The 57671-nt window shown below is 50.8% G+C and carries 46 protein-coding genes (2 of these 46 cut by a window edge); 21 read left to right on the forward strand and 25 right to left on the reverse strand.

Going from position 1 to position 57671, the window contains the following annotated elements; all coding sequences use genetic code 11:
• The 3 genes from G482_RS0115305 to G482_RS0115315 form a co-directional block, all read right to left on the reverse strand.
• Window positions 1-103, reverse strand: partial view of an SRPBCC family protein gene (locus G482_RS0115305; RefSeq protein ID WP_028450766.1) — the 5' end (the start) only. It extends 368 nt beyond the left edge of the window; 103 of the gene's 471 nt are visible here — the first part of the coding sequence; the start codon lies at window positions 101-103; its stop codon lies beyond the left edge, outside the window.
• 63 nt (window positions 104-166) lie between these two features.
• Entirely contained in the window at window positions 167-937 is a 771-nt protein-coding gene (locus G482_RS0115310; protein WP_245575299.1) for an HAD-IIA family hydrolase, read from the reverse strand.
• Window positions 938-1008: 71 nt separating this feature from the next.
• On the reverse strand, window positions 1009-1323 hold the full coding sequence (locus G482_RS0115315) for a nucleotide pyrophosphohydrolase (protein ID WP_028450768.1): 315 nt from the start codon (window positions 1321-1323) through the stop codon (window positions 1009-1011).
• A gap of 66 nt (window positions 1324-1389) precedes the next feature.
• Between G482_RS0115315 and G482_RS0115320 the strand changes: the two genes are divergently transcribed.
• Complete coding sequence (locus G482_RS0115320; protein ID WP_028450769.1) at window positions 1390-1665, forward strand: hypothetical protein; 276 nt, start codon at window positions 1390-1392, stop codon at window positions 1663-1665.
• A complete protein-coding gene (locus tag G482_RS0115325) occupies window positions 1665-2243 on the forward strand; it encodes a lysophospholipid acyltransferase family protein (protein WP_028450770.1) in 579 nt (192 codons plus the stop codon). Before G482_RS0115320 ends, G482_RS0115325 begins: the two co-directional genes overlap by 1 nt.
• Window positions 2244-2390: 147 nt before the next feature.
• Here G482_RS0115325 and G482_RS0115335 read toward each other — a convergent pair whose 3' ends face one another.
• Both G482_RS0115335 and G482_RS0115340 read right to left on the reverse strand, forming a co-directional pair.
• Window positions 2391-2594, reverse strand: coding sequence for a cold-shock protein (locus tag G482_RS0115335; RefSeq protein ID WP_028450771.1), 204 nt, complete (start codon window positions 2592-2594; stop codon window positions 2391-2393).
• Between the two features lie 225 nt (window positions 2595-2819).
• The gene (locus G482_RS0115340; protein WP_028450772.1) at window positions 2820-3458 is read right to left on the reverse strand and encodes a YceH family protein; all 639 of its coding nucleotides are present in this window, start codon (window positions 3456-3458) and stop codon (window positions 2820-2822) included.
• 129 nt (window positions 3459-3587) lie between these two features.
• Between G482_RS0115340 and G482_RS0115345 the strand changes: the two genes are divergently transcribed.
• Window positions 3588-4715 (forward strand): HD domain-containing phosphohydrolase, encoded by a 1128-nt coding sequence (locus G482_RS0115345; protein ID WP_084414755.1) that lies wholly within the window; start codon window positions 3588-3590, stop codon window positions 4713-4715.
• 57 nt (window positions 4716-4772) lie between these two features.
• Here G482_RS0115345 and G482_RS0115350 read toward each other — a convergent pair whose 3' ends face one another.
• The 3 genes from G482_RS0115350 to G482_RS0115360 form a co-directional block, all read right to left on the reverse strand.
• Window positions 4773-5621 (reverse strand): S4 domain-containing protein, encoded by an 849-nt coding sequence (locus tag G482_RS0115350; RefSeq protein WP_051259094.1) that lies wholly within the window; start codon window positions 5619-5621, stop codon window positions 4773-4775.
• 97 nt (window positions 5622-5718) lie between these two features.
• Window positions 5719-7158 carry a pyruvate kinase gene (pyk, locus tag G482_RS0115355; RefSeq protein WP_028450775.1) on the reverse strand — a complete coding sequence of 480 codons (1440 nt, stop codon included), beginning with the start codon at window positions 7156-7158 and terminating at the stop codon, window positions 5719-5721.
• A gap of 241 nt (window positions 7159-7399) precedes the next feature.
• On the reverse strand, window positions 7400-8803 hold the full coding sequence (locus G482_RS0115360; protein WP_028450776.1) for an MltF family protein: 1404 nt from the start codon (window positions 8801-8803) through the stop codon (window positions 7400-7402).
• Window positions 8804-8912: 109 nt separating this feature from the next.
• Between G482_RS0115360 and G482_RS0115365 the strand changes: the two genes are divergently transcribed.
• From G482_RS0115365 to G482_RS0115375, 3 genes are all read left to right on the forward strand, one after another.
• A complete protein-coding gene (locus tag G482_RS0115365; protein ID WP_028450777.1) occupies window positions 8913-10829 on the forward strand; it encodes an ATP-binding cassette domain-containing protein in 1917 nt (638 codons plus the stop codon).
• Between the two features lie 97 nt (window positions 10830-10926).
• Window positions 10927-13731 carry a PAS domain S-box protein gene (locus tag G482_RS19850; protein WP_051259095.1) on the forward strand — a complete coding sequence of 935 codons (2805 nt, stop codon included), beginning with the start codon at window positions 10927-10929 and terminating at the stop codon, window positions 13729-13731.
• A 66-nt stretch (window positions 13732-13797) separates the two neighbouring features.
• On the forward strand, window positions 13798-15387 hold the full coding sequence (locus G482_RS0115375) for a peptide chain release factor 3 (RefSeq protein WP_028450778.1): 1590 nt from the start codon (window positions 13798-13800) through the stop codon (window positions 15385-15387).
• A 108-nt stretch (window positions 15388-15495) separates the two neighbouring features.
• Here G482_RS0115375 and G482_RS0115380 read toward each other — a convergent pair whose 3' ends face one another.
• The gene (locus G482_RS0115380) at window positions 15496-16755 is read right to left on the reverse strand and encodes a D-amino acid dehydrogenase (protein WP_028450779.1); all 1260 of its coding nucleotides are present in this window, start codon (window positions 16753-16755) and stop codon (window positions 15496-15498) included.
• A gap of 230 nt (window positions 16756-16985) precedes the next feature.
• Between G482_RS0115380 and G482_RS19855 the strand changes: the two genes are divergently transcribed.
• From G482_RS19855 to G482_RS19060, 7 genes are all read left to right on the forward strand, one after another.
• Window positions 16986-18839: a sensor histidine kinase gene (locus tag G482_RS19855; protein ID WP_051259096.1), complete on the forward strand. Its 1854-nt coding sequence runs from the start codon at window positions 16986-16988 to the stop codon at window positions 18837-18839.
• 94 nt (window positions 18840-18933) lie between these two features.
• Window positions 18934-19980 (forward strand): recombinase RecA, encoded by a 1047-nt coding sequence (gene recA / locus G482_RS0115395; RefSeq protein WP_028450780.1) that lies wholly within the window; start codon window positions 18934-18936, stop codon window positions 19978-19980.
• Window positions 19981-20074: 94 nt separating this feature from the next.
• On the forward strand, window positions 20075-20572 hold the full coding sequence (gene recX / locus G482_RS19055; RefSeq protein ID WP_034619856.1) for a recombination regulator RecX: 498 nt from the start codon (window positions 20075-20077) through the stop codon (window positions 20570-20572).
• Between the two features lie 297 nt (window positions 20573-20869).
• Window positions 20870-23488, forward strand: a complete 2619-nt coding sequence (gene alaS, locus G482_RS0115405; RefSeq protein WP_028450781.1) for an alanine--tRNA ligase — start codon at window positions 20870-20872, stop codon at window positions 23486-23488.
• A gap of 107 nt (window positions 23489-23595) precedes the next feature.
• On the forward strand, window positions 23596-23826 hold the full coding sequence (locus G482_RS0115410; protein WP_028450782.1) for a DUF1653 domain-containing protein: 231 nt from the start codon (window positions 23596-23598) through the stop codon (window positions 23824-23826).
• Window positions 23827-23877: 51 nt separating this feature from the next.
• Window positions 23878-24789, forward strand: coding sequence for a DUF808 domain-containing protein (locus G482_RS0115415; protein WP_028450783.1), 912 nt, complete (start codon window positions 23878-23880; stop codon window positions 24787-24789).
• Window positions 24790-24930: 141 nt separating this feature from the next.
• Window positions 24931-25530 carry a metal-dependent hydrolase gene (locus G482_RS19060; RefSeq protein ID WP_051259097.1) on the forward strand — a complete coding sequence of 200 codons (600 nt, stop codon included), beginning with the start codon at window positions 24931-24933 and terminating at the stop codon, window positions 25528-25530.
• Window positions 25531-25552: 22 nt separating this feature from the next.
• On the opposite strand, the gene G482_RS0115425 is transcribed toward G482_RS19060, so the two are convergent.
• On the reverse strand, window positions 25553-26596 hold the full coding sequence (locus G482_RS0115425; RefSeq protein WP_028450784.1) for a GTPase: 1044 nt from the start codon (window positions 26594-26596) through the stop codon (window positions 25553-25555).
• 212 nt (window positions 26597-26808) lie between these two features.
• Here G482_RS0115425 and G482_RS20870 point away from each other — a divergent pair, with 212 nt between their 5' ends.
• The gene (locus G482_RS20870) at window positions 26809-26940 is read left to right on the forward strand and encodes a hypothetical protein (RefSeq protein ID WP_276324785.1); all 132 of its coding nucleotides are present in this window, start codon (window positions 26809-26811) and stop codon (window positions 26938-26940) included.
• 87 nt (window positions 26941-27027) lie between these two features.
• Here G482_RS20870 and G482_RS0115435 read toward each other — a convergent pair whose 3' ends face one another.
• From G482_RS0115435 to G482_RS19065, 5 genes are all read right to left on the reverse strand, one after another.
• On the reverse strand, window positions 27028-27615 hold the full coding sequence (locus G482_RS0115435; protein WP_034619857.1) for a hypothetical protein: 588 nt from the start codon (window positions 27613-27615) through the stop codon (window positions 27028-27030).
• 833 nt (window positions 27616-28448) lie between these two features.
• The gene (locus tag G482_RS0115450) at window positions 28449-29483 is read right to left on the reverse strand and encodes a hypothetical protein (RefSeq protein WP_156905421.1); all 1035 of its coding nucleotides are present in this window, start codon (window positions 29481-29483) and stop codon (window positions 28449-28451) included.
• A gap of 599 nt (window positions 29484-30082) precedes the next feature.
• Window positions 30083-31324: a DUF5677 domain-containing protein gene (locus G482_RS0115455; protein WP_034619858.1), complete on the reverse strand. Its 1242-nt coding sequence runs from the start codon at window positions 31322-31324 to the stop codon at window positions 30083-30085.
• Window positions 31325-31602: 278 nt separating this feature from the next.
• Window positions 31603-32349, reverse strand: coding sequence for a hypothetical protein (locus G482_RS0115465; RefSeq protein ID WP_169721090.1), 747 nt, complete (start codon window positions 32347-32349; stop codon window positions 31603-31605).
• 155 nt (window positions 32350-32504) lie between these two features.
• Window positions 32505-33317, reverse strand: coding sequence for a WYL domain-containing protein (locus G482_RS19065; RefSeq protein ID WP_051259098.1), 813 nt, complete (start codon window positions 33315-33317; stop codon window positions 32505-32507).
• Between the two features lie 162 nt (window positions 33318-33479).
• On the opposite strand from G482_RS19065, the gene G482_RS0115475 reads away from it, so the two are divergent.
• The 4 genes from G482_RS0115475 to G482_RS0115490 are packed head-to-tail and all read left to right on the forward strand — an operon-like array spanning window position 33480 to window position 39861.
• Window positions 33480-37166 (forward strand): ATP-binding protein, encoded by a 3687-nt coding sequence (locus G482_RS0115475; RefSeq protein ID WP_028450790.1) that lies wholly within the window; start codon window positions 33480-33482, stop codon window positions 37164-37166.
• On the forward strand, window positions 37159-37782 hold the full coding sequence (locus G482_RS0115480; RefSeq protein WP_034619860.1) for a hypothetical protein: 624 nt from the start codon (window positions 37159-37161) through the stop codon (window positions 37780-37782). Before G482_RS0115475 ends, G482_RS0115480 begins: the two co-directional genes overlap by 8 nt.
• Before the next feature lie 4 nt (window positions 37783-37786).
• Entirely contained in the window at window positions 37787-39022 is a 1236-nt protein-coding gene (locus G482_RS0115485; RefSeq protein WP_028450792.1) for a hypothetical protein, read from the forward strand.
• Window positions 39019-39861: a DUF7281 domain-containing protein gene (locus G482_RS0115490; RefSeq protein ID WP_028450793.1), complete on the forward strand. Its 843-nt coding sequence runs from the start codon at window positions 39019-39021 to the stop codon at window positions 39859-39861. The genes G482_RS0115485 and G482_RS0115490 overlap by 4 nt, the downstream gene beginning before the upstream one ends.
• Before the next feature lie 73 nt (window positions 39862-39934).
• On the opposite strand, the gene G482_RS20395 is transcribed toward G482_RS0115490, so the two are convergent.
• The 6 genes from G482_RS20395 to G482_RS0115515 all read right to left on the reverse strand — a co-directional run bounded on the left by G482_RS20395 (window position 39935) and on the right by G482_RS0115515 (window position 46772).
• Window positions 39935-40249 (reverse strand): hypothetical protein, encoded by a 315-nt coding sequence (locus G482_RS20395; protein ID WP_156905423.1) that lies wholly within the window; start codon window positions 40247-40249, stop codon window positions 39935-39937.
• Window positions 40250-40314: 65 nt separating this feature from the next.
• The gene (locus tag G482_RS0115495; protein ID WP_084414757.1) at window positions 40315-42414 is read right to left on the reverse strand and encodes a TniQ family protein; all 2100 of its coding nucleotides are present in this window, start codon (window positions 42412-42414) and stop codon (window positions 40315-40317) included.
• Window positions 42415-43386, reverse strand: coding sequence for a TniB family NTP-binding protein (locus G482_RS0115500; protein WP_028450795.1), 972 nt, complete (start codon window positions 43384-43386; stop codon window positions 42415-42417).
• A 1-nt stretch (window position 43387) separates the two neighbouring features.
• Complete coding sequence (locus G482_RS0115505) at window positions 43388-45373, reverse strand: TnsB C-terminal domain-containing protein (protein WP_028450796.1); 1986 nt, start codon at window positions 45371-45373, stop codon at window positions 43388-43390.
• A complete protein-coding gene (locus tag G482_RS19070) occupies window positions 45370-46086 on the reverse strand; it encodes a TnsA endonuclease N-terminal domain-containing protein (protein ID WP_051259099.1) in 717 nt (238 codons plus the stop codon). Before G482_RS19070 ends, G482_RS0115505 begins: the two co-directional genes overlap by 4 nt.
• A 245-nt stretch (window positions 46087-46331) precedes the next feature.
• Complete coding sequence (locus G482_RS0115515) at window positions 46332-46772, reverse strand: helix-turn-helix domain-containing protein (RefSeq protein WP_211227656.1); 441 nt, start codon at window positions 46770-46772, stop codon at window positions 46332-46334.
• Between the two features lie 311 nt (window positions 46773-47083).
• Between G482_RS0115515 and sbcD the strand changes: the two genes are divergently transcribed.
• From sbcD to G482_RS0115530, 3 genes are read left to right on the forward strand one after another with little or no spacing between them, the layout of a single operon-like run.
• Complete coding sequence (gene sbcD, locus G482_RS0115520) at window positions 47084-48304, forward strand: exonuclease subunit SbcD (protein ID WP_028450798.1); 1221 nt, start codon at window positions 47084-47086, stop codon at window positions 48302-48304.
• The gene (locus tag G482_RS0115525) at window positions 48301-51720 is read left to right on the forward strand and encodes an SbcC/MukB-like Walker B domain-containing protein (RefSeq protein ID WP_028450799.1); all 3420 of its coding nucleotides are present in this window, start codon (window positions 48301-48303) and stop codon (window positions 51718-51720) included. The genes sbcD and G482_RS0115525 overlap by 4 nt, the downstream gene beginning before the upstream one ends.
• A gap of 21 nt (window positions 51721-51741) precedes the next feature.
• Complete coding sequence (locus tag G482_RS0115530; protein WP_028450800.1) at window positions 51742-53508, forward strand: ATP-dependent nuclease; 1767 nt, start codon at window positions 51742-51744, stop codon at window positions 53506-53508.
• 154 nt (window positions 53509-53662) lie between these two features.
• Here G482_RS0115530 and G482_RS0115535 read toward each other — a convergent pair whose 3' ends face one another.
• The 4 genes from G482_RS0115535 to G482_RS0115555 form a co-directional block, all read right to left on the reverse strand.
• Window positions 53663-54754, reverse strand: a complete 1092-nt coding sequence (locus G482_RS0115535) for a ribonucleotide-diphosphate reductase subunit beta (RefSeq protein WP_028450801.1) — start codon at window positions 54752-54754, stop codon at window positions 53663-53665.
• A gap of 95 nt (window positions 54755-54849) precedes the next feature.
• Window positions 54850-55443, reverse strand: coding sequence for a hypothetical protein (locus G482_RS0115540; RefSeq protein ID WP_156905425.1), 594 nt, complete (start codon window positions 55441-55443; stop codon window positions 54850-54852).
• 16 nt (window positions 55444-55459) lie between these two features.
• A complete protein-coding gene (locus G482_RS0115545) occupies window positions 55460-56494 on the reverse strand; it encodes an adenosine deaminase (protein ID WP_245575300.1) in 1035 nt (344 codons plus the stop codon).
• A 521-nt stretch (window positions 56495-57015) separates the two neighbouring features.
• Window positions 57016-57671, reverse strand: the end of a protein-coding gene (locus G482_RS0115555) for a ribonucleoside-diphosphate reductase subunit alpha (protein WP_028450804.1). It continues 2242 nt past the right edge of the window; the window shows 656 of its 2898 coding nt (coding positions 2243-2898); its start codon lies beyond the right edge, outside the window — the gene reads right to left on this strand; it ends in the stop codon at window positions 57016-57018.

Consider the following 57671-nt stretch of genomic DNA (forward strand, 5'->3'; position numbering starts at 1 on the left):
ACTCAGCACGCAGCACCAGCCCTTGCCAGAGCTGATTGCGCGTCAGCAGCAGCGGACCGGGTTGTTGCAGATCGTTGATTTGCACCAGATGTTCAAAACGCATGACCTATCCTCTGCTGAAAAAGGCGGCATTATACAAAAAGCCGCCGAGCGCCCCAAGCCTAGACTACAGCGCCTGGAAATCAATTTCACCGACATGGTTAAAGACATAGTCGGGCTTGTAGGGAAATTCATCCAGCATCGGCATGGTCGTAACCCCCGAAAGCACCAGCGCGGTTTTCATGCCAGCTTCCATGCCACCCACAATGTCGGTATCCATTCGATCGCCCACCATCACACATTCTTCCGGGTGCACACCCAGTTTGCGGCTGGCCAACATCATCATCAGCGCATTGGGTTTGCCGACGATATAGGGTTTTTTGCCGGTGGCAGCTGAAATCGCCGCCAAAATCGTGCCGGCTGCCGGCTCATTACCGCCCTCCACCGGATCGATCATATCGGGATTGGTACCGATAAATTTGGCGCCATGATCAATAAAACGCACGGCTTTCTTTAGCTGCTCGAAGCTAAAAGTCGACGATTTGGCGACGACCACATAATCGGGATTGGATTCGGAAATCGAAAACCCAACGTTGTACAGCTCATTGATCAGGCCACCGCCGCCAATCACATACACCTTGGCGCGCTCTTTTTGCTGACGCAAAAACATCGCCGTGGCCATCGCACTGGTGATGAAATTATCTTCCGTCAGGCCATGAACCCCCAAAGATTCGAGTTTGAGCTTCAAATCCAGCGGGGTTTGCTCGGCATTGTTGGTCAGAAACAAAAACGGCGTTTTGGCCGCCAGCAAGCGTTGCACAAACTCATTGGCACCGGGAATCAGCTGCTTACCGCGGTAAATCACGCCATCCATATCGGAAATTACACTGGTCACCATCGGGCATCCTCTTGGGGTATTGAGCTAGAGACTAATTAAAATAAGGCTTACCGGGCAATACATCAATCAACTTAGCGCGGCAAGGCGGGGTATTTTTGGGCATTTAACTGCATTTTGTGCAAAATTGCGGCTTCCAGATCCAGCCCCACTTCGTCGGCCAAACGCAGCATATATAGCATCACATCAGCCATTTCCTGCGCCACCGGTGAGGTGGTATCCACCGGTAAGTTTGCCGCCTCATCGGGCGTTAGCCATTGATAATGTTCAAGCAATTCGGCCATTTCCACCGACATCGCCATCACCAGATTTTTGGGGTTGTGGTAGGGGCGCCAGTCACGTTGATCGGCAAATTCGCGGGTTTTGCGCGCAAGTTCAGCTAAATTCATGCGTAAAGTCAGGACTGATTGCAGATGAATCCGTAGAATACGCCCTTCGCCTCAAGGATCACCAGCATGCCAATGAAAAAATACGAACTCGAGAAGCGCAAAGCCGAAAAACTGCACAACGACCTGCACGGTGCTAGCGCCCCCAACCGCTTTGCGGCGGGCGCCGGCGGCGTTCTCGATAAAAAAGAGCAGCGCAAACTCGATCAAGCCCAAGGCTTGGTACCGTTTGCCTGCAAACTGAAACAAGATCTGGTTAGCGCCCTGCACGAGCGCTGCACCGCTGAGGGCAAAACCCTGAACGATCTGCTCGACGAGCTGCTGCGCCAAGGATTGCAAAAGTAATGCGCCGCACCACCATTTTTGACACCCCGATTTTGCGCGACATTTTGCCGCCCATCAGTCGCTGGGCGCTAAAACGGCTGGGCTGGACCATTGAAGGGGAGTTTCCAGCGCTGGATAAATACGTGCTGATCGGCGCGCCGCATACCAGCAACTGGGATTTCCCGGTGGCGCTGGCGGTGTGTTTTGCTAAGCGCCAGAAAATCTACTGGATGGGTAAACATACGTTGTTTAGCGGCCCGCTCGGCCCGCTCTCGCGCTGGCTGGGTGGCATTGCCGTTGATCGCCGCCAGGCTAATTCACTGGTCGACCAGATCGTGAATGTGTACGCGCAAAGCGAACAGCTGGTGGTCGGGATACCACCCGAAGGCACGCGCAAAAAAGTCGAAAAGTGGAAAACCGGCTTTTACTACATCGCACTGGGCGCCAAGCTACCGATTGCGCTGGGCTATATCGACTTCAAGCGTAAAGCCGCGGGCTGCAGCGAGCTGTTTTACCCCACCGGCGATATCGAGGCCGACATGGCCAAAATTCGGGCTTACTATGCGCCGGTCGTGGGCAAATATCCGGAAAATCAGTAAACCCCACCTCGTTTAGCACAGGGGTATTTGCCGCTAAGCCAATCCAAATAAGGCTTAGATGGCGATACCCCATAAGTACAGCCAAACAGCAGACAAGAAAAAACCCGGCAGTGCCGGGTTTTTTTGCAACTACATGCAGACGGAGAATTAAACCGGCTGGATGTTAGAAGCTTGTTTGCCTTTAGGGCCGGTAGTTACTTCGAAAGTAACTTTTTGGCCTTCAGCCAAGGTTTTGAAACCTTTAGACTGAATTTGAGAGAAGTGAGCAAACAGATCTTCGCCACCTTCATCTGGAGTGATGAAGCCGAAGCCTTTAGCGTCGTTGAACCACTTAACGGTACCTTGTGCCATTTTTTGTATCCTAAAATGCGGAATAAATAAAAAGAATGCACGACATCAAGGGAAAGCACTGCGGTACGGCCAGGCCATTACGACACACACATCCACTGCTTGAAGATCCTGCGATGCATATCTTCCCCGAGCCCTGCTGCACTGGCAAGCGTTTTTTGCAGAAAAAACACTTAATTTGAACAAAATCGCATAATTACGACGTTCACTGTCGCAAAACGGGATTTTTCACGCCTCAAACTGACGTTTAAATGCAGAAAACTCGTTTTTTAGCGTCACGATTTCTTCTTCCAGCGCTGCAATGCGCGCGAGCAATTCGCCACTAGCCTGTGGCGAACTCGCGACAACCGCTTCGGCCAATACCGGCTCACCACACAATAAATGCGCCCAGCGCGATTCACGGGCCCCTGGCTGACGTGGCAGCAACTGCACCAAAGCGCCGGCGCTGCGCTCGGCCAGTTCGGCCAGAAACCCCTCCAGCGCGGAAATATCGGCAAACCGATGCAGGCGCTCGCAATGGCTGCGCAATTCAGCCGCGGTTTGCGGGCCACGCAACATCAAGGTGGCCAGCACCGCCACCGACTGACTCGGCACCCCCAGCTGTGACCCAAAGCGATGGCTGTAGCGCGCCACTCGCCCCGCCAAGTGGTCGGCAATCCAACCTGCACTTTTTAATTCATCCAGCGCGGCCAGAATCTCGCTCTCGCTCAGCTCCATCACCGGCTCACGCGCGGTTTTCTGATTACACCCGGTTTGCAGGCCGTTGAGCGAAAGCGGATAGCTATCGGGCACGGTGCGTTCTTTTTCGATCAAGACCGCTAAAATGCGGGCTTGCACTGGGCTTAGAATCTGGGTTGGGCTGCTCATACTTGGATTTCCCCATTGGCGCGCGCCGCGCTATAACAAAGAGAATCAATCTTACGGCATGTGCCGCGCGCGTGAAACGCTCAAGCGCACACAGCCATGCCCTTTTACCCTCTTTTCGCCGGATGCCCCATGCCTAGCCCTTTCCTGCCCAATAAAGCGGCACTGAATCAGCCCCAAGTTGAAGACTGGAATTCCTTTCGGGACTTTCGCGATGGCTTAGCCGACAACGCCCCCAAAATTGAGGCGCTGATTGCCCAGCTGCGTAGTCAACCGAATCAGATGCCGGTGGTGGCCGATTTATTTCGCGCGTTTCACAATATCAAGGGTGATGCTGGCTTATGCCGGCTGGAGTTTGTCTTGCCGCTCATTCACGCAGTGGAAAGCCTGCTCACCCGCATGCGCGCCGGCGAGTTGTTGTTTACCGATTTGCTCGGCGAAGTATTTCTGCTGACGCTCGATCGGCTGGAGCAGGCCATTGATCTATTGGAGCGCCATGAGCCCGCCAATGGACTGGCCCTTCTCACGCTGTGTGATGGGCTAGAAGGCTTGGCGCTGTTCGAGCAGGCACAGATTGATCAGGCGGCGGCGCGGCTGATTGAAGCCATTACCGGCTTTCGCCCCGGTAATAGCCATTTGCCGGCGCGGGAAGCGGCCTTGCAGGCCCGCAGCAAGCTGGAGCAAGACGATGACCTGCGTTACTTTCGCGAGCTGGCCTTGCAGCTGGAAGCGCGCTCAAACGCCTTTCAGGGTCGCACCGATCGCAATCTGACGCTAGCCCTGGCCACTAACCGCGAAGTGGGCAACCGGGTCGATCCGCAGCAGCTGGAAGCGGCGGTGTATTTGCATGATCTGGGCATGATGTTTCTGCCCGAACATCTGTGGCTTAAAAGCGCACAGCTGGATACTACCGAGCGCGAGCAGCTCAAACGCCATCCGAGCTGGGGTGCGGAGTGGTGCAACCGGATTCCTGGCTGGCAAGCCGCTGCGGAAATGATTTTGCAACATCATGAGCAAGCCAACGGCAGCGGCTACCCGTATGGGCTCAAGGCTGAGCAGATTTGTGACGGCGCCAAAATTTTGGCGATTATTGATGCGTTTGATGCGATTTTGCTGCGCCACAGCCACCGTGGGCAGCAAAAATCGCTGTTGCGCGCAATTGCCGAGATTAATGCCGGCGACCGGCAATTTGCCAGCGACTGGATTCAAGCCTTTAATCGGGTGATCCGTCGCCATCTGGAAGGCCAACAAGATACTTAGGCAGGTATTTCCCTATAAAGCACATCAGTGCTTGCTTTTAAGGCAATACCCTAGCAATCAGAAGCGTTCATCCGCGTGTAAATAGCGCCACTGGCCTTCGGCCAAACCGCCGAGCGCCAAGCGACCTATCCGCAGGCGCTTGTAATTGCCGCCTTCAACTTCCCCCGCTTCGCACCAATCCGGCACCAGATACGGTGAATTGGCCCGCAGCACCAGCCGTAATTGCTGCTCGTTTTGCTGGGTGACTTTCCAGCCTTTCATCGGCTCACCGTCAAATTCTTTTAGCGCATTCATTTGCGCCAGTTGGGCGGCGGTGGCTGGCGCGCGCAATTGCAGCAGATATTCCTGCTCGAAATCACGGTATTGCTTCAGCGTTTGCGCCAGCCGGCGATCTTGCGTCAGCACCAGCAAGCCACTGGCTTCCCGATCTAGCCCCAGCGGCAGCAATAGCCCCTGGCGGTGGCGCTGCAAATACGCGTAGCCCGTTTGATCATCCGGGCTGCGGCTGCGCTCGGCAAAAGCGGCGAGAAAATCGGCGACTTCCCAACCATCGACACCGGCCGGTTTATGCCAGAGGATGCTGATTTTTTCCGGCTGATTGGCCAGGCGCTCCAGATCGATTGGCAGCAGATTGATGTGCTGGTCGGCAAACACCCGGCTACCCAAGGTAGTGACAACCTGGCCATCGACTTCGACGCGGCCCGCTTCAATCAGCCGATCCGCCTGACTGCGCGAACACAGGCCGAGCTCGGCCATGCGCTTGGCCAAACGCACCGCTTCGCCACCGGCCGGCTTAAAGGCATCCGCCGCTTTGGCTGGCTTGGCTCGACTGGGTTTGGCCGCTGATGCGGTTGGCTTACGCGGGCTGCGTGGGCTGGCTGGCTGTTTGTCCGCCGATTTTTTCATGTCTTGCTCCTACAGATGGCCACCACTTCAGCATAGTGCCCACCAAAATAAAAAACGGCCGGATCAACCGGCCGTGTTGCCTGACGCATGATAGCGCTTAGCGGTTACCTTGCGCCACCTGGATGATACGCATGGTATTGGCGCCTGAATTCACGCCATTCACTGGCGAAGCCAGCGTTACGATCAGACGATCACCCGGTACCACTTTGCCACTACGCAGCAGCTCGAGCTGGGCAAAGGCCAAATGTTGTTCACGATCTGGGCCCAGATTTGGATCAACCATCACTGGCTGCACATGGCGATACAGTGCCAGTTTGCGATAGGTGTTGATCTCTTGTGTGAACACATAAATCGGTACACCCGTGATATAGCGTGACAGCCACAGCGCTGAAGCGCCCGAGTGTGAAATACACACGATTGCTTTCACTTGCATATTGCTGCTGGCATACACCGCCGCCATCGTTACAGCCTGATCAATGCGCTCGAAGTCGCTGACATTGTCAAACTCGCCTTCGATTTTGCTTTCGCCTGATTTTTCAGCTTCGGCAATCGTCCGAGCCATGGCTTGCACCGCTTCCAGCGGGTATTTACCCGCTGCAGATTCAGCCGACAACATCACGGCATCAGTACCATCCAGTACGGCATTGGCACAATCTGACACTTCGGCGCGGGTGGGCACTGGGCTGCTGATCATTGATTCCATCATTTGCGTCGCAGTGATGGTCAGTTTGTGCTTTTTACGCGCCAGTTTGATCATGCGTTTTTGCAGCGCAGGCACGGCAGCATCGCCGACTTCAACCGCCAGGTCACCGCGGGCTACCATGATGCCGTCAGAGGCATCCAGAATTTCTTCCAGATTATCAATCGCTTCGGTGCGCTCGATTTTGGCAATCAGCAGCGCGTGTCCGCCTGCCGCGCGTACCAGGGTGCGCGCCATATACATATCGGCCGATGATTTCGGGAATGACACGGCGATGTAGTCCGCTTCCAGCTTGGCCGCGGTTTTGATGTCTTCCATGTCTTTAGCCGTCAGTGCCGGCGCCGTCAGACCACCGCCTTGGCGGTTAATCCCTTTATTGTTCGACAAGGTGCCGCCCACTACAACCGTGGTAAACACTTTGGCGCCCACGACTTGATCAACCACCAGCTTGAGCTTGCCATCGTCCAGCAGCAAGATCGCACCGGGCTCAACATCATTGGGCAGCTCTTTGTAATCCAGACCCACTACGTCTTGGTTACCCAGCTCGCATTCGGCGTCCAGAATGAATTTCGCGCCTTTGGCCAGCTCGATTTTGTTCTTTTCAAATTTACCCACCCGGATTTTCGGGCCTTGCAAATCGGCCAATACAGCCACTGATTTGCCCAGCTTGGCCGCAATAGCGCGGACAGTAGCGGCGCGATCGATGTGATCTTGCGCGCTGCCGTGTGAGAAGTTCAGACGCACGGTGTTCACACCGGCTTGAATCAGGCTTTCCAGGACCGCTGGATCAGTAGAAGCTGGGCCCAGCGTGGCCACGATTTTGGTGCCGCAATGCATAAATGGAACTCTCCGAAGATAAACAGAAATGACTTTAGGCCGAACGATACGCCAGTTAAACGCGTAAATACATGACCCAGCACAGAGAAAAAAGCTAAACCTGTATTTTGTTTCAACTTTTTTTGCAGCATTTCAGCCCGATTTGCTGCAATAAATCGCGTAGTTTTATTACAAATTGCAACAATTATACCCTGCGCCGCGCCCGTGTTTCGTGATCAGGCGCAAAGAAGCTGACTACTGCCTATTCGCTGGCTTTTTTCTGTTTTTGCCGTGCTCGCTCAGCCGCCTGATAGGCCAGATAGTAGCGATTTACAGTCGAAACATAATCGACCATGCCCTTGCTGACCGTAGAGAGCGCGATTTTTTCAACGTTCCCCACCCAGACATTCGGATCGAGGCCCTTGGCTTTGGCTTGTCGGCGTAATTGCTCCAGCCGCCCTTCGCCCGCGTTATACGCGGCAATCATGAAATACAGTTGATTTTCTTCATTGATGCCCTGCTTGCTGTACATCTTGCGCAAGTAATCGAGGTATACCGCGGCGGCCGAGACATTGCCTTCATGCGAATGTGGGTCACGCACCCCCATGGCGCGGGCGGTGGACGGGTTGATCTGCATAATGCCGGTAGGGCCTTTCTGGCGGATCACAGGGTTGAGCTTAGATTCTTTCTGCCCAATAGCCGCCAGCAGCAGCCAATCAAGATTATTCGCCGCCGCGGCGGCTTGAAAAATCGGCGCAAAAATCGCCAGCTTATCCATCGACGACACTTTGTCATCACTGCGCGCTACTTTCGCGCCACTGATCAAATGCGGGCGCGTTAGCTCGATGGCTTTATCCATATTGGTAAATTGTTTGCTCTGGATATAGCGGTTCAAATCCTCGACCAGCGCCGGCTGGTCGGGGCGCACCGCCCACTGATAAGCCACTTTTTGCCCCAAGCATTCACCGACTTTCAACGCTGGATATTGGCTGCTCCACAAGCGTGTAACCAAGCGGCTGGCCAAAGTGAGCTGGGTTTCGCCCTGCTGAATCGCACGCAAGATCATTTCGGCGTTTGCGCCAAGGGCGGCGTCTTTTAATTTGAGATCTGTTTGTTCGTTACTGAGCAGCCGCCGGCCAAAACTGGAACTCGGTAACTCTACTTCTTCGTCCAGCCCCGCCAGCTGCCGACTGGCGCTGCCGACCAAACACCATTCGTCGCGAGCATAGGGCTCGGTGACCCCCACCAGTGCTTTCAGCCCGTCTAGCTGCGGCAATAGCCCTGCCGCAATATCCCCACGGCCTTCACGTAAGGCGGGGATCAATTCACCGGCATCCAGCGGAATAAACTGCAAACGCACCGGCGGCTGGCCTTTTCCGCGCCGGCGCGTGAGCTCGGATTCAAAGCCCTGCAATAGCGCATATTCAAGCCCATGCGGGCGGCCATCTTTTAAAAAGTAAGTCGAAGGGCCCAGCGCCACCAACACCCGCAGACGCCCTGGCGGCTTAGCCGGATCATAAGGCGCATCCAGTAAATCGGCGTTATCCGCCACGATGGCTGGATGGGTGCTACCTTGCGCTGCGGCCACCGGCTTTTTTTTCGCGGCCCACACACTGGGGCTAAGGGCAAAAAAAGCCAGCAAAATCAGGAGTAAAACACGCTGCATGCGGATGCCTCCATCGTCAGATTGGCCTCGATTCTAGCTTGGGCGATGTCATAGTCCAAACACTGGCCGTATAATTTGTGCTTTCGTTCAAAAAGTTAGTGTTCAAACCATGCCCGTTTTGCTCGTAGAAAATGCCCACCTCGCCTATGGCCACTGGCCGCTGCTGGACGGTGCCAGCCTGGTGCTCGAACCGGGTGAAAGGGTTGGTTTGATTGGCCGCAATGGCGCAGGCAAGTCGTCCTTGCTAAAGGCGATTGCCGGGGTCAACAAGCTGGATGACGGCACCATCCGTCTGGTTAACGATGCCCGAATGGCCTTTGTGCCGCAGGAGCCAACGTTTAATCCAGATCACACTGTCTTTGAAGCCGTGGCCGAAGGGCTGGGAAATGTGCGGCAGCTGCTGATTGATTACCACCATGCCACCCAACATCTGGATGGCAGCCAGCAGAGCATGGACGAATTAACGCGCTTGCAGCATGCGCTGGAAACGCAAGACGGCTGGCGGTTGGACTCGCTGATCAGCAATACCCTGTCGATTTTAAAACTCCCCGCCGATGTGCAGATTAAAACCCTGTCTGGCGGTTGGAAAAAACGCGTAGCCCTCGCGCAAGCCTTGGTTACCGAGCCTGATCTACTGCTACTGGACGAGCCAACCAACCATCTGGATGTGAATGCCATCGAGTGGCTGGAAACCTTACTCAAAGGCTTTGCCGGCAGCGTGTTGTTTATTACCCACGATCGCTCCTTCCTCGACAATATCAGCACCCGGATTATCGAGCTGGACCGTGGCCAGCTAGCGAGTTTTCCGGGCAACTTTAGCGCCTATGAAAATCTAAAGGCCGAAATGCTGGCCCAGGAAGACGTCGTTAATCGTAAATTCGACAAATTCCTGGCGCAGGAAGAAGTCTGGATTCGTAAAGGCGTTGAAGCCCGCCGCACCCGCAATGAAGGCCGCGTACGCCGGCTCGAGCAATTGCGCCGCGATCGCGCCGCACGACGCGAACGCGTGGGCAACGTTAGTTTTCAGCTTGATGCCGGCGAGCGCAGCGGCAAGCTGATTGCCGAGCTGGAAAACGTGAGCAAAGCCTACCCCAACCCGGACGGCAGCGAAAAAGTACTCATCAAATCGTTCACCACCCGCCTGCTGCGGGGCGACAAGGTCGGGCTGATCGGCCCCAATGGTGCCGGTAAAACCACATTATTGAAGCTGATTTTGGGTCAGCTTGCGCCCGACACCGGCACAGTCAAACAAGGCACCAATTTGCAAGTGGCCTACTTTGACCAGTTCCGCGAACAGCTGGACGAAGAACTCTCGGTGGCCGATACCGTGGGCCAAGGCAATGATTACGTCGAGATCGGCGGCCAGCGCAAGCATGTGATGGGCTATCTGGAAGAGTTTCTATTCCCCGCCGAGCGGGCCCGCAGCCCGGTGAAATCACTCTCGGGCGGCGAGCGCAATCGCCTTTTGCTCGCGCGGCTGTTTACCAAACCGGCCAATATCTTGGTGCTGGACGAGCCCACCAATGATCTGGACATCGATACTCTCGAATTGCTGGAAGAACTGCTTGCCAGCTACCCCGGCACCGTGTTTGTGGTCAGCCACGACCGGGCATTCTTGGATAATGTCGTCACCCAGACCATCGTCTTTGAACCCAATGGCGTGCTTTTGGAAAACGCTGGTGGTTATGCCGACTGGATGAGTGCTCGCGAGCGCATGCTGGCCCAGCAAGACGCGAAAAAGCCGGCAAGCAGTGCGCCAGCGGCCAAAACCAGCGCTGAAAAGCCACGCAATCAACGCACTAAGCTCAGCTATAACGAAACCCGCGAGCTGGAACGGCTGCCTGCCGAACTTGAGGCCTTGGAAGCCGAGCAAGCAAATTTGCAACAATCTTTGCTTGATCCCGAGCTTTATCGCAAAGAGCCGCTGAAAGCCCGCGAAATGCAAGATAGAATTGCGACTATTGAAGAGCTGGTTATGGCCAAACTGGAGCGCTGGGAAGCGCTGGAGGCGAAACAAAATCTTTAGTCTGGGCGCAATTCGGCAAGCCAGTCACCCCAATAATCACAAAACCCGGCAGACCCTGCGTGGTCTGCGCAGCGGTTTACTGGGGTTTTATGGGGTTATGGTCTTACTGGTGCTGCTGTCGCTGGCATGGATCACTGTTCGCGATTATCACCAGGCCTTAGCCGAAGCCCAACGCAGCGATCAATCATTGGCTCGGGCGCTGGATGAAAATGCCACCCGCGCCTTTGTGTCGGTCGAACAGGCGATGCAAAACATCGCCGAAGATCTGGATCGCCTCGGCGGCGTAACCCACGCCGACGAATACCTGATGCACCTTTCACTAAAAGACAAGGTGCGCCTCACACCGCAGATTCGCGGCATTATCACGATTGGCCCAGATGGCGTCATTCATAGCCACGGGCTGGAATACCCGGCGCGGCACATCAATCTCAGTGATCGGGCGTATTTCCACTACCACAGTCAAACCAATAGCACCGCCCCATTTATCAGCGAACCCATCCTGTCGCGTACCGATGGCAAATGGCTTATCGCCCTTACCCGCCGTATTAACACCCCGCAGGGCGAATTTGGCGGCGTATTGCTCTCGGGGATGGAACCCACCTATTTCCTGCGCTTTTACGAATCTCTCGATCTCGCCCCGGGCGTGACCATCAACCTGCTGCGCAGCGATGGCGTGGTGTTGGTGAACTATCCCTACGATGAAAGCCGCCTTGCGACCAATGTGCGCCAAAATGACACGCTCCTGTTCGAGCAGATGCGCTTGCGTCGGCATAGCTCCGAGCGCGTCCAGTTTGCCAATGGCCGCGAGCAGCTACTGACCTTTAATGTGAATCAGGCCGGTCTGCCGCTGATTATCACGGTAAGCCATGATCTAGACGTGATTCTGGCCCCATTCAAAGAACAAACCATCACCCGCATACTGGTGGCGATGGGGCTGATGGCCGTGGTGTCGCTGCTCTTGTATATCCTGCTACGGCAGATCCGCCACCTCGAACAAGTTGAGGGCCGGCTGTTTCTCACCCAGCACACGGTCGATGAATCGCCCGATCTCACGCTCTGGTGCGATCAAAGCGGGCTTATCCGCTATGCCAATAAAAGCATGGCCAGCCATTCGGGCTATAGCCGCCAAGAGCTCAATCATCAGCATTTTGTCGATCTCTTTACCGAGCTAACCGACCTGAATTGGCTGGATTACTGGCATGCGCTGCAGGAACAAAAGCAGCTCACGGTCGATACGCCACTGCAAACCAGCAATGGCGACAAACTGGCGATGGAGCTCACCCTCTCGCTGATCAAATATCAGCGTGAAGCCTACATCTGCTGCACGGCCCGCGATATTTCCGAGCGCCGGCAAGCCGAGCAGGAATTACGTCAGCACCGCGATCAGTTGCATGAAATGGTGCAAGAGCGCACGGCCGAGATCCGCACGGTGCTCGATGCCAGCCCGCTGGCGATTATGCTGACGATGAATGGCGTAGTGCGGCTCGTAAACCCGGCCTTTGAGCTGCTGTTTGGTTACGCCAGCAGCGATATTATCGGCACCGAAACTGGCCAACTCTTTAGCTCAGCCGACAAATACGACGAACTGCGCCAGCGCATCTGGTCACGCATAGCCACCGGCGGCGTGTTCCGGGGTGAAACCGAGCTGTACCGGCGCGATCACTCGCCATTCTGGGCCATGATCTATGCCAAAGCGCTGGTAGCGGGCGATATGAGCAAGGGCATGATTGCGGTGATTGAAGACATCACCTCGCAACGGATTGCCGCCCAGTCGCTGCGCCAATCCGAGCGTCTGAACCGGACAATTATTGACCAGACCGCGGATGGCTTCTTGCTGATTGATGCCGACCATCGCATCCGCGAGGTGAATCAGTCATTCACCCGCCTGCTGGGATATCAGCGCGAAGCGCTGATCGGGCTGAATCCGAAATCGATCTGGGGCGATACCTGTACCCAGTTCTTCCCGGACGACCTGATGGATCTTGCCTTGCAGGAACATACCACCAAGGATATCGAATTACTCGATCAGCATCACAAGATCCGCCCCTTCCTGATCAACAGCGGTGTGGTCTTGGATGAGCAGGAAAACATCGAATACGCCTACGCCTTCTTTACCGATATTGCACAGCTGAAAGAAATCGAGCGCCGGCTGGTCGATGCCAAAGAAGCGGCCGAAAACGCCAACTTGGCGAAATCGTCCTTCCTCGCCAATATGAGCCACGAGCTGCGCACACCGATGCATGCGATCTTGTCCTTCTCCGAAATGGGGCTGGCCAAAACCGGCAAACTCGATGGGCCGGAAACCAATCACCTAAACCGCTATTACGAGCGCATCAATGCCTCGGGCAAGCGGCTGCTGTTGCTGCTGAATGATCTGCTTGATATGTCGCGGCTGGAAGCCAACAAGATGAGCTACGACAAAGGCCAGCACAGCCTGCAGGTGATCACTCGCCAAGCTATTGCCGAAATGGGCTCGCTCATTGCCGGCAAACAGCTGCAGATCGACTTCCAGGAAGGCGAGCAAGAGCTGATTACCGTGTTTGATAAAGCGCGGATCACGCAGGTGATCGTGAATCTGCTCTCCAATGCGATCAAATTCAGCGCCAACCACAGCCGGATCGAAATTCAGACCCTACCGGTCGCCTTGCTCGACGATGGCAGCCCGGCCATCGGGCTGGAAGTGCGCGATCATGGCCCCGGAATTCCAGATAACGAACTGGAAACCATCTTCGATAAATTTATCCAGAGTAGCCGCGTGCGCCTCGGTGGCGGCACCGGCCTCGGGCTAGCGATCAGTCGGCAGATCATGCTTGATCACGGCGGCCATATTGCCGCCCGTAATCACCTGCAAGGCGGTGCGGTGTTTACCATCTTGCTGCCGATCACCCTGCCGACCGCCTAAGCGCCCTACCCGCCAACGCCGCTTGCGCGTACAATGGCGGGTTTTTCTGCCGTCCCTCTTTTGACTATGCCGGATATTCGCAGCGAAGTGGCGCGTCGTCGTACGTTTGCCATTATTTCCCACCCGGATGCGGGTAAAACCACCTTGACCGAAAAACTGCTGTATTTTTCGGGCACGATTCAGGCCGCCGGTACCGTCAAAGGCAAAAAAGGCGGCAAGTTCGCCACCTCCGACTGGATGGAAATAGAGAAACAGCGCGGCATTTCCGTGGCCTCTTCGGTCATGCAGTTCGATTACCGCGAGCACGTAGTCAATCTCCTAGACACCCCGGGTCACCAGGATTTCTCGGAAGATACCTATCGCGTACTCACCGCCGTGGATTCGGCGCTGATGGTGATTGATGCCGCCAAGGGTGTGGAAGCGCAAACGATCAAACTTTTGAACGTCTGCCGCATGCGCCATACGCCGATTATCACCTTCATGAATAAGTACGACCGTGAAGTGCGGGATAATCTAGAGCTACTGGACGAAGTAGAAAGCGTATTGGGCATTCGTTGCGCGCCCATCACCTGGCCGATCGGGATGGGCAAAACCTTCCGCGGCGTATACAGCATTTTGTCGGATGAAATTATCCTCTTCACCCCCGGTCAAGGCCCGCTGGATGAAGTGGAAATCATCAAAGGCATTGATAACCCACGCCTGGATGAGCTATTCCCACTCGAAATCGACCAAACCCGTATGGAGCTTGAGCTCGTGCGCGGTGCATCGCACCCGTTCGATCTGGAGGAATTCCTCGCCGGTACACTCACGCCGGTGTTCTTTGGCTCTGCCATTAATAACTTCGGTATTCGCGAGATTTTGAATGCGCTGGTCGATTGGGCCCCGCAACCGAGCGAATCGGAAACCATGCAGCGCGACGTGGCGCCTACCGAAGAAAAATTCTCGGCCTTTGTATTCAAAATTCAGGCCAATATGGACCCGAAACACCGCGACCGGATTGCGTTCTTGCGCGTGTGCTCGGGCGAATTTACCCGCGGGATGAAATTCAAACACTTGCGCCTCAACCGTGAAATCGCCGCCAACTCGGTGGTGACATTCATGGCGCAAGGCCGTGAGCAAGTCGAAGAAGCCTACGCCGGCGACATTATTGGCCTGCCTAATCACGGCAATATCCAGATTGGCGATTCATTCTCGGAAGGCGAACTGCTGACCTTCACCGGTATTCCGTTCTTCGCACCAGAAATGTTCCGAGTGGTGCGGATCAAAAACCCGCTGAAAATCAAACAGCTACAAAAAGGCTTGCAACAGCTGGGCGAAGAAGGCGCGGTACAGGTATTCAAGCCGCTCAACGGCGGCGATTTGATCCTGGGCGCGGTGGGTGTACTGCAGTTTGAAGTGGTTGCATCCCGCCTATTGAACGAATACGGCGTGGAAGCGATTTTTGAATCGTCGCCCATCTACACCGCTCGTTGGGTGAGCTGTGAAGACGCGAAAAAACTCGCCGACTTCGAGAAAAATCTGGTGAACAATCTGGCCCGCGATGCCGCCGATAGCCTGGCTTATCTGGCGACCAGCCGCGTGAATCTGGATCTGACCATGGAACGCTGGCCTGAGCTGAAATTCCACGCCACGCGTGAGCATGCGGTGAAGCTGTAACACATCGCAGCGAGCGCCCGCACCCAGTCAAAGGGGTATTGCCCGCCATGCTTTTTAATACAAGCCTTGGCGAGCAATACCCCTTTTGTTATTTCAAGCGCACCCCGCTCAAATCCCCCGCAGGAAGGGATAATCCACCTCAGGCACTCGCCCAGCGATCAAATCGCTAATCGCCTTGGCCGAGCCGCAACATTCCGTCCAGCCCAGCGTGCCGTGGCCGGTATTGAGCCACAAACTTGGATAACGGGTTTGGCCGATATAGGGCAGATTGCCCGGCGTCGCCGGCCGCAACCCCGTCCAGAATTCGGCGCGTGCGTAATCCATGCCCTCAGGGAAAATCTGGCTGGTTCGCTCAATCAGTGCCTTGCAGCGAATCGGATTAAGCTCCAGATTGTAGCCATTAAATTCGGCCGTACCGGCCACACGCAAATGGTCGCCCAGCCTTGAGAACACCAGCTTGTAGCCATCATCGGTCAGGCTCACAGTCGGCGCCTGGCTCGGATCAAGCACCGGGATCGTCGCCGAATAGCCCTTGGCAGGGTAAATATCCAGCGTAATCCCCAGCGGCGCCAAATGCAGCGGGCTGTAGCTACCGAGACAAACCACGATTTGATCCGCATTCAGCCGCTCGACGCCCTGTTCGGCGCTGCGTACCCGTACGGTTTGCACATCGTCGCCGATTTTCTCTAGCGCCTCGATGGCGCAGTCGTAGCGAAACTCTACGCCCAGCTCGTTACAGCGCGCCGCCAGCTCATTGGTAAACAGCCGTGCATCGCCTGATTCATCGCTTGGGGTATACGTGCCACCAACAATCGGATGGCGCGACTTGGCCAGCGCTGGCTCAATTGCCAAACACTCGGCGGCAGTTTTCACCTGCCGGTCTAGCCCTACTTCGCGCATCAGCGCCGCCGCCGGAATCGCTGCCGCGTATTCGGCCGGATCGGTGTAGTAATGCAAAATCCCTTCGGTGCGCTGCTTGTATTCCACCCCGGTTTGCGCCCGCAGGCTTTGCAAGGTATCGCGGCTATACAGGCCCAAGCGGACGAGATTTTGCAGATTGAATTTGGCTTTTTCGCGCGTGCACTGCTGCAAAAAACGCAGGCCCCAGCGCCATTGATTCCAATCCAGCTTGAGGCGGAACAACAGCGGCGCGTCTTCCTCGCCCAGCCATTGCAAGGTTTTCCACGGCGCTTTCGGATTGGCCCATGGCTCGGCGTGGCACACCGAGATTTGCCCGCCATTGGCATAGCTGGTTTCGCGCGCGGGCTCTTGCGCCCGCTCGATCACGGTGACCTGATGGCCATCCCGCGCCAGAAACCAGGCGGTGGTCACACCGATGACCCCGGCACCCAAAACAATCACTTTCATGGCGAGCCCCTGTTATGGTTTGTTTGCCCGCTATTATGCCGTGCGCGTGCAGTGATCCCCAGCGGATTTTCGGCGCAAGCTGCTACAAATCAAATCCCATGCGGGCAAGGCCCCAGATGGCGCGGCTGTGCAGATCAAGTTTGCGCCAGAACAAGACATGGTCTGAATAAATAAACTCGATTAGACTGCAAGGTATCTCTGTTAAGACCGTATGAATCGAGCATTCCGGCATGAATCTGTCTCTGCGTCCGGCGGTTATTCTGGCAATTTTGCTTGGGTTGTTGCTGCCCGCAACGCTCAATGGCTACCTGAGCATCCGCACCGAACTGCAACAAGCCGAAAACTATATGCAGCAAGACCACGAGCGGCTGGTGGATATTCTGGTGCTGGGCATGCAGGAGCCACTATGGAATCTGGCCCCCGAATCGGGCAAACCGCTGCTCGAATCGGTGATGAGTGATCAGCGCGTGGTGCGCATCGTGGTCAACGATGCCTCGCTGGGGATTTTTCTAAGTAGTGACAAACCCGAGCGCCGCAAAGGCCAGCTCTCGTCGCTCTCGCATCTGGTGAGCAAGCAAGGCAATGTGATCGGCAATGTCACGCTGGAGCTGGATGACGGTCTTGCCACCGAAAATATCCGCAACAAGCTGCGTCAGTATCTGGTGGCGGTGGTGCTACAGGTGGTGTTTAGCCTGGGCCTGATTCTCTTTTTGCTCAATTCCCGCGTCTTGCGCCCCTTGCAGCGGCTGACCAAACAGGCCGGCCAGCTGGCCAGCCACCAGCTTGATCAGCCGTTTTTATGGCAGCGCGAAGATGAAATCGGCCAGCTGGGTAGCGCGCTGGAGCGCAACCGCCTGGCACTGAAAGACATGATTGGCGCACTCGAACAAAAAAACCTGCAGCTCGAAGCCGATTTGATGAGCCGCCGGCAGATCGAATCCGCCCTGCGGGTGAGTGAAGATCGCATGCGCCGGCTGGTGGAATCCACCCGCCTGATCCCTTGGGATGCGCGCCCGGAAGAATGGCGCTTTACCTATGTAGGCCCGCAGGCCGAGCAATTACTGGGCTATCCGTTGTCGGAATGGTATAGCGAAGGCTTTTTAACCAGCTATCTGCACCCGGATGACCGGCATTTTGCCTATCCATTGTTTGCCGATGTGCATGAACCGGGGCAGATTTATGAATTTGAATGCCGGCTGCTGGCGGCCAGCGGCAAAGAAGTCTGGGTACAAATCAGCGCCAGCTGCGATCTAGACCCCAACGGCCTGCCGCATTTGCAGGGTTTTCTGTTTGATATTTCCAGCCGCCGCGCCAATGAAATTCAGCTGGAAAACTATCGCAATCACCTCGAAGAAGTGGTGGAAGAGCGCAGTCGTGAGCTTGCCACCACCAAGCATGAGCTGGAAATTCTGATCAATATTCTCACGCAGGATTTACGCACTCCGCTGCGCACGGTGGAAGGCTTTAATCAAGTCTTGCTGGAAGACTACCAAGATCAGCTCGATAACAATGCACGCAATTATCTGCAGCGGATACGCAGCAGCATCAGCAGCATGAGCAGCCGGATTGATGATTTGCTGATGCTGCAGCAATTCCTCGCCACCGAGATTCGCCCGCAAGAAATTAACCTGAGCTTAATGGCGCAAGACATCATGGATGAAATCACCATGCTGCAGCCAGATCGGGCTAAAGACATCAATATCAGCGAGGCCCTGAGCGCCGAAGCCGATCCCAAACTGATCCGCATCGCGCTCTACAATCTGCTGGAAAACGCGTGGAAATTCTCCCAGCATTGCGATGTCATTAAAATCACCTTCAGCCAGACCTTGGTCAATGGCCAGCGGGTGTTTTATGTGGCCGATGAAGGCGTCGGCTTTAATATGGCGCAGGCCAAGCAGCTCTTTACCCCGTTCTACCGCCTGCACTCGCAAAGCCAATACAGCGGCAACGGCATTGGCCTAACCGCCACCCAGCGGATTATCAGCCGTCATGGCGGGCGCATCTGGGCCAAATCCACCCCGAACGAAGGCACGATTTTCTACTTCACCTTGCCAAGTAGCCCCGAGATCTCGCTCAATTTCTAATTTGCTGCACGCAACAATTTTGCGCCAGCTATTGCAATACAGAACGATTGTTCTATAATCACTCCATCCAAACCTAATCGCGCAGGACATGACCATGGACGACAACAAAAGCAAGGCCCTCGCCGCCGCCCTAGCCCAAATCGAACGCCAGTTTGGTAAAGGCGCCATCATGAAAATGGGCGACAACCAGATTGAAAACGACTTGCAAGTCGTCTCTACCGGCTCACTGGGCCTGGATCTGGCGCTGGGTGTGGGTGGTTTGCCACGTGGCCGGATTGTCGAAATCTTCGGGCCAGAGTCTTCCGGTAAAACCACGCTGTGTCTGCATGTGGTGGCCGAAATTCAAAAACTGGGCGGTGTAGCCGCCTATATCGACGCAGAAAACGCGCTCGACCCAGTCTATGCCCAAAAACTGGGCGTGAACGTATCAGAAATGCTGATTTCCCAACCTGACACCGGTGAGCAAGCGCTGGAAATCGCTGACATGCTGGTGCGCTCAGGCGGTGTAGACATCATCGTGGTGGACTCTGTTGCCGCGCTGACGCCCAAAGCCGAGATCGAAGGCGAGATGGGTGATGTGCACGTGGGCCTGCAGGCCCGTCTGATGAGCCAGGCGCTGCGTAAACTCACTGGTAACATCAAACGCACCAACACCCTGGTGATCTTTATTAACCAGTTGCGCATGAAGATCGGCGCAATGATGCCAGGGCAAAGCCCGGAAACCACCACCGGTGGTAATGCGCTGAAGTTCTACGCCTCTGTGCGGCTGGATATCCGCCGGATTGGTGCGGTGAAAAAAGGCGAAGACATCATTGGTAACCAAACCAAAGTCAAAATCGCCAAAAACAAAGTTTCACCTCCATTCCGCGTGGTGACCTTTGACATCATGTATGGCGAAGGCATTTCCCGCGAAGGCGAGATCATCGAGCAAGGTGTGGCCAACAAGATCATCGATAAATCCGGTGCTTGGTACAGCTACAACGGCAACAAGATTGGTCAAGGCCTGGAAAACGCCCGCCAATTCCTGAAAGACAACCCTGAGCTTGCCGAAGAAATCGTGAATAAAGTCCGCGAGAAAATTGGCGGCGCACCGCTGCCGATCGAGATGGGCGGCGATCTGGATGGTGATTTGGGCGAATAAGCCCACCCCACAGCCCCCGCCCTGCGGGGGCTTTTTGTTGGCCCTGACAAACCAGCGCATACCTCACTCAATCCGCTCTCCAGCCTCTACCCAGATGAAACCACCGCTCAGTCTGCGCAATAAGGCGCTGCAATTTTTAAGCAAACGCGAATACTCGCGCGCCGAGCTTGCCGGCAAGCTACGCCTACAGCTCGACCCCGAGCAGCTAGAAGCCCAACAGGCCGAGCTGCAGCAGATTTTGGATGATTTCGAGCAAAGGGGTTGGCTCTCGGATGAGCGCTTTGCAGAGCAATGGACGCATTTTCGCAGCCAGCGCTATGGTCCCGGGCGACTCAAGCAAGAATTACGGCAAAAAGGCGTGGCCAGCGTGCTGATTGAGCAGAGTCTGGAGCAAGTAGCTGATCAGGAAGAAGCCACCGCACGCCGCCTGTGGCAGAAAAAATTTGGCCAGCCGCCGCAAGATGCCAAAGAGCGCGCCAAGCAACTGCGCTTTTTAGCCAGCCGCGGCTTTAGCACCGGTGTGATTTACAAAGTGGTACAGGGCGGCGGGATGGATGAGGACGACATGGACTTCGCACCCGACTTTGATTGATACCCAGTCAGGTATAAGCTTCAGATCATTAATTTAATTAAGCTACAGCCATATACCCCAACCTCAATCATCAGGCAGCGCCTACTTGCGCAATAGCGCAGCCTAAAGCCCGCTCAATCTCGCAGCGCAAGCACGGCGCCCTCACCCCGCGGGCTGGCGCAAAGCCCCAACAGCAACGCCACCGCAGGTATCCGCGCCAAAGACCAGCACAGTCTGGGCTGTTACCCTACCCGCCCGCCGCGCTTTGCTTTAAAATCGATGGTCTTGAATTTAAACCGTGCCCGTGTGTAACGTCTTATGAAATCTTCCCAGATTCGCCAGAAGTTCCTGGACTTTTTTGCCAGCAAGAGCCATCAGGTGGTGGCTTCCTCATCGCTGATTCCGGCCAATGATCCGACCATCCTGTTTACCAACGCCGGGATGAACCAGTTCAAGGATGTGTTTCTGGGCTTTGATAAGCGCCCATACACCCGCGCCACCAGCAGCCAGAAATGCGTGCGCGCTGGCGGTAAGCACAATGACCTGGAAAACGTCGGCTACACCGCGCGTCACCACACTTTCTTTGAAATGCTGGGTAATTTCTCGTTTGGCGATTACTTCAAACGCGAAGCCATTTTGTACGCCTGGGAATTTCTGACTTCGCCCGAGTGGCTGGCCATTCCAAAAGAAAAGCTGATGGTCACCGTCTACGCCACGGACGACGAAGCGTATGACATCTGGCACAAAGAAGTCGGCGTACCGGCGGAAAAGATCGTGCGCATCGGCGACAATAAAGGCGCGCCTTACGCTTCGGATAACTTCTGGCAAATGGGCGATACCGGCCCATGTGGCCCATGTACCGAAATTTTCTACGATCACGGCCCACAACACTGGGGTGGCCCTCCAGGATCGCCGGAAGAAGACGGCGACCGCTTCATCGAAATCTGGAATAACGTATTTATGCAGTTCAACCGCGACGAAGCGGGCGTGCTGCATCCACTGCCCAAACCATCGGTTGACACCGGTATGGGTCTGGAGCGGATTTCGGCCGTGATGCAAGGCGTGCATGCTAACTACGAAATCGATTTGTTCCAGCACTTACTGGCTGCGGCGCAACGCGAAACTGGCGCCACGGATGCCAATTCGCCTTCGCTGAAAGTGATTGCCGACCATATTCGCTCGTGTGCTTTCCTGATCGCCGATGGTGCGCTGCCAAGTAATGACGGCCGTGGCTATGTATTGCGCCGGATCATCCGTCGCGCCATCCGTCACGGTTACAAACTGGGCCAGAAAGGCTATTTCTTCCATAAACTGGTGGCCCCACTGGCCGAGATTATGGGCGACGCCTACCCTGAGCTGCGCCAGCGCAAAGAGCACATCATTGATGCGCTGAAAACCGAAGAAGAAATCTTCGGCCGCACGCTGGAAAACGGCATGACCCTGCTCGACACGGTACTGGCCGGCGGCAAGCAAGTGCTCGATGGCGATGTGGCATTCAAGCTGTCTGATACCTATGGTTTCCCGATCGATCTGACTGCTGACGTATGCCGCGAGCGCAATGTCACTGTTGATATCGCGGGCTTTGAAGCGGCGCTTGAAGCGCAGCGCAAGCAATCTAAAGCTGCGGGCCAATTCAAAATGGCCGCTGGTTTGGCTTACGAAGGCGAAGCGTCGTGCTTCCACGGCTACACCGAAGCGAGCCGTGCCGCCAAAGTGGTGGCGCTATACAAAGGTAATGAGCCGGTAGATAGCCTCGCCGATGGCGACGAAGGCGTGATCGTACTGGATCACACCCCGTTCTACGCCGAATCAGGGGGTCAGGCCGGTGATACCGGTGTGATCGCCGGCGCGGGCGTGTTTAACGTCACCGACACCCAAAAAATCAAAGCCGATGTATTTGGCCATCAGGGCGTGTTGATCAGCGGCAGCCTGAAAGTGGGCGATGCGGTCACGGCCAGCATCGACATTGCCAAGCGCCAAGCCAGCCAGCGCAACCACAGTGCCACGCACTTGCTGCACGCCGCTTTGCGCGAAGTGCTGGGTAGCCACGTAGAGCAAAAAGGCTCGCTGGTTACTCACGAGCGCACCCGTTTTGACTTCTCGCACCCCAAAGCGCTGACCGCCGAAGAGCTGAGCAAAGTCGAAAGCCTGGTGAATCACGTGATCATGGCCAATGAAGAAGCCGTGGCCAAGCTGATGAGCTACGACGACGCGATCAAATCCGGCGCGATGGCGCTGTTTGGCGAAAAATACGGCGATGAAGTGCGCGTATTGAAAATGGGCGACTTCTCAACCGAGCTGTGTGGTGGTACGCACGTCGGCCGCACTGGTGATATCGGCCTCTTCAAGATCGTATCGGAAGGTGGCGTGGCTGCGGGCGTCCGCCGGGTCGAAGCCATTACCGGCGTCGCGGCGCTGGCCGCTGTGCAAGCGCAAGATGCCGAGCTTAAAGCCGCCGCCAGCCTGACTGGCGCCCAAGGTGGCGAGCTGATCAGCAAGCTGGAAAAACTGCAAGCTGATCTCAAAGCCGCGCAAAAAGAAGTGACGGCGCTGAAAGGCCAGATGGCCTTCACGCAGCTTGATCAGCTGATTGGCGTAGGCCTGCGCACCATCGGTGGCGTGAAATGCATCGGCAGCGTGGTGGAAGGCGTAGAAGCCGGCATGCTGCGCGAGATGAGCGACAAGCTGATGGATCGCTTGCAAAGCGGTATCGCGCTGCTGGCCTGCGTGAACGACGGTAAAGTAAGCCTGATCGCACGCGTTTCCAAAGATCTGACTGGCCAAGTGAAAGCAGGCGAGCTGGTGAATGTAGCCGCGCAAGTGGTGGGTGGTAAAGGTGGCGGCCGCCCAGACATGGCCCAAGCCGGTGGCCCGGACACCGACAAAGTCGGCGACGCGCTGCAAGCCGCCGCCAGCTGGCTGGAAGGCAAGCTGTAAACGCAATACACAGCACATGGCCACCTGCGGGTGGCCATTTTTTTGCCCGAGATTTATAGGGTATAGCCCTACAAGCCAATCCTATCAATATTTAGCGAGATATACCCATGAGCGATATGCCAAAACCTGATTTTACCCCCGGCCTTTACCGCCATTACAAAGGCAACCTGTATCGCGCGCTCGACATCGCCCGTCATTCCGAAACCGATGAATGGCTAGTGATCTATCAGCCGCAGTATGGCGAGCGGGGCTGGTGGGCGCGACCGCTGGCGATGTTTCTGGAAGACGTCATCATTGATGGCCAAGCCCAGCCGCGATTTGCCAAAGTGGACGAGTAACGGCACACTGCCAAACTTAATAAAAATTAATCTGCACGGAGAGGAAACATCATGGCTGGAGCCAGTTTACTGACGCTGTTGGACGATATCGCCACCATTTTGGATGACGTCGCAGTCATGACCAAAGTGGCCGCCAAGAAAACCGCCGGGGTCCTGGGCGACGATCTAGCGCTCAATGCCGAGCAAGTCAACGGTGTGCGCGCCGAGCGCGAATTGCCAGTGGTCTGGGCGGTGGCCGTGGGCTCGCTGAAAAACAAAATCATCCTGGTACCGGCCGCACTGTTGATCAGCGCCTTCGCGCCATGGGCGGTGATTCCGCTCTTGATGATCGGCGGGCTGTATCTGTGTTTTGAAGGGGTGGAAAAGCTCGCGCATAAATTCTTGCCGCATGATGAAGCCGCGGACAGCGCCGAACACGATAGCCATCTGCAAGCCCTGGCCGATGGCAGCGTTGATCTGGCCGCGCTGGAAAAAGAAAAAATCAAAGGCGCGATCCGCACCGATTTTGTGCTCTCGGCAGAGATTATTGTCATTGCGCTGGGTACCGTCGCCGGCCAGCCCATGACGACCCAGTTTGCCGTACTGGCCGGCATTGGCCTGATTATGACCGTGGGGGTGTATGGGCTGGTGGCCGGGATTGTGAAGCTGGATGACATCGGCTTCTGGCTGCAAAAACAGGATCGCCCCGTGGCACAGCTATTGGGCAGCGGCTTTGTGGCCACCGCGCCCAAGCTGATGAAGCTATTGACCATCGTCGGCACCGCCGCGATGTTCCTCGTGGGGGGCGGGATTTTGGTGCACGGTATTCCGCAGCTGCATCACGGGCTGGAACACCTAGCCGCCGAAAGCGGCAATTTGCTTGGCGCCGTAGTGCCTAGCATTGGCAATCTGCTCGTCGGTGTGATTGCTGGCGCGGTAGCGCTGGTTGTCGTCACCCTCGTAGGTAAACTGCGCGGCCGCTAAAGCTCGCGCAGCGCCAAGGAAAAAAACCGCCGGCAACGGCGGTTTTTTTATGGCGTTTTGGCGCGTTTGAGCTGACAAACGGTCAAAAATCAGCTAACCTCGCTGCCCCGCCGCCGCCGTTTAGATTTAGCGCCCGCCATCATGATCGCCAAAACCCATATTGCCTTTGCTTCGCTGCTGATGGTTGGCTGCAGTGTGGGGATTTTAGGGCGTATGCCGCATATTTATGAAGTGGCCATCGCCGGTGCGGCCGGGCTATTGCCCGATCTGGATCACCCCAAATCCACCTTAGGGCGGATTGTGCCGTATATCTCGATACCGCTGGCCAAGTTGTTTGGCCATCGCGGCATTACCCATTCGCTATTAATGGTGGGGCTGGTGATCTGGTTTTTACTCACTCATCCGGGTGAGCGCGAATGGCCGGTATTGCCGCTGGTGATCGGCTATTTGTCGCATATTCTGGGGGATTTGCTCACGCCCTCGGGGGTGCCGCTGCTGTGGCCGGTGCGCAAGAAATTCAGCCTTAATCTCTTTAAAGCCAATGGCCCGATGGAAAACCTGATTTTCCTCGCCTGCTGGGCGGGCGTGCTGTATTTCATCTGGGTGGCCATGCACCGCCCCGGCGAAACCTGGCTGCGCCCGCTGCGCGAAAGCCTGTGTCAATGGGGGCAAGCGCAGGTGATCTACAGCAGCGGCCGGCTGGCCGAATGGGTAGTCACCCTGGTGCGCGCCCTCGCCTAGCCACACAGATTACCAGCCTGCCTCACACCCCGGTTTTTACAAACTTCATCACCGTGGCCGCATCCAGCTGACGAGCTTGTTGCTGAATCTGCGGTAAATACTGCGCCTGCAGCTGTTTGGCTGGCCCCAGTAGCTGGTTAAAGGTGTCTTTGAGCACCACCATCTGCATTTGCCGCCCACCGGCGTAATAGCGCTTGGCCAACTGCCCCAGCGCGTAAGTGGTGGCAAATGACATCGCCACGCCCGTGGCCGCACCACCGATTTTGCCGGCGGTTTTGCCCACGTATTTCCCCAGCAGCCCGCCCAGTAATTTGCGGCCAAATTGCTCGACATATTGCGAGGTGAGCCCCACCCCAGCCGCGGCCAAAAACTCGCGCACATGGCCCTGATCTAGCTCTACGCCATAGGCATTGCCCACGCTGTGCACTAGCTTAAGCTGCAGCGGCACAATCGCCATGGTGGCCCAGGATTGCGGCAAGAGTTCCAGCGCCCCGCACACAATCGCAAAGCGCAGCACGCTTTGATCAAGCTGCTGTGCCGCCGCCTCGGGCAAGACAATCAGGCCGGTCGGATCTGGGCGTGCCACTGGGCTGATGCCTGCGGCCGGGTTGAGCGTTGCTGCAGCAGTCGCAGCGCCCATTCCGGCCCCCATTCCGGCGCCCATCGCCGCCGCTGGCGCTGCGGCTGGGGCGCTATCGTAGCCAAACCAGGCATTGGCCTCTGCCTCGATCTGGCTGGCCTCGTGTTTGAGCTGTAGCGCCTCGCGCAATTGCAGCAAAAAATCCGCCTCCGCCGCCGTTTGCCGCCCATCGGCATCGACCACACACACCGCCATTTCATACGCCAATTGGCGCAGCGGCCCTGCCGATAAGGCGGCTACGGCATCGCTGAAGGTATAGCGCGCCAGCAAGACATCTTGATACAGCCGCGGCAAATCGATCCCCTGCGAGCCTAGATTAGCTGCAATGCCCTTAATCGCATCGCGCTCGCGATGATCTTTATCCCCATCGCAAAACGCGGCCAGCAAAGTAATCGCCAGGATGGCTTGTTGTTCGGTGGCTGTCATCGCAAAGTTCCGCACAAAATCAATGCGACCAGTACAGGGGCTGAGGGTTCCCTATCTGCTAAACGGGTGAGACTTCACTCTGCCGCCGCATAGCCACTGGCTGAGGAGTAGCCAGATTTTTACGCGTTTTATATTTCGCCCGCTGCAGAATTGACAGCATTTTAAGCCCCCGCCCCGTAGGCTATAGCGACTATCTTTTGCGCGGAGGTCGCATGAACGACATTCAACTATTAATCGCCCTGCTGGTAGCCGTCATCTTTTTCCCCTTGCTGATCTTGCCGATCAGCGCGGTGGTGGATTGGCTGCAGCACAGCAAAGCAGCGCGCAAGCGCTATGTGCCGTGATGTGAAGTGGCCGTGTGGTGGGCTGCGGTACAGTCTGTAAACTAAAGCAGCCGATCAACTTCAAATCGGATATGGGCTACAAGCTGCTTATTCGGCAAGCATAACAGCTACTTCTGCCTTACCTTGTCGCGCTAAATATGCTGTCAACTGTTCTACAAAAGGAAAAAGCATATTATTGAATTTGCGGCGGCGTATTTTAAGCACGCCTAATGTATCGGTCTGAATTTCTTTTTTAAGGCGCATATCAATCACTTGAACAGCACGCCCCATGCCATTTGGCGCGACCTCAGACAAATGCAAAGTACAATATCCAGTGGGCCTTGTGGTGATATAGGCAGAGAGGCCATCAATTTTAAATCCACTCTGCCCACCTTCATTTTCGCCGGACTGAGCCGAGAATTCGTAGAGATATTTCCAGACTAAGATATCGCGGTAAGTATCTAAGTATTGCACAACGCCTTGCAATTTAAGCAACATCATATCTGCAGTATCGCGCACCAAGACTCGATCTTCGGGTATCTTCTCCAAGCCTTTTGCGTAATTAATCCCCAAAGTGCTGCGGAATAATTTAGCCGAGCCAGTCACAAAATCATCACAATCTAGACAGCACAATGAAGGGCGATCAATCTCTAATTCAATCCGCTCCTGCTCACTCTGCATTACAAATTTGAACATACACCACACCTCTGGGTAGACCGATTGCTGATCAACGATTTATTAGCAATTTGTTCACGCGATGAAATGATAGTGTGCAATAAACTGCATACCGCATCGATGTTTTTTATGCCTATGTTGCGTATGAAAATCAAAAACTTGATGCGCTAGTATGGCCTGCTGGCGCAGGGGGTGAACCGGCGGTTTCGCCCGCCGGACGAGCAAGGCGTGACGGAGCTTGGCGCTTTAGCGCCTAGCGAAGGCCGTGCCCTTAGGCCAGTCGGTCTTGCTCCGCCCCTTGCAACCCTAACGCGCCCGATCACCGCGAAACCCGTCCATCCAGCGCTTGGCAAGGCGCCGCAAAACTCGCTGCGCGCTAGCGTCGCGCAGCTCAAACAGGTTGCGGCTTAAAACCTTGCCAACCGCTTCCCGAACGGCGCGGCTCCACGGGCGACTTGTGCTAACGACCGTAGGGGTATATTCATCAAAGGCATAAAAAGAAAGGCTTGCAGCACAATACTGCCGCCAGTATTTACCGCACTGGTGAAGCTGGGGCTTGGTTTCCCGTGTAGCGAAAACCGCAGCAAGGAGGGAGACAAACGGCCTTTTGTTTGGCTCACGACGACGCAAGGGCAGCGCGGAGCGCTTTGAGCCCGGGTCGCCTTTGGGGTGAAGGGGTATTTGGCGAAGCAAATACCCCTTCCCGTCTGCGCGGCGGAACGCGCATTGAAACATCGCGGCAACGGCGCATAAAACAAAACCGCCAGAATCTATCCAGCGGTTTGTATTAAATAGGTAGGATGCATTCACCACGAAGCGACAACACACCAAATATGTGCATACGGCGCCACAGGTTAAAAAGAGACTCCAACTCTATATGTAACATATGCCAAGCTGGCGGTAACTAATATGAGTGCAGTCATCCCAATAAAGGCCTGCCTATCGAACAAAGGCGGCGGATTTTCTTTATAGTGGCTTTGAATCCTTTCCTTGACAAAACCATCGACAATATTGACAAATTGCCGCGCACCACCAAAATGATCCACACTCTCATTCATCACAATATCGCGAGCTGCATCGCCCAAAGGCACTGCAGCATATGCATGACGAGCGCAGACAACTTTTAAAGCGTCTAAAAAAACATAATAAAGATGCTCGAGTGCTTTATCACTTACCAATTCTTCCTGATGAAAATCCATTACTTTTTTACAAAAGCCTTCAAGAGACTCAACCCAACCCAGTTCAAAGTGAGCATTAATTCTATGAATCAAGACAATCTCATCCGGCGGCAGGTCTCTGCTACAAGCTTCAAAATAAACACCCTTCTTTAGATTTGAATCGCCATCAAAAACAAGTGAAATATAATCATCAGCCTGAAGCAAGCGTTTTCGAGCTTTAACCCTGCTTGAAAGCTCATGAAAAAATCCAAACACTAGAAACAACAAAACCAAACAGCAAATTGCTACAGCCGAGACATCAATTGGTCTAAAAAAGGCAGAATACCCCACACGTTCGCCACCATCTCGGTAATCCACCGATGCCACATCACTTATTCGCCCTAGAACTTTTGGATTAGCCATTTCTCCATCTAAGACAACAGTAAAATCAACTTTATCGCCAGGATTTAACAAACCATGATTAACAGATACATCACCTGCCCCAGCAACAACATCTGCTATTAAGTTCTCAGGGGCTTTAGCATCAACCTGAGCATCAATAACTTTTGCACCTTTAAATACAACCGTAACCGGCTTTTCAATATCACTTTTTTGAACAGGAATTTGGCCAGTATTTTGCAGGGACAAGTTAATCACCCAAGGGTTATTAACTTGCACCCCATCAAACAACACCTTAAGATCACCTTCTCGTTTTACAGCACCAGAAAACAACCTTTGCTTCGACTGCTCAACAATAGCCAGCGATTTTTCTTTTGCCTACCAAAAACTAATATAAGAGGGAACGAGAATAGAACAAACACCAATCAATATTGTAGCTATATTAAATATGGTTTTATTTTCCACCACGCCCGCCTTTGTTAAAAATAAACAACAGCAAAAATCAATAAAAAAACAACCTCAATTCTTCTTGAGCAGCAAACGACACATAATCCCGCATTCACTCTATTTAAAAATCAACAATCTATACAAGGCAACGACAATCACAACCAATTTGGTTCGACAGATTAACTTGCACAATTCCAGAAGAACGACACATATGCTTACATTTCAGATTTTGGTCGGTACGAGCAGTAGCGCTCATTACTCGCAGTCACTGCGCTGAAGATCCGTGTAGAATCTAATGGATACAGATTAGTCGCCTCTGCCTATCATTCTCCATTTCGCCAAAACTCCCACTGATGCGTAATAAGCGCGAAATCCAATAAATCGCGATTCGATGGCGAAATACCTAGAATACCAAAACTACTATCCGACATATCATCGTGAGCTAGAGCGCTCATGTTAAAGCTAGAATACGTAGAGGAAACGAGTCACGTGGTACGAATTTTCTTAAGTGCTTTCTCTTCTTTTAGAAGCGCATTAGCCGATCTGTGCAATGCAGCTTCCGCAGCATCCCGTAAACGAACAACGGATTCTAAGACAGCAATTTGATCTAAATTAGTTGAGCTCCCAGCATATAGGCTAGTAATGAGTGTAAGTGATTGCGCAGTGCGTCCACCTGGATCTTCTAATCCGGCATTACTTCTACCTGTAAGCAAAAGTTCTCGATCTCCAGCGGTGCTTAAATTAAAAAACAAACTACGTGCGCTGGCATGGACTCCAAATGAAGCCAGTTTATAGTAACTGTTCATTCCTGCATGCTCTGCTCTGGTTTGAAGATCTTTGAAAGTAGGTTTTTTTAGATTCAAATGATTCGCAGCCCATCCATATGGGTGAGCAAATGTAGAGCCAAATCTATCTAAAACAGCTTGGTATTCCTGATCAATTACCTTTCGTGCTCGTTTACCAATCGGAGTTGCTCCAAGAATTACTTGAGTCATCTCGTACTCATCGGCTTGACGTTTCACCTCTACAGCATCATGAAGAATATAGCGTTCGGCTAAATCTTCATCACCATTCGCGATTATTGTCGCAACTACAGATAGTTCATGAATGGTTCTCCAGCGAGCCATAGCGCCATCGGCAAAGCCATTTTCCATGAGGCAAATAATTTCGTCTGCTACTTGGCAAGCGCGCGCATGTAATCGAACAAGTACCCAGCGACGCATCGCATGTCGTTTTGATTTTGACTTGTTATGACGCTTAAGAGTCTGACTACCTACTTCACGACAACAAGTTAGTAGCATACGAAGATAATTGAGTCCGTTACCCCAACGCTCTTCTAAGTCCTCTTTAAATACTTGCAATTCATATTGCTGGGCTAGCTGCTCACCACCCCATTTTCTTTTAATATTATTGAATAAGATATCACTTGTTTTATCAAGTGCAATACGAACTGCTTTTGGGATCGCCTCTAAGGCCTTATTGATTGCATCCTCAATCTCAAGTTTATCTTCCTCCGTAAATGTCAATGTAAAACCATGAATGGAATCATCTAAACCATCATCCCATATAAAGTTATCACTTTTACCAGCCAAGAGATGATCAGCAAATGCATCTAATGCATCTGAGGGGAGATCAATTTTGTGCTCTTCAAGTTTACGAATCAAAAGCTTACGAAATATAATTTTAGGCAAAGAATCAATCGCACTTTGCAAAGTCTTTTCAATCAACTGTTAACCACCACTCTTTGTATTAACACCATCAACATAGCACAATTAATTACAGGCAACGTCTCGGCCAATAATTACTTTTCACAAAAAATCAACCCGCAGGATTAACTAATTCAAGAACCAACAATTTAACCACTCAACCAAGAAGAGGCTCATTAAGGATGCAAACCATCATTTACACTTATGCAGAACCTAAATTCAAAAAAAAGAACAATATCAACCTAAAATTGCGCAAACAAGCCCAAAAGCTCTAATCTCTTTAAAAAAACATAACCAACCTACTTCCTTTTACGGTTCCTTTCCTTCCTTAGCATAGACTTCTCCTTTCTAACTTGCTCATTCCAAATATGAGCCCCTACTACCATGTCTTTATATAACCCTGGGCTCTGGGGTAAGCTTTGAAAAATAGAAAGGAGAGCAGGAGAAACTTCCATTCTTTGCTCGGTCAAAATATAAGTAATTTGCTTGGCCCCGAAAAAAAATGCGATAGCAGCAAACAATATTGACAATTGAACCCAGAGAGACTGCAATCCACTTATCTGTCCTGCCAAGATATACGACAAAAGCCAAGCAGAGAACCCATATATAAAAAGTTGGATACTTGCATAACCCAGCGCTATATATTTTGGAAGCCTTCTATTTGCTATTTTTATTCCTGCACTTTGTTTGGTCTCCAATAAGGCTGTAGCGAGAAAAGGAAGTCCTGAACTAGCAATGTCGATATTAGATAAACTATATGAGGCCGGTGAATTCATAAACAGAACCAGCAACGTAACCCCAACAATAACATTAACAATCAATTCATTTTTGATTTTTTCGTGAAACCTGATCATATATTTTGAGTTATTCCCCATCATACTCATAAAAAAATCATAGAGGAATAATATGGCCACCAACCAAAAAATAGACATATACGTGGTAACAATAAACGAGGAAAATGGCCCTCCATTATTATTGGCAATTAACTCAAAAACAAAAATCGAACCAACCAATGCATATATAATGTATTTAACCACAGCACTCACCAATCGTTATTTTCAATTAGAGCCGACATTCCACATCTACAGTAACGCAAAATTTAAATAACCATATATCACCGAACTTTAAAAAACTTTCACAAAAATTTACTTTTATGCATTGACATAGCACTAGGAGCAAATCTTGACATCAAGATTTGCTCCTAACTCAAAGTAGCCACAATTAGCTGCTGTGCCGCTGGATTGCCCTCATAATCCCGCACGAACTTGGAATTCAAGTAAAACAACATGGATTTTCTAATTTTCAGGGTTAACTTCAGCGTGTCATGTGGGATTTGATATTCTGTTGCAATGGCCTTACGTTGCTCCAACGCAAGACTTGGATTTGGCATAACCACTACATATACCTGAGTATGCCAATCAAGGTCATCTTCTTGATGCACCTCAGAGCCCTTGCTAGATCCAGTTTCAAGAACACGTCCAAGCACAAAATCTCTAAATTCATTGTGCGTATGACAGAAGGCTCGCACATGCCAGCGCTCACCATCTGAAGCAAATGCATGGGGAGAAAGCCAACGCCACGCAGGTTGCTTACCACTCATGGACTGATATCTAACTTCAATCATCCGCCTCTCCCTGACTGCAGAAACCATTACCTGCAATACCGATGGTGCAGCTTTACGAATAGGTAGCGGCCAGGTATCAATGGGTACCGATATAGAGGGCAGTCCCATAAATTCGTCCAGTGTGGCAGGGAAAATCACTTGTGGTTTGAAACCGGGCATCGGGACATATCGGCGGATAGAACTCTTGTACTCCATAGAATTCGGAAATTGCTCCATATAAGCTCGGAAATCTTTTGCTGCCTGGATTGGATTTATTCCAAATTCATCGATCAAATCTGCGCGCTTTAACTCACCACGCCAAAATAAACAGCGCTCGATATGCTGCATGCGTTTAAGTACTGTCGGTGACCACTCTTTTACTGTTTGTAGGTTTGTATTTTCATTCGTCATTTTTGGCAACCCTTTACTTCCTGCGACTAATATCCCGCGGCACTGACTTGATCGCTAGTTGACAAACGTCGACCCAACCATTACCTTTAACTACGGGTAGCATATTACTACATATAGCCAAAATCAACACTAATTGATTACCAAGCAACTAGGGGCACAGGAATGGATAACAAAGTAGCCGACCATGACGATGACGTGATTCCACGCTATGCGCTACTTAGGGTCATTCTCATTGACTCTTATACAGAGGGACGAATCACTGAATTGCCCATTGAGGGTGGAACAGCATTGGTTAGCGGCAACGGACGTGGAAAAACCTCACTACTGCAGTTGATACCAGCATTCTTTGGTGAGCGTCCCGACCGTATTGTCAAGCCTGTAAGCAACCAGGGTAATTTTGCGCATTACTATCTACCCCGCTCGACTTCCTTCATTGTATTTGAATACCGACGTGATGCAGCCCTGTGCTGTTCTTTGCTGAGTTCAGATCCGACCGGAGATGCGGTTGAATATAGGTTTGTGCGCTCTGGCTACCAGCGTGACTGGTTTGTAGACGAAGATAGCAGCATGTTGGTGACTAGCGGCAATTTGCCGGAACGACTGAAGCTGCTAGGGGCAGATTTTTCACGCAAGATGCCTCTAGATCAATACCGAGCCATCATCCAGGGCAAGAGAGCCCACGGTTCTGATCTGAAGCAGCATCGCCGTGACCTTAACGATTATGCCTTTTGCCCTAGCTCACGCTCTCTACCTCACATCGAGCGGATTGTATTTGGCATGTTTGCGCGCAAATCCAACTTCAACGACCTTCAGCGAATGATTGTATCGACAGTCACCGATGCCAATACAAAACTTTCACTCGGTGCAGAGCGCAAGAAGATTGAAGTTTGGCCGGATGCCTTTGATAGCTATCTGTCCGTCATGCAAGAAGCATCGCGTCTAGATGATATCCAACGTTCCTATGACGACGTACTAGGGGCAGAGCAAGAGCTTCGCAATATCCACGGGCGATTTGTTGCACTCGATCAAGAGCTAAAAATCCGAAAAGAAGAAAAGACCACTGAGCTGCAGCGGGCCAAGATAAAACTTGAGGAGTCAGAGACTACTTTCAAAGATACCCAATCTCACCTTGCCGCCCAGATCGGAGAGTTGGATCGTGAAATTACGGCTTGCCAATTCAAACTTACTGGGCTGAACGATAAGCAGCGCTTCTACCAAGAAAAAAATATTGAATCTCTGACAGAGTTGTTGGAGCAGGAACAAGTAATTAAGCGGGAACTAACTCAGCTCACAGAGCGAAGAGTCACCTTACTGGATCAGCAATCAAACATCGAAGCGAAGTACCAGGAAATTCTCAACAAGTTGAAGCTGACCCATCAAACGATGCTGACCACGTTCGAACGGGAACGCACTGCGGCACAGGGGGACTTTCAGGAAAAAATCAATACGCTCCATGCAGAGAGCCGGGCAGAGGAAGATGCTGTAAGGCAAATCTCCCTCGACGATGAGAAAATATTGCAGCTAACGATTGAAACGGCAAACGAGGCTGTAGGAGCCACCCGGGAGAAGATGAACAATCCACAACCGGATCCTGTTTTGGTCTCCAATGCAGAGGCGCAGGAAGAAAATGTCAGCAAATTCCGTGATGCTCAAGAAGAAGCAAGTAAGCAGGAGTCCGAGGCACTAGAAGCCTATAGCTTTGCCAAAGAGAAATATGAGTCCGCGGAGTTAGCACTGAAAGTCCTACATGGCCAGATTACCTCTGAGAATGATCGTCTCGAAGCGTTACTTAAGAAGGCTGAACCAGATGAGAACAGCTTGCTCCACTACCTCCGTCTAAATCGATCAGACTGGACACTCGATATTGCCAAAGTACTGCGGGAAGACTTGCTCTCTCGAACCGATCTTGCACCGACCTTGGTTGCCATACACGACAGCGTGTATGGCCTACAAATTGATCTTGATTATTTGAGTACTCCGCTTGCCGCTGACGAAACTGCACTCCAGGCAGAAATTGAGCAGATACGAACCGCTATCAAAAGCCTCTATGTCCAACAGGTTAGTCTTGAGGTCGGATTGACCGAACTCAGCCAAATCCGGAGTACTTCAAACAGTAAGCTATCTGAGATGTCGGCTAAAACATCGCTTGCCAATAAAGCTCTTGAATCCGAACAGATTGCGCTCAAGGCAGCCCGGCTTGCTGTACAGCGCAGCCGTGAGTCTGCAGGAGAACAGGCCAAGCAACAATACGATCATGCAGTCAAAATCGCTCAAGAGGCTAAGCAGGCTTTGCATGACCATCGCGAACAGCTGAAAAAGGATATCCTGGGGATTCAGCTTCGTCAGGAAAATCAGCAGGAAGAGTATCTGGTGGCCTTGAATGCAACTCTGGCTCGCATTCATCAGGCAGAAACCGATGCAGAGAAAAAGCATAAAGCCCAAAGTCAGCAAATCGAGATGGAACGTCTTGCCAAACTCAAAGACAACGGTGTCGATACCATGGTTCTGCGGGAGCTTGAACTGCAAATCGGCGAGGGATCGGAAAAACTGACCTTAATCGATTCGTCTCGTAACCTAGTTGCCGAATGGCGCCTGTGGCGAGAATCGGAGTGGTCAATGAAGGCGACTATAGAGCGATCAATAAATATAGCGAGCCAGCATAAAGCAAGAATCTCCTCCGAGAAGAATGAATTGAGTAAGGGCTGGTTTAAAGATCAAAACCAACGTAAGCAGTCAATACAAACACTGACCAATGCCATCGACATTATTGAGAAAGAGTTGAGTCATATCGCTCTCCAGAGGCAAGTCCTTGCTGACTTCCCTCCCAACCTTGTTGCGTATCCTGAACACATAGCTCACCTCACGCTCCAAGTTTTAGTTGAGCAGGTCAACAATCAACGGAAAAATCTGGATAAGCATGAGGAAATATTAAAACGGGAAATAACAGCTCTCAAACGGGTGTTCAGCAATACTCGTAACTCTCCAGCTGATCAGTATTATGAGTCAAGGCGCAAGGAGATCGGCCCGGATCGAGCTGAGCACCCCAGAGAATGGGTACCAATCTTTAGGGATTGGTATCAGACCATTCACAAAGAATGCCACCGCTTGCTCCATATCGACGCGAGGACGATCGCGGACTTAGTCGGCGATTTCCGAGACAAGATGACTATGTTTCATAGCAAGGTACAGCAGTTTAACCGTGAGCTGCAAGACAATATCAATGCAAACCAAGGATTCAAGAGCATTGGCGGCCTGACGGTTGAGATAGTTTCCTCAATACGAGAGCTGGAATATTGGACCACCGTAGACAAGCTTGCAGATTCCCGCTTGGAATGGCTGGCAGGTAATCAAACTAACTTACCCCCGCCGGAGTTCGCATTGGCGTTACGCGAACTATTGGATCACTGGCAACTAAAGGAGGGCATCCAGGCCGAACTAACGCACCTGGTTCGTATCCAGGGGGAGGTTATTGAGAATGGCAAACGGCGCCCATTTAAGAAAGCCGAGGACTTGGAGCACATTTCATCCAATGGACTTTCCTATATCGTGATGGTGCTGCTATTCATGGCTTTTATCAATAGAGTCAGGGGAAATAGTGCGATTAATATCGTTTGGGCGCTCGATGAGATCGGGTCACTCGACACAGGTAATACGGTCACACTGGTTAATATTCTGAAAAAAAACAACATTACGCTGGTTACGGCCTGCCCAGATCCGAAACCAGACGTATTGGCTACGTTCAGAAATAGGCGTGCGATCAGCAGTGACAGACGAATTTACGAGCCAACTCCATCAAACATCTCGCCAAAGCACATATCCAGTGCAACAAAGGAAAACAGTTATGTTTGAACAATCAATGTCGTTGTTATTGTCAGGTGAGTTTATTTGCGAGGTGCGTTACCCCGATGCCTTTCGATACTTGGCAAGCGATGCCAACCAGAAGGATGCTAATGCCTACTTGACCCGTATTGGACGTACGCTTGCATCTACTGAATTGGGTGGAGCATGGTTTGCATCATATGCATACATGGGCGATGAAGAAAGAAAAGTCATCAAGTCTGAATTTACAAAACTCTGGCAACGTACCCGTTTTTTAGTGGATTTCTTTGGCAAGGCAATGCGAGCCTCCAATAAAGAGGATTATTACTCACGTGGCGACAAAATCGAATTTCATGCACTGATGGCCGCAGTGGATGGAAATCCTGGCTTAAGAGCGGAATTTCAGGCACTCGGCAGATTGACTGGGGGGAGTTCCAGTGACGGAAAACTTCGCTCTTTATTAGCTAACTTTTTCAAAGAGCTAGTCAGTGATGGTTATCTGATTGTGGCTAATTCAGAGCGGGAGATTTACCAAGTGACCGGAAAGATAGAATACTTAATTGAAGTGGTGCAATTCCTGATGACCACACACAACATTTCTGATGACACTGTGGAAGAGCAGGAAAGCGCTGCTTCGCTGTTCTAAAGCCATGACGACTAAATCCGATCTAGTTCTTCAACACCTAGAAACGCTCTTCAAATATCGTGCGCTGGTTGCAACAGCATATCACCAAGGTGCCGTAGATTCTTCCGATGATCCCGCTGGGGGCAAGGGTATTGAGAATCTTAGGCAGGCAGGCATTCTGCTGCCACGCAACGAAGGTTCATATCGACTATCGTCGTCACTAATGCGCCACCTAGATGAAACCTTGCAAAAAGAGCGGCTGTATTCCTCGTCAGGAGCAGAGCTCTTTGAGCTTGCGCAACGCTTACCTGAAATCACCAACATGGTTGCGGATGCTGCTTATGAAGGCAGAATTGAAGATGCAGATCATTACATCGACGAATTCGATCTCAAAGTATTTGAGATCGCAGATAGTGTACAAGCCTCTCTAGTTACCCTGCGTTTCCAGTGTGATAATAATTTCGCGAATGTAAGCACATTTTCTGAAAAACAACATCAAAACGAGTATTACCTTGAACGTGCTACTCGGATCAGTGAGACCTTGAGCTCGATTCAATCCAATAACCTCGCTCATGCTCTAGAGTCAACACCAGAGGGCGGGCGCATGCTGGTGACTTATCAGTCCCAGATCGCCAAGCATCTGAGCGAGTGGCGCGCCCAGTTGCTGGATATCACCTCGATCCTACATGCTTATCTTCATAAGACCCGGAATATACAGATGGTTGCGCGACGGATGCGAGCCTTCGAGCTTTTCCTGAGGCGCAATCCAGGCTTTGTGCCTGATGAACTCGACGATACGGTCAACCTCCCAGATTGGATTAAGCGAGCACGTAGCCTCCCATTAAAAGCGCATATCAGTGTACAGGCCCCTGAATTTGATGAGGAACTACTTAATATCGCCCACAGCATTCCAAACACTAAACAAAAGGAGTCACCTCCTCCACGGATTGGATCATTGCTACCGGATGCGCCGATCGATACAGAGGAAAATATCATGGCCGCCCAAGAGTGGGAGCTGGCTATCTTGGCATTTCTCAGCGAACTGAGTACTGAACCGATCTCGGCAATAGAATGGAAAGCTACTAAACCCAAATTAGCATACATCGATGATGATATTTGGCTTCTATGTTTACTGCGCGAAGAAGAGAATGATTTAGCTCGGAATGCGGATGTGCGCTTTGAGCACGTTTCGCTACCAACTCTTCAAATATGCGGCAACATTTACTTGGTCGATATCTATTTATCAAGGTTAGCAGCATGAACAAAACAACAGCTAAGAGTCTTCTCAGAATTATTCAGAGTTCGACTGATCGCATTGAATTCCCGGGTTCTAATGTGCTTCTTCAGTTCGTTCAGGAAAGCGGCATTGGCCTAATTAAAGGTCGTAAAGTTATTTTCAACGAAGGGCATAAGATTAGGATCCGTAAATGGTTAGAAGCAGAACAGATTGATCCGAATTCCTCGCCTGACGTCTGGAATGAGGCAAGCCGCTCAGATGCAATTAGGCTTGGCCCTGATGAGAAATGGGCCGGTATTGCGGTAAGAAGTAAGCGGATTGCAATAAAGAGTTTTCATGGAAAACCACTAAACGTATCAGGAAACAATCTTTTCCTTCCGCTCGGTGCAAATCTCGAGTGGGATTACTCAGATGCAATCAACTTCCTGCTGCATACAGATGTGATCGTTGTCGAAAACTGGGAGGTTTTCGAGCACATAGATTACCTTCAAGTTGACTTTAGTAGAGTTTCAAGTAATCCACTTATTCTTTGGCGTGGCGGCTCCACTTCGACTGCTGGATCTGCTAGACGTTTTCTTGAAAATTATGGGCGTCCTGTATGGTCTGCTCCAGATTATGATCCGGCCGGACTAGCAATTGCAGCTAACTTACCCTGGCTTGCTGGAGTATTAGCTCCAAGTGACAAAGAGCTGAGTTTATTACTCAAAAAATCCAAGTTACATCAGCGCTTTAGCGACCAACTGCCGGGATCATTAACAACAATAGAATCTTCAGTTGACCCTGACATTCAACGAATCTGGCAACTAGTATTTGAGAGCAAAAAGGCGCTACCACAAGAGGCATTATGCCGGAGATCGGCATGATTAAGACATTGAAGTTATCTAAATGCGATTAGCGCCAACTTTTTTTCTTGGAAAATACTCAGACTAACCGCGATTACTTGAGCAAGTATGCCGCAAATGGCGTATTTTGGCGAAGGCGATTAGAAACTACTGAGTCATCTTCAAGCAATGCAGCCACCTTCCTGGGAGAGCTCAAAAGAGAAGTCCAGTCACTGATATAATCCGAACTGCACAATTTATTATATTTCCATTTTTTTACTTGTTTCATTGCTGCTCGAACTACTGCATTTTTAGACCGCCTAGACCTTAACATCGCAATCACTTTTGAATGTGCGTGTTTTAGCCCTTTAACTCGACAGGCCTGAGCCTCACGCGCTATTTTTTTAAACGCAAGAATATCTTCATCCATAAATCCACCAATTGTGATGGGGCAAGCTATAGCGTACACCATCACAATATATACACTAGTAATTATTAGTTAAATTTAGTACGGGAACTAATAGGTATTAGCCTATACTCTCGGGCAACAAGAGCCACATCTTCCTTAGAATAAAACTTCACTCGGCGCTTCCCTTCCCCTACATAAAGCGGTTTAATTCCTAACCTTGACTCCAAGTTTGGAAAAAAACTACGATGCATACCAAAAAGCATACCTGCTTGCGAGGCTGAAAAATAATCAGCAGCAAGCTTCTTTGGATACAATAAGTCATGCTCATGGATTAGCCGCCATACATGGAGATTTATCACTTTTACCATGCCAGTCTCAATAAAATACACCTCAAATTGATCTAATGTGTACCCTAGTAACTCTGCCGCTTCAGCAACTTTAATATAAGTAGGAGAAAATATAATCTCGGCTAACGCACTTAAAGACCTTTCCGTAACTAAAACATCGCGACAACTTGAATTCTCCTTCCTCAAGACTCCTTTGTGAATTAGTGAGGCAACCGCCTGATTAGAAACCCCAAGCAGTCTGGCAGAGGTCGTCAAAGAAACTCCAGAGGCCGGCTGAAATACGGAATTTTTCCGTGGCCTACCTGCTTTTGTTTTATATTCTTTAAGATCTTTTATCAAAGAGCAGTCAATTCTCTCTAAATCTGATTTTCGAAAGAAATAAACTAAAACACCATCGACACAAGGACCAGCAATCGGTAGAGCACCAAGATGGACTAATTTTTCAGCACAGTTGGTGGGATTTATTCCGATTGATCGAGCAAGTGAACCCGCAGACTGATAATTTTGATTAAACAATTCAACACTAGCCGTATTTAGCATGATTTTTTTCGGTTTTTCTCCATCCAAAAATCCATGATCAATCCAACCTTTATGAAGCAAACTTCTGACCACTTCGATATGAACATCGAGCAACAAAGCCACATCGTGAAACGACATGACAATTTCATTATTAGGCTCCAGCTTGGAAGATTTCACTTTTATTGCAAGAGATTGAAGCCCAGTTTTTAGATCATAGCCAAGCGAATACGCCTTCCCACTCAATAGCAGCTTTAGCCTCTCAACTAGGCTCACACGAGAAGGTGTTAAGGATGGCAACTCATCTCCTATTGATTTATTTTGAAAATTAAAAAGTAATTCCTCCAGCCCATTCAATTCGAAACATAAATATGCACCACCATACTCCACCATCTTTAACACGCCTTCAGAGACAAGGTCATCAAGTTGATGTCGACCTACGCCGAGGATATCACTTGCTTCACGTCTGCCAACCTTATAATTATGATCTTTAATATCCTTTTCAAAACTGACGCCATTTAATTCACCTAAAATCTGACATGCATATTTTTTTAAAGTATTGCCAGCACATAGAAAGCTTCGTAGAGCTACTCTAGGATGCCTACCTTGATCAAGGACTAACTTCCTAATCTCATCTACAGCAACTTCATCTGAATAATACCAAGCGATAGTGACCCGTAGCCGCCATAGCTCTTTAATTGCTGAAGCATTCTCATCATCCACTTGTGTCAATGCCATCCAGAATTTAAAGAAGCCATCTAATTTAGCTTTCTCACTTCCTTCCAGCAAAGCATACAACCATTGAGTTGGCTTTGGATCCTCTAGAATTCTAGGCGAATGAGTTAAATCAGCCCCGCACTCGCAATAAAATAGCCGATCTCGATTAAAATCAAGTGGTTTACTACATTTATAGCAACTTAACTGCATTAAAACTGCATGGATATGGCAAACAGAATATGGGCGCAGCAGCCACAACTTTCTCCAATATGGTTTTTCGATAATACAAATTGGACAAAATGCAGAACAATCTTCTCGAAAAGCAAGCTGAGGTATCAACTTTTCGTTATAGCGCCTACAATCCACCCCAGATCGACTTACCCTATGGAGTATAGATTCCGAAAAATCTCCAAACAATCCAAAAATATTAACAAGCCTATCAATACTCCTCGCAGTAGAAAAAGAAGGTGAATATATATAATTAACACGATGCGCTAGAAACATTTCCCTTGCATTTTTATAACCATTACCTTCTGATGCACGCAAAAAGAAGGAAGCAACAGACTCACAAGGCTGCAGTATTGGGCGAAATAATAAGCCAGGCATTTATTTATACCGCCTGAATTCACCAGCCAAATCGGCCTCACTTAAACGAAAAGGATTTCTTTTTGTGCAGGATGCCGAGTGCATAATCCCTGAATCCCATACGATAGCAAAATCATCAAGAGTTAATTGCTTCCCAGCCGCTCCAAGCGTTAGTTGCAACCCTTCCTTGATCAACGTCATTATGTAGTCCAGGTTTCCACTTGTTGCTAAATATATTCTCACCGTATTTAGATAACTATCTGCCAAATGGACATTCTCTAATAAAAACTCCTTCTTGAGATGAGTCCCCATCCGATCAAGAAAATAGTAAAGCTCACCAGGATTTTTTGAAGTTCCTGGCATCAACTTCCTAATTCTAAATCTGTATTTAAAGCGCCGAGTTAACTGAAAGCTCATATCTGAATCTATTATCGACTCACTCTCCTCGGTGCCAACTAAACAAAGACAGGCGCTAGTACTATTAACTAGCGATTTTATCCATCTTAGTGCTGCAATGTGCGCTGAATTTCTAACTGGGCTTGCAACTAAAAAGTTGTGACACTCATCCAAAAAAATTACCTTTGTTTGACAATTTTTTATATGGGTTGCAATTCTCTTTGTTTTACCTGCAATTGTTCCAGAGTCTGGGGTTGAATCACTCAACCCAGATAGAATATTTGAAGCAAGATGGCTAAGTGAGATTTGTGATGGCACCTCTGCACGAAAGGCAGAAATTATTTTTATTTCTTCAGTTTCAGTTTTGTGTATACCTTTAGGAAGACCAGCTTCAATCAACTTGCATATTGTGCTCTTCCCCATCCCTCCCTCAGCAAGTAACATACACCCTACTGGCTCCCTATACTTCTCCGATAAATTAATACATCGTTTAATACCTTCAATAGCATTAATCATATCAGGATGCTGAACAACCACATTATCTAGTTTTGCAATCCGATCAATCAAGTCTTCGCTTTTAAAATTATCATCAATCATTTTAATTCTCCAAAAATAGAATGTCATAGCCATCTGAATTATTGACACCATCTTCTTTAGAGAGCTTCTCGCCAGAAAGATCATCGCTTGATAGAGGTAAAGCACCTGCGGTGGTATAATCATCAGCAATAGCTGTTACACTACTAGAACCAATAACAAAATCAACATCTACCTTCTTTTCCTTAGCATGCTCAATACGTCCTTTGCCATTGGTAATTCGTGCAATTTGCTTTTTTGCCATAGCAGAATCTTTGTTAATTTTCTCCATTAATGTCCACCATGCTAATAATGGCGCATATCGACCCAATTTTTGGCGATCAGCCTCGGACATATTTTTTATTATTTTCTTGGTCTCTTGATGCTCATACCAAGTTAAGTCTTTTGTATAATCAGGATTTGTTGATTCGGCCAATATATGAGTACCAGGTTCAGTTGGATGTTCAACGTAAACAGAATGAAGGTTAAGTTCATCAATAAGCACCGTGACATTAGTTTCTCCCATGCATTCAAGAGTTGCTAATGCATGCGAGAAATATTCGATCTTATCTATCAGAACTCGGCCTTTACTGATTTTTTTCTGTACAGGCCATCGCGCTATTACATTTATTTCTTCAGGTGTAATCTCTGGGGCTTCCCAGCCACTGGTAGCATCACTCCATGCCAAAATTGGAGCGCGGCCGGTCCGCGTATGAATCGTCTTGTGATAAACCTCATTAATCCATTCAAGAATATAACCATGCAATTTTTCCAAAACGACTGACGCATTTTTTTGTGAATCGTAATCACCGCGATCAACTGGGCTGGAAAATGTTGTGCCTTTTAATTTCTGAATCAAACCATAAGTCAAAGTCCTAAAGAACGATTCAATATGGGCTTTATCATTTGGATCGCGGACTTCGGCTGGCAACAGAATGATGTTGAAATGTGCACAGAGTCGGGAAAATGCAGTGTTTTTAAATTCAACACCATTATCAGGAATAATTCTGACTGGAATACCTCCAGGCAATCCCAATCCCAAACGCGTTAACATATCTTTCGCTGCTGCTAGCGTTGTTGTTGCTGAAGGCGGAAACATACTGATGTATGTCCCGACAATAGTTCGCGTGTACACATCTGTTATGCACACCAAGTAAGGTCTGCCAATAATCTCACCCGTATCTGGATCAATGATGATCACATCAATTTGATGAGTATCAATTTGCACAATGAACATTGCTCGTGGACTTAATAATTCGCGACCCGCAGCCCGTAATAGGCGATCCGCAGCCGCTTTCCCTTTTTTAACCAGAGCGACAACATAAGGGTCGAGTGACTTAATCCTTCGTTCTATAGTACGTATAGAAGGGACAGGGATCATTGAGTCATGGCTGGTCAGCAGCCCTTGCTCCGCGAGCTTACCGACGACATAGGCCAATACATCTTTTGCATTTTTCCGTTCAGGGACAAGATAGATTTGTTGTATTCCCTCACTAATCAAAATCTCAATCTGCGGCGAAAAACGTAACGTGCGATTACCTTTGAGATACCTTTTTGGATAAAAGGACATGCCCGACTTGTTTTCTGCGAAGTAATTTTGAACCCAACCGGCAACAGTTCTCGACGATGGTGCTGCGGAATCTTGTAATTCTTCAGCCAAAATTGGAATCATTGCATCCAGCTGCAGCTTAGAGCATGGTTTACTCAATCGAGTCACAGCGGCTTCGACATATCTCATTTGCCTTATCGACGCCTTCCTCTCTTCCTCATTGAGCTCAGCCAATTTTCGATTCTTGCCATCAGCAGACATCCGCTCAACTTCGGTCGGCGAAATCAACAATACATCTGACCGCTGCATCTCCATAAATCGCTCAAAAGGGATGCGAAACGCTTTTCCACCAATACAAGCGGCATATCGGACCATGCCCGCGCCAACATAGGCTATTTCAAACTCACAACCATGGATGGCAAATCTTAGTCCGGGTCTTGGAATGAATGCTGTTTTTGTCATGGCTTCATTCCCACTAATGTTGTCAAGCGAAGTGGCCGGTTTAGATTTGCCTGAAATACGCAATGAAATAAAAGATGATCAGCAAGCAGCGGCGAAAGCCCACCCATTTTAAATTTTGCATACAAATCTCCCAGTTGCACCGGAGCATCTAGTTTGGATATAAGCTGGATTGCGAGCTCCTCCTCAAGAGAAGTCCATTCTTTATTGATCGATCTTTGATATAGAAAACTCAGATTCTCAAACTCAACGCGTCCAGGTAGATCGGTTTGATCGATAACGTCGAAATCAAAGCCGTTGGAATTAAGGATGTTCTTAATCAGGGCATGCCGTTTTTGCACTTCATCAGGAAGTAATTTTTTATCGGGTTTGACCTCACGAACTAACCATTGCTCATCAGCCGTTCGAATCAAAAAATCTGGGAAATAGCGAGTCCCATGACCGAGTTCCAGTTCAAGAGCTTGGCACCGATAAACGCTTACATTGGGGTTTCGTTCACACGCAACACAAAAGGCCAGTTCCAATTGGCTTTCTAAGGCGATCGTCATACCGTTCTTACGACTAGGAAATAAAGCTGTGCGTTTTCCACGTGCACCTTGTGTGATTCGTCTACGACCATGCACTACACCGGCAAGGTCAGGTTTTTCGGCAAATGCCTCTTCGACTTGCCCCATCAATGTTTTGAGCAAGGATTCTTGGAAAGTGGTGTTAATCATTCAATCTCCAGTCGATGCCAAATTTTGGGCAAAGCAGCCCCTTTTCGGCATCGAAGACCAAATTTAAATGCCTGGATTTGGGCGTAAAAAGTCCCGCTGAGGTTATTGAACCTCAGAATCACAGTACGGTATTGGTTAGGGAAGGCTTGACACTTGCGAGCAGAATGACGACACTAGATTTGCGAATCAGTATTTGCCATCAGGCACTTACGCTCTGGGGACAAGCCTTCAAAAGCTTGTCCCTTTTACATTTTTACCTCCCCCTTTGTTCTCCGACGGATCTTATGAGCCAGCATGGGCTCCATGCGGGTTTTCTTTTGATCTAACTGCATAATCCCCCTGATTAAATCAATCTCTGCAGGATGCAGAGTTGTTAAATTTCGCTTCAAATCCAAAAGCAACCAATACACGGCCTCCGAAACATCAGAAGGGATGATCAACTTGCGCTGAGAGGCTTCGACCACCTCGTACAGTTCTGTTTGCTCAGACTCAGAAATTGAGAGCGCACGGATCAAACGCTCGATAAATTCAGGCGTAGGAGGCCCTTTCGTACCATTTTCTAACGCAGATACATACGTCTGGTCATAACCGACCAGTTCAGCGAGCTCAACTTGGCGCAGCCCATAGTTCATTCGCAGTTGATAGAAGTATCTAGAAAACGGACTCATGTGTTTCAAAATGGTCATCTTTAGTATGACTTTGCAGATTAATGCTTGACCAAGTACATGTCAAAACAAAAACACACCTAAGTCATTGTTTTTATTGTTTAATATAAATATATCACTCGCGTTTTTGATATTACTTTTTCTGACGTCGGAAATACAAAGGCTTATTGCTGCTAATAATCTGCAGCAATAGGACGTGCGCAGCCAAGCATGTGGCCTATCAAATCTTCCAAAAAATGACATAGATCATTCAAAAAATACTTAACGTAGTTATGCTGAAATCTTACTTGGCTTGGTAGAATTTCGGGATCCTCGACATAGCTACAGATTTCATGCGCATACTGCACACATCCGACTGGCATCTGGGCCAGCACTTCATGGGTAAGACTCGACAAGATGAGCATCAAGCGTTTATTGCTTGGCTTGTTGATCAGGTCGCAAAACATAGAATTGATGTAGTTTTAATCGCTGGCGATATTTTCGACACTGGTGCGCCGCCCAGCTATGCACGGGAAATCTACAACTCGCTCATCGTCAAGTTGCACGACACAGGCGCTCAGCTTGTCGTACTCGCTGGCAATCATGATTCCGTGGCAACCTTGGGTGAAAGCAAGCATTTGTTGGCTCGCCTAGGTACACATGTCATTCCCGCTGTTGCAGACTCACTGGAGAACCAGCTACTCACACTTAAGAATCGTTCAGGCCAACCCGCTGCATTGCTCTGTGCGATTCCCTTTATTCGCCCCCGCGACGTGATGCAAAGTCAAGCCGGACAGAGCGCGGAAGAGAAGCAACTGAGTCTGCAAGAAGCAATTCACGCTCATTACCAACAGCTGTATGCGCTCGCAGAAGAATACCGAACACAATATGAGACTCATTTGCCAATTATTGCCACCGGCCACCTAACCACAGTGGGTGCCAGCGCCAGCGAATCGGTACGCGAAATCTACGTAGGGTCGCTAGAGGCCTTCCCTACCGCAGCATTCCCGCCTGCGGACTACATTGCACTCGGGCATATTCATCGGCCACAAAAGGTCGGTGGGCTGGAACATATCCGCTACTGCGGCTCGCCTATCCCACTCAGTTTTGATGAACTTGGACAACAAAAAGAAGTGCTGCTGGTAGATCTTGATGAAACAGGATTGAAGCAGATCACGGCCATCCCTGTGCCTATATTTCAGCCACTTGCCAGTATCAAAGGAACGCTAGAAGAACTGGGTCCAGCAATTCATACCGCAGCACAATCTGCGCAGTCTGAGCGTCCTGTATGGCTGGAGGTAACGGTGCGAGGCGATGACTATCTGTCTGACTTGCAACCACGCATTCAAGCCTTGACCGAAGGTTTGCCAGTTGAGGTACTACGCATACGGCGAGATCGCAGTGAAGTTGCTGCTAGGTTGCATGCTGAGGCTAAGGTCACCCTAGATGAACTTAGCCCAGATGAGGTTTTTGCCAAACGCCTTGAACAGGAAGACCTGCCCGAAGAACTGACTCAACAACTCAAACAACGTTACCAGAACATCGTTTCGCTACTTCGTGAGGAGCAGGCATGAACATCCTCACCCTGCGTCTGAAAAACCTTAACTCGCTCAAGGGCGAGTGGAAGATTGATTTCACACAACCGCCCTTCAAGGACAACGGTTTATTTGCCATCACCGGCCCAACTGGAGCCGGTAAATCTACCCTGCTCGATGCGATCTGCTTGGCGCTTTATCACGAAACACCACGACTCAAGAACATTTCGGCCTCATCGAATGAAATCATGACGCGGCATACAGCTGACTGCTTGGCCGAAGTGGAATTTGAGGTAAAGGGGCAAATCTATCGTGCATTCTGGAGTCAGCGGCGGGCACGTGACAAAGCCGATGGTGCCCTGCAAGCCCCCAAGGTTGAGTTGGCAGATGCTAATGGCACAATCCTAACCACCCACAGCAACGATAAACTCAAACGTATTGAAGCAATCACCGGTCTGGATTTTGGACGCTTCACGAAATCAATGATGCTAGCCCAAGGTGGCTTTGCGGCCTTCCTGAATGCCAATGCTAATGAGCGAGCAGAACTACTGGAAGAACTAACCGGAACCGATATCTACGGGCAGATTTCACAGCGCGTTTTTGAGCAAGCTCGTGATGCTAAGAACACACTTGATCAGTTGAAAGCAAAAGCTGACGGTGTAGAGTTGCTTCCCGATGAAAAACGCCAAGCGATGCAAGCAAAAATCGCCGAACTCACCGAGCAATTATCCGTGCTGCAGAGCGAGCTCGGACAACTGCAACAGCTACGACAATGGCGCCTTCAACTTTCTCAGGCAGAAAAGGCGACTCAGGAAGCGAAGCAAACAGAAGACACAGCAAGACTTGCACTAGAATCGGCGCAACCACAACTGCATCAGCTTGAACTCAGCGAGCCAGCAGAAGCCCTCCGCCCCACTTTTGCTGCATGGCAAGATGCAGACGGACGCCTCCACCATGTTCAGTCCAGTTTGAGTGCTGTTCAGGAAGAACTGTCCAACGCTCGAAAACAATCAGTCACAGCCCATTGGCAGGCAAAGACAATTGCAGAAGAATTAGCGGCAAACGAGACCAAGCTCTATGAAGACCTCAAACACCACATTAAACAGCTGGAAGCCTGGCAGACCGAGCACGCCCACTTTGCAACTTTAGGTGAAAAGCTTAATGGGTGGCAGGTTGAACACCGGCAGTTAGAGCTAAATCGACAAGCGATTCTGGCCCTTGAGGCGCAACATCAGAAACAAAGCCAAGCACAAGCCGAAGTCGCGACCCAAATTGTCAGCCAACAACAGATCCAGCAACAGGCCCAATCGCAGTGTGTAGAGAGTAAGAATCTCGTCGCAGCTGCCGAGCAACAACTCAACCAGCTGTTGAACGGCAGTACTCTGCAAGCGCTGCGCGAGAACTGGCAACGCACACAAGAACAGCTGATTGCTTGGCAGCAAATCAGCTCTTTGGCCGAGCAACTGCGCAGGAACAGCAAGCATTGTAGCGATCAGGAAAGCCAAATTGTGACGGCCAACCAGCAACTGACTGAACTACAGACCGCGCTAGATACTGCTCGAAATAACTACCGACAACTTAAAGAACAGGCAGATGACAAGCGCAAGCTGCTGCAGCAAGAGCAACGAATTCAGAGCTTGGAGTTTCACCGTGCAGCATTGAAGTCAGGAGAGGCATGCCCATTATGTGGCTCCCCCGAACACCCTAGCGTTCAAATCTATCAGCAGCTCGATGTGTCTGCCACTGCGCTCTCATTGCAGGAAAAAGAAGCAGCATTGCAGGAAGCATTAGAAGTTGGCCAAGCGATCAAAAGCCAGATCGACCAGCTTACCGGTAGCCTGACACAGTACCAGCAAGTACTAGCTGGACTGATTCATACTCAACAAGAAATTCAAGCCAAGTGGGATGCTTCAGCTACTGCTCTAGGGTTAGCATCAACGACTTGGCAAAATCCCGAGTTGCTCACACAAGAGCTAGAAAATATGGCGCGGCAAGAAGCCGAGCTCAGAGCTGCACTTGAGCGCACCGAGACGGCCCAGCAAGCTTTGATCAAAGCCCGCGAAAACAAGGCTGCGCATGATGCGCAGCTACAAGCTGTAGATACGCAATTGGCGCTACTCCAGCAAAGTTATGATCAAGCTGTCCAGCGCATCTACGAACTTGAGCAACAAATTGCCAAGGATGCAGCAGCTCAGCAACAAGCGACGATGGCGCTAAGCACCGCCATTAATGATTCAGGTTTTGCTCCCGCCGATGATATGAGTAGCTGGCTGGAAAGCCGCCAGCAAGACTGGCAAACATGGCGGGAAAAGCTAAAAGCACTGCAACTTCAAGCCAACGAACTACTAAATCAACAGCATCGTAGCGAGCAAGCGACTAACCAGAAAGTGGCATGGCAATCGCGTTGGGACAAACTGGCGGAACCTATTACACCGCAACGCTTGGACATCACAATCAGTGAATCAATGCTTGTGCAGTACACGGCAGAAGTCGAACGACTAACGACGCTAATCGCTACTTTGCACGGTCAAGAAACGCAATTGGAGGCAGATAGGCAAACCCAGCAGCAAGTTTGCGAAGTCGCCAAAGCCAATTGGCATATGGCATTGTCGCAAAGCCCTTTTGCCGACCAAGCGGCCTTTGCGCAAGCGCTGCTACCCACAGAAACCCGTCAACAGCTACTCGCTCTGCGACAACAGCTACATCAAGCACTTGAACGCAGCCAAGCTGTGCAACAAACAGCGACAGCGGCACTGCTCCAACTACAAGAACAAGCCCTCACCCCGCTTGACCTTACCGAGCTAGAGACACAAATCACAGCGTTAGATACACAACGTCAAACCATTTCTGCTGAACAAGGTGCGCAACAGGCGCTGTTACACGACGACGCACAGCGCCGAGAGAATCAAGTCGTTCTATTCCAGGAAATTGCGATGCAAACGGCAGATGCAGACCTCTGGCAGCGACTTAATAGCCTGATCGGCTCCAAAGAAGGCGACAAATTCCGCAAATTTGCACAAGGGCTGACTCTCGACCACTTGATGCATTTGGCCAATCGCCATTTAGAGCGGCTACATGGCCGCTATCTTATGCAGCGCAAGAATAGTGGCGAGCTGGAACTAGAAATTGTGGATACCTGGCAGGCCGATGTCACTCGTGATACTCGTACCTTGTCCGGTGGAGAGAGCTTTTTAGTAAGTCTAGCGCTGGCTTTGGCTCTTTCAGACCTTGTGAGCCATAAGACATCTATTGATTCGCTTTTTTTGGATGAGGGGTTTGGCACGCTTGATGCCGAGACTTTGGAGGTTGCACTTGATGCGCTTCACGTAGTTAACTCTTCAGGGAAGATGATTGGTGTTATTAGTCATGTAGATGCCATGAAAGAAAGAATCGCTGTACAAGTGAAAATAAAAAAATCTAATGGTGCAGGATTCTCCACAATTAACTTTCAGTAATAACAAAGCAAAGGAAAATATATGTTTGTAAAGCTGGAAAAATTAATTATTAAAAACTTCAGATCAATCGGATCGAACCCCATAGAAGTAAGTTTGGATGACATTGTTGTTCTTGTCGGTGAGAACAATGCAGGGAAAAGCACAATCCTAAGGGCGTATGAAGCGGCAGTGGGGGGCGAGCAGCTATCAATTGATGATTACCCAGGCATGGAACCTGATGCAAATAACCTGCCGGAAGTGGAAATCCATACTTTGGTCGACCAAGAGGCGGCTCCGGATCTAGCTTCTTGGTGTGAGAAAATCAATGAAGACCCTTTGCTGTATAGAGTTAAGGAGAGATGGACATGGCCATTTAAAGCAGGTAGTAAGCCAGCTAGATTTGGCTTCCGTGTAGACTTGAGTAGATGGGCAGATGACAGCAGCAAACCTAAGCAACCATGGGCAACTGACAATGTTGCAATAGCTAGGAGGCCCAAAGTACATAGAATTGGTACTTTCGATAACCCACAAGAGCAGTCTGATGCTATCAAATCCTTGGTAATGGATATTTTGCTAGAGGAAAAAATAAAGTCCTACATTCCTAAAGATGGAGAAGCCGGAATATCTGGTTTGACAGAACGTTTTGCAACAATTAAAAAAGAATTCATAGAGGCAAGCAAGGAAGGGTTAAGTGATATTGCAGAGAATATTAATAAATATGTTTCAAAGGTTATAGCTGGACACCAATTAACACTTGGAGTAGGTGATGCAGAAAAAGAGATCGGATTGAAAATATTTGATGCCGAAGATCTTGAAATTTCGTTTGGAACGCCTGATGAGTTATATCCGATAGAAAATCATGGCAGCGGGGCGCGCAGAACTCTTATGTGGGCAGTTCTTAAGGCTTTGGCTGATATGGGCTACTCTGCCTCGGGAAAAGTTAAGGGCAAGAAGTATGAAACCATTCAAAATAGATGTGGCCATGTACTACTTCTTGATGAGCCTGAGATAAGTCTTCACCCACAGGCCGTGAGGGATGCTTGTGATGTTCTGTATAGTTTACCTAGTGGATCAGACTGGCAGGTTATGATAACGACTCACTCCCCAAGTTTCATCGATCTATCCAAGGATCACACAAAGATAATCCGAGTCGAGAAAATTGGCTCTAGCGTAGCATCTACAACCTTGTTTTCCGCTGATGAGGTAAAACTCTCCGCGGATGAACGAGATAACATGAAGCTTCTCAATTTAATTGATCCACATGTTCTTGAGTTCTTCTTTGGTGGCAGAGTAATTTTAGTCGAAGGAGATACAGAGTATACGGCTTTCAATGAATTGATTCAAAAGATGGATGAACTAAAAGATATAGATATCTTGGTGGTTCGTGCGCGTGGAAAAGTGCAAGTTGCATCTCTAATGAAGGTTCTCAACCACTTCAAAAAACAATATGTCGTATTACATGACACCGACATCCCCAAAACAAAGAAAACAAAAAAAACTAAGCTACCCGATGGAAATTATAAGTTAGAAGAACAAGAAATTGTGAATCCTGCCTGGACTAATAATTGGAAAATATTAGATGCCATGTCGGCTCACTCCAAAGTTTTTGCCTCCATTCATAATTTTGAAAGTGCATACTTTGGAGAGATTATTGACAGTGGAAAACCAGAGAACGCAATGGAAATGATGAGAGATCCTGATAAGCATCAGATTATCAAGACACTTCTACTGGGGCTCCTAGGACTTGGAGAGCTCCCAGAGGGTGTTATAAATTGGACAAGTAGAGCAGATTTGGAAAAATTGTTCTGATTCATTTTAAAGCCCGTGCTGGCATATAGGAATTCAAATTTAAAAGCCCGCATGTGCGGGCTTTTAAATTTGGCGTACAACCATATGCGTCGTCGAGTGTGGGCTTATCTGTCGTCCTAGCAAGCTTATTTGTCGCTCGACGTTGAGCATAAAATCAATCCCAGCTCAACGCCCCACCCGTCTGATACTCCGTCACCCGAGTCTCAAAGAAATTCTTCTCTTTCTTCAAGTCGATCATTTCCGACATCCATGGGAATGGATTATTCGCGCCCGGGAACAGCTCGTTCAAACCAATCTGCACCAAACGACGGTTGGCGATAAAGCGCAGGTATTCTTTAAACTGGCTGGCATTCAGGCCCAATACACCGCGTGGCATGGTGTCTTCGGCGTAGGCGTATTCCAGATCAACGGCTTTTTGGAACAGGCCGTAGATTTCTTGCTTGAATGGCTCAGTCCACAGCAGCGGGTTTTCCAACTTGATGGTGTTGATGAGGTCGATACCGAAATTGCAGTGCATCGATTCATCGCGCAGGATGTATTGATATTGCTCGGCGGCGCCGGTCATTTTGTTTTGACGGCCCAGCGCCAGGATTTGTACGAAGCCGACATAGAAGAACAGGCCTTCCATGATGCAGGCAAAGACGATGATCGAGCGCAGCAGCTGTTGATCGGTTTCGAGCGAGCCGGTTTTGAAGGCCGGATCGGTCAGCACGTCAATGAAAGGCATCAGGAAATGATCTTTGTCGCGGATCGATTTCACTTCGTTGTAGGCGTTGAAGACTTCGCCTTCGTCCAGACCCAGCGATTCCACGATGTATTGGTAGGCGTGGGTATGGATGGCCTCGTCGAAGGCTTGGCGCAGCAGGAACTGTCGGCATTCGGGTGAGGTGATCTGGCGATAGGTGCCCAATACGATGTTATTGGCGGCGAGCGAGTCGGCGGTAACAAAGAAGCCGAGGTTGCGCTTCACGATGCGCATTTCGTCTTCGGTGAGCTGGCCGGTTTTCCATTGCTCGATGTCGCGCTGCATGTTTACTTCTTGCGGCATCCAGTGGTTAGCACACTGGGCCAGGTATTTTTCCCACGCCCATTTGTGCTTGAACGGCACCAGTTGATTCACGTCGGTGGTGCCGTTGATCACGCGTTTGTCGTCGGCGGTGATGCGGGCCGGTACGGGCTGGCCGCCTTGGGCTGGGGCTTGGCCGCTGGCGGTGCGGGTGGTGATGGCGTCGTCAAAGCTGAGCATCGTGGTTCCTTTCTGTTCTGACTATTGTTGATTGCTGTTCATTACGGTTGATTCGGTACCGAGTGGCAGCCCGGGCTGCGCATGCGGTGGTGGAATCAGGTTGAGGGCTTGGCCAGCGGTTGCTGGCGGATATTCTCGGTGCGGCTCACGCCATGGCGCTGCTGCAATTCGTATTGGTCGCGGGCGAAATCCTGCCGGTAATCGACCGTGGATTGGTAATTCATCTGCAGATGAATTTCGCCCAAGTATTGCACTTCGCCCGCGCGGACGGTAAAGCGCTGATCAAGCGGCACAAAGACGTTTTCCCAGTTGCCGAATAAATCAAAGCTATTCCCGGGCCGGCGCCAGCTGCCGTAGATATTGCCGAGGCGATATTCACCGGCGGGCAGCGGCAGCACAAACAGTCGGCCGCTGGGGTTGCTCTGCTGGCCGGGGGCGCGGATAAAGTCGGTGACCAAGCGCAGCTGCAGCCATTGGCGGCCGGCGGGGCCATCGAGCTGCAGGCGGGCTTCGGCGGTATCACGATCAAAGCTCTGCGCGGTGAAGGCCAGCACGGCAATCCCCTGCCCGGCCGGCGGCTGCAGCTGGCCATCTTGCACCAGATTCACCTTGGGCGCGGCCAGATTGGCGCAGGCCGTCAGCACGGCCAGCAGCGCGATGAGGGATAGACGTTGGCAGAGTTTGAACATGGCGGCCATTTCCGGTTTAAGCGTGGGCGGCCTGATGGTCGGCCAGCACTTGGGTAATTTGGGCTTGCCAGTGCGCTTGTTGCGCCGCGGGCAACCAGCTGGCGGCGAAACTATTGCGCACCAGTTGGACAATTTCGTCGGCGCTCAGTTGCAGCGCCTGCCGACAGGCGTAGAAATTCTGATTGAGATAGCCGCCAAAATAGGCCGGATCATCCGAATTCACCATCGCGCACAGGCCGGCTTGCAAGAGCTGGCGCAGATTGTGTTGCTCCAGATCGGTGACCACGCAGAGTTTTAAATTCGACAACGGGCAAACGGTGAGCGGCACTTGCTCGGCGGCGAGGCGCGCCACCAGCGCCGGGTCTTCTGTGCAGCGCACACCATGATCAATGCGGCGTGATTTGAGCAGATCGAGCGCTTCCCAGATATAGCTCGCCGGGCCTTCTTCGCCGGCATGCGCCACGGCGGGCAAGCCCAGCTCGGCGCAACGCGCAAACAGCCGCGCAAATTTGCTGGGCGGGTGGCCCATTTCGCTGGAATCCAGCCCGACACCGTCGATTTGATCTAGATACGGCTCGGCTTGCGCCAGCGTGGCAAAGCCATCTGCTTCCGACAGATGACGCAGGAAACACATGATCAGCTTGAAGCTAATGCCGAGCTTGGCTTCGCCATCGTACAAAGCGCGGCGGATACCCGCGAGCGGCACGGCAAAATCAATACCGCGTGCGGTGTGGGTTTGCGGATCGAAGAAAATTTCGGTGTGCACGATCTGATCGGCGTGGGCTTTTTCGAGGTAGGCCCAAGTCAGATCGTAAAAATCTTGCTCGGTGAGCAGCACCGAGGCGCCCGCATAGTAAAGATCAAGGAAGGATTGCAGGCTATCAAACTCATACGCCGCCCGCACCGCTGCCACATCGGCGTAAGGCAAAGCCACGCCATTGCGCTGCGCCAGCGCAAACATCATCTCAGGCTCGAGCGAGCCTTCGATATGCAGATGCAGCTCAGCCTTAGGCAGGCGAGCGATGAGAAGGTCGAGCGGGTGTTGGGTCACAATCATTCCTATCTGTTAAAGCAAAACTCACCTAGCTGCGTTACTTTGTCTGGCCGTACGACTTGTACAGGCTGCGACAAAGTGCCTTGCTAGGCGACTTTTCCATAAATTTAAAATCGGGATCACCGATATTTAAAACGCCTCACCGAAGCGTCTTAAATATCGGCGCCGCTATGCGGCACCGGGGTATATCAATGCAAGCAATATCCGAAAAGCTTTTCAGGCATATACCCACCCTACGGCAGTACCACGCTGATTGCGCTGGGGTTTAAACCCCTTTCGCCCATCGCCGAGGGAGTGGAGCGAGACAAACTGCTTTATCGTTTGGCTCGCGACCGACCGAGGGAAGCCCGGAGGGCCGCAGGCGGGGGTCGCCTTTCTTTGATGACTTTCTTTGGCGACGCAAAGAAAGTCATCCCCGCCGCGGGTAGCGGCACCAAAACATCGGTGCCGCAGGCAATGCTAACCGACACCGCCGGCTGCAATCGATAAAACCGCTTGCAAGCAAGCGGTTGAGTGGATTACTGGCAAGCCTCGCAATCCGGATTATCAATCGAGCAGAACTTCGCATCGGTCGCTGGCGTAGCATCCGCCACTGCAGCGGCTGCAATCGCCGCTTGGGCTGCAGCAGCAGCGTTGTAGCCACCATCCACTGGTACGGCATTGAGCTCACCGCCACGGCCGGTCGATTTCTCGGCCGAAGTGGCTGCCAGCGTGCGCAGGTAGTAGGTGGTTTTCAGGCCACGCGTCCAGGCGAGTTTATACAGCTCGTCCAGTTTTTTACCTGAAGCACCGGCCATGTAGATGTTCAGCGATTGCGCTTGGTCGATCCATTTCTGGCGACGTGAAGCGGCTTCCACCAGCCATTTCGGATCCATCTCGAAGGCGGTGGCATACAGCTCTTTCAGATCGTGTGGAATACGATCAATGCGCTGCACCGAGCCATCGAAGTATTTCAAGTCTGACACCATCACTTCATCCCACAGGCCACGCGCTTTCAGATCGCGCACCAGGTGTTCGTTGATGACGGTGAATTCGCCCGACAGATTCGATTTCACGTACAGATTCTGGTAAGTCGGCTCGATACACGCATCCACGCCAATGATGTTGGAAATGGTGGCAGTGGGCGCAATAGCCAGGCAGTTCGAGTTGCGCATGCCGTAGGCGGCGATGCGGT

The organism is Chitinibacter tainanensis DSM 15459 (assembly GCF_000429785.1).
In the GTDB taxonomy this organism is placed as follows: Bacteria; Pseudomonadota; Gammaproteobacteria; order Burkholderiales; family Chitinibacteraceae; genus Chitinibacter; species Chitinibacter tainanensis.

Bases quoted from the DNA above. Each gene is read 5' to 3' on its own strand.
- sbcD (WP_028450798.1), top strand. From the start codon at position 47,084: ATGCGCATACTGCACACATCCGACTGGCATCTGGGCCAGCACTTCATG.
- G482_RS0115415 (WP_028450783.1), top strand. From the start codon at position 23,878: ATGGCTGGAGCCAGTTTACTGACGCTGTTGGACGATATCGCCACCATT.
- G482_RS20395 (WP_156905423.1), bottom strand. From the start codon at position 40,249: ATGGATGAAGATATTCTTGCGTTTAAAAAAATAGCGCGTGAGGCTCAG.
- G482_RS0115525 (WP_028450799.1), top strand. From the start codon at position 48,301: ATGAACATCCTCACCCTGCGTCTGAAAAACCTTAACTCGCTCAAGGGC.
- recA (WP_028450780.1), top strand. From the start codon at position 18,934: ATGGACGACAACAAAAGCAAGGCCCTCGCCGCCGCCCTAGCCCAAATC.
- G482_RS0115505 (WP_028450796.1), bottom strand. From the start codon at position 45,373: ATGACAAAAACAGCATTCATTCCAAGACCCGGACTAAGATTTGCCATC.
- G482_RS0115485 (WP_028450792.1), top strand. From the start codon at position 37,787: ATGACGACTAAATCCGATCTAGTTCTTCAACACCTAGAAACGCTCTTC.
- G482_RS0115435 (WP_034619857.1), bottom strand. From the start codon at position 27,615: ATGTTCAAATTTGTAATGCAGAGTGAGCAGGAGCGGATTGAATTAGAG.
- G482_RS0115530 (WP_028450800.1), top strand. From the start codon at position 51,742: ATGTTTGTAAAGCTGGAAAAATTAATTATTAAAAACTTCAGATCAATC.
- G482_RS0115515 (WP_211227656.1), bottom strand. From the start codon at position 46,772: ATGACCATTTTGAAACACATGAGTCCGTTTTCTAGATACTTCTATCAA.
- G482_RS0115375 (WP_028450778.1), top strand. From the start codon at position 13,798: ATGCCGGATATTCGCAGCGAAGTGGCGCGTCGTCGTACGTTTGCCATT.
- alaS (WP_028450781.1), top strand. From the start codon at position 20,870: ATGAAATCTTCCCAGATTCGCCAGAAGTTCCTGGACTTTTTTGCCAGC.
- G482_RS0115540 (WP_156905425.1), bottom strand. From the start codon at position 55,443: ATGTTCAAACTCTGCCAACGTCTATCCCTCATCGCGCTGCTGGCCGTG.
- G482_RS19065 (WP_051259098.1), bottom strand. From the start codon at position 33,317: ATGACGAATGAAAATACAAACCTACAAACAGTAAAAGAGTGGTCACCG.
- G482_RS0115315 (WP_028450768.1), bottom strand. From the start codon at position 1,323: ATGAATTTAGCTGAACTTGCGCGCAAAACCCGCGAATTTGCCGATCAA.
- G482_RS0115495 (WP_084414757.1), bottom strand. From the start codon at position 42,414: ATGCCTGGCTTATTATTTCGCCCAATACTGCAGCCTTGTGAGTCTGTT.
- G482_RS0115360 (WP_028450776.1), bottom strand. From the start codon at position 8,803: ATGCAGCGTGTTTTACTCCTGATTTTGCTGGCTTTTTTTGCCCTTAGC.
- G482_RS19060 (WP_051259097.1), top strand. From the start codon at position 24,931: ATGATCGCCAAAACCCATATTGCCTTTGCTTCGCTGCTGATGGTTGGC.
- G482_RS0115410 (WP_028450782.1), top strand. From the start codon at position 23,596: ATGAGCGATATGCCAAAACCTGATTTTACCCCCGGCCTTTACCGCCAT.
- G482_RS0115490 (WP_028450793.1), top strand. From the start codon at position 39,019: ATGAACAAAACAACAGCTAAGAGTCTTCTCAGAATTATTCAGAGTTCG.
- G482_RS0115345 (WP_084414755.1), top strand. From the start codon at position 3,588: ATGCCTAGCCCTTTCCTGCCCAATAAAGCGGCACTGAATCAGCCCCAA.
- G482_RS0115310 (WP_245575299.1), bottom strand. From the start codon at position 937: ATGGTGACCAGTGTAATTTCCGATATGGATGGCGTGATTTACCGCGGT.
- G482_RS0115340 (WP_028450772.1), bottom strand. From the start codon at position 3,458: ATGAGCAGCCCAACCCAGATTCTAAGCCCAGTGCAAGCCCGCATTTTA.
- G482_RS0115320 (WP_028450769.1), top strand. From the start codon at position 1,390: ATGCCAATGAAAAAATACGAACTCGAGAAGCGCAAAGCCGAAAAACTG.
- G482_RS19850 (WP_051259095.1), top strand. From the start codon at position 10,927: ATGGTCTTACTGGTGCTGCTGTCGCTGGCATGGATCACTGTTCGCGAT.
- pyk (WP_028450775.1), bottom strand. From the start codon at position 7,158: ATGCATTGCGGCACCAAAATCGTGGCCACGCTGGGCCCAGCTTCTACT.
- G482_RS0115365 (WP_028450777.1), top strand. From the start codon at position 8,913: ATGCCCGTTTTGCTCGTAGAAAATGCCCACCTCGCCTATGGCCACTGG.
- G482_RS0115500 (WP_028450795.1), bottom strand. From the start codon at position 43,386: ATGATTGATGATAATTTTAAAAGCGAAGACTTGATTGATCGGATTGCA.
- G482_RS0115475 (WP_028450790.1), top strand. From the start codon at position 33,480: ATGGATAACAAAGTAGCCGACCATGACGATGACGTGATTCCACGCTAT.
- G482_RS0115480 (WP_034619860.1), top strand. From the start codon at position 37,159: ATGTTTGAACAATCAATGTCGTTGTTATTGTCAGGTGAGTTTATTTGC.
- G482_RS0115325 (WP_028450770.1), top strand. From the start codon at position 1,665: ATGCGCCGCACCACCATTTTTGACACCCCGATTTTGCGCGACATTTTG.
- G482_RS20870 (WP_276324785.1), top strand. From the start codon at position 26,809: ATGAACGACATTCAACTATTAATCGCCCTGCTGGTAGCCGTCATCTTT.
- G482_RS0115425 (WP_028450784.1), bottom strand. From the start codon at position 26,596: ATGACAGCCACCGAACAACAAGCCATCCTGGCGATTACTTTGCTGGCC.
- G482_RS0115335 (WP_028450771.1), bottom strand. From the start codon at position 2,594: ATGGCACAAGGTACCGTTAAGTGGTTCAACGACGCTAAAGGCTTCGGC.
- G482_RS0115535 (WP_028450801.1), bottom strand. From the start codon at position 54,754: ATGCTCAGCTTTGACGACGCCATCACCACCCGCACCGCCAGCGGCCAA.
- recX (WP_034619856.1), top strand. From the start codon at position 20,075: ATGAAACCACCGCTCAGTCTGCGCAATAAGGCGCTGCAATTTTTAAGC.
- G482_RS19855 (WP_051259096.1), top strand. From the start codon at position 16,986: ATGAATCTGTCTCTGCGTCCGGCGGTTATTCTGGCAATTTTGCTTGGG.
- G482_RS0115350 (WP_051259094.1), bottom strand. From the start codon at position 5,621: ATGAAAAAATCGGCGGACAAACAGCCAGCCAGCCCACGCAGCCCGCGT.
- G482_RS19070 (WP_051259099.1), bottom strand. From the start codon at position 46,086: ATGATTAACACCACTTTCCAAGAATCCTTGCTCAAAACATTGATGGGG.
- G482_RS0115380 (WP_028450779.1), bottom strand. From the start codon at position 16,755: ATGAAAGTGATTGTTTTGGGTGCCGGGGTCATCGGTGTGACCACCGCC.